The sequence below is a fragment of the Schleiferilactobacillus harbinensis DSM 16991 genome (assembly GCF_000425885.1).
Taxonomy (GTDB): Bacteria; Bacillota; Bacilli; order Lactobacillales; family Lactobacillaceae; genus Schleiferilactobacillus; species Schleiferilactobacillus harbinensis.
In genome coordinates, this window is sequence record NZ_AUEH01000013.1 from 1 (window position 1) to 57671 (window position 57671).

At 54.9% G+C, this 57671-nt stretch carries 48 protein-coding genes, 1 rRNA gene and 2 pseudogenes; 20 read left to right on the forward strand and 31 right to left on the reverse strand.

Going from position 1 to position 57671, the window contains the following annotated elements; translation table 11 throughout:
- A 16S ribosomal RNA gene (locus H627_RS0105420) occupies positions 1-173 on the reverse strand; the annotation flags it as partial.
- Between the two features lie 441 nt (positions 174-614).
- On the opposite strand from H627_RS0105420, the gene H627_RS0105425 reads away from it, so the two are divergent.
- On the forward strand, positions 615-965 hold the full coding sequence (locus H627_RS0105425) for a glycoside hydrolase domain-containing protein (RefSeq protein ID WP_027828114.1): 351 nt from the start codon (positions 615-617) through the stop codon (positions 963-965).
- Between the two features lie 50 nt (positions 966-1015).
- Here H627_RS0105425 and H627_RS0105430 read toward each other — a convergent pair whose 3' ends face one another.
- From H627_RS0105430 to H627_RS0105445, 4 genes are all read right to left on the reverse strand, one after another.
- Entirely contained in the window at positions 1016-2560 is a 1545-nt protein-coding gene (locus H627_RS0105430; RefSeq protein WP_027828115.1) for an ABC-F family ATP-binding cassette domain-containing protein, read from the reverse strand.
- Between the two features lie 953 nt (positions 2561-3513).
- A complete protein-coding gene (locus H627_RS19150) occupies positions 3514-3894 on the reverse strand; it encodes a hypothetical protein (RefSeq protein ID WP_051225203.1) in 381 nt (126 codons plus the stop codon).
- A gap of 70 nt (positions 3895-3964) precedes the next feature.
- A complete protein-coding gene (locus H627_RS0105440) occupies positions 3965-5413 on the reverse strand; it encodes an amino acid permease (RefSeq protein ID WP_081674711.1) in 1449 nt (482 codons plus the stop codon).
- A 156-nt stretch (positions 5414-5569) separates the two neighbouring features.
- The gene (locus H627_RS0105445) at positions 5570-6619 is read right to left on the reverse strand and encodes an LCP family protein (protein ID WP_027828117.1); all 1050 of its coding nucleotides are present in this window, start codon (positions 6617-6619) and stop codon (positions 5570-5572) included.
- A gap of 189 nt (positions 6620-6808) precedes the next feature.
- Here H627_RS0105445 and pepF point away from each other — a divergent pair, with 189 nt between their 5' ends.
- Positions 6809-8605, forward strand: coding sequence for an oligoendopeptidase F (pepF, locus tag H627_RS0105450; RefSeq protein ID WP_162143227.1), 1797 nt, complete (start codon positions 6809-6811; stop codon positions 8603-8605).
- Positions 8606-8895: 290 nt separating this feature from the next.
- Positions 8896-9105 (forward strand): hypothetical protein, encoded by a 210-nt coding sequence (locus H627_RS0105455; RefSeq protein ID WP_027828119.1) that lies wholly within the window; start codon positions 8896-8898, stop codon positions 9103-9105.
- Here the strand turns inward: H627_RS0105455 and H627_RS0105460 are convergent.
- On the reverse strand, positions 9102-9899 hold the full coding sequence (locus H627_RS0105460; protein ID WP_027828120.1) for a metal ABC transporter permease: 798 nt from the start codon (positions 9897-9899) through the stop codon (positions 9102-9104). The genes H627_RS0105455 and H627_RS0105460 overlap by 4 nt on opposite strands.
- Positions 9900-9913: 14 nt before the next feature.
- Complete coding sequence (locus H627_RS0105465; protein ID WP_027828121.1) at positions 9914-10594, reverse strand: metal ABC transporter ATP-binding protein; 681 nt, start codon at positions 10592-10594, stop codon at positions 9914-9916.
- A gap of 197 nt (positions 10595-10791) precedes the next feature.
- On the opposite strand from H627_RS0105465, the gene H627_RS0105470 reads away from it, so the two are divergent.
- Positions 10792-11733: an L-lactate dehydrogenase gene (locus H627_RS0105470; RefSeq protein ID WP_027828122.1), complete on the forward strand. Its 942-nt coding sequence runs from the start codon at positions 10792-10794 to the stop codon at positions 11731-11733.
- Between the two features lie 63 nt (positions 11734-11796).
- Here H627_RS0105470 and H627_RS17150 read toward each other — a convergent pair whose 3' ends face one another.
- The 3 genes from H627_RS17150 to H627_RS0105485 are packed head-to-tail and all read right to left on the reverse strand — an operon-like array spanning position 11797 to position 14660.
- Positions 11797-13323, reverse strand: a complete 1527-nt coding sequence (locus H627_RS17150) for a PTS transporter subunit EIIC (protein WP_082231024.1) — start codon at positions 13321-13323, stop codon at positions 11797-11799.
- A gap of 54 nt (positions 13324-13377) precedes the next feature.
- Positions 13378-13872 carry a PTS sugar transporter subunit IIA gene (locus H627_RS20880; RefSeq protein ID WP_027828123.1) on the reverse strand — a complete coding sequence of 165 codons (495 nt, stop codon included), beginning with the start codon at positions 13870-13872 and terminating at the stop codon, positions 13378-13380.
- A 53-nt stretch (positions 13873-13925) separates the two neighbouring features.
- On the reverse strand, positions 13926-14660 hold the full coding sequence (locus H627_RS0105485) for a UTRA domain-containing protein (RefSeq protein ID WP_027828124.1): 735 nt from the start codon (positions 14658-14660) through the stop codon (positions 13926-13928).
- A 158-nt stretch (positions 14661-14818) separates the two neighbouring features.
- On the opposite strand from H627_RS0105485, the gene H627_RS17155 reads away from it, so the two are divergent.
- Positions 14819-15649 (forward strand): HAD-IIB family hydrolase, encoded by an 831-nt coding sequence (locus H627_RS17155; RefSeq protein ID WP_162143224.1) that lies wholly within the window; start codon positions 14819-14821, stop codon positions 15647-15649.
- A 182-nt stretch (positions 15650-15831) separates the two neighbouring features.
- Here H627_RS17155 and H627_RS0105495 read toward each other — a convergent pair whose 3' ends face one another.
- Both H627_RS0105495 and H627_RS17160 read right to left on the reverse strand, forming a co-directional pair.
- Positions 15832-16350, reverse strand: a complete 519-nt coding sequence (locus H627_RS0105495; RefSeq protein ID WP_027828125.1) for a hypothetical protein — start codon at positions 16348-16350, stop codon at positions 15832-15834.
- Positions 16351-16494: 144 nt separating this feature from the next.
- Positions 16495-19155 carry a glycoside hydrolase family 65 protein gene (locus tag H627_RS17160; RefSeq protein ID WP_051225205.1) on the reverse strand — a complete coding sequence of 887 codons (2661 nt, stop codon included), beginning with the start codon at positions 19153-19155 and terminating at the stop codon, positions 16495-16497.
- 134 nt (positions 19156-19289) lie between these two features.
- Between H627_RS17160 and H627_RS0105505 the strand changes: the two genes are divergently transcribed.
- Positions 19290-19880, forward strand: a complete 591-nt coding sequence (locus H627_RS0105505; protein ID WP_027828126.1) for a lysoplasmalogenase family protein — start codon at positions 19290-19292, stop codon at positions 19878-19880.
- A gap of 33 nt (positions 19881-19913) precedes the next feature.
- On the opposite strand, the gene H627_RS0105510 is transcribed toward H627_RS0105505, so the two are convergent.
- The 3 genes from H627_RS0105510 to H627_RS0105520 form a co-directional block, all read right to left on the reverse strand.
- A complete protein-coding gene (locus tag H627_RS0105510) occupies positions 19914-21308 on the reverse strand; it encodes a hemolysin family protein (RefSeq protein ID WP_027828127.1) in 1395 nt (464 codons plus the stop codon).
- Positions 21309-21401: 93 nt separating this feature from the next.
- Entirely contained in the window at positions 21402-22655 is a 1254-nt protein-coding gene (gene sstT / locus H627_RS0105515) for a serine/threonine transporter SstT (protein WP_027828128.1), read from the reverse strand.
- A gap of 141 nt (positions 22656-22796) precedes the next feature.
- The gene (locus H627_RS0105520) at positions 22797-24260 is read right to left on the reverse strand and encodes a glycoside hydrolase family 1 protein (protein ID WP_150393111.1); all 1464 of its coding nucleotides are present in this window, start codon (positions 24258-24260) and stop codon (positions 22797-22799) included.
- A gap of 150 nt (positions 24261-24410) precedes the next feature.
- On the opposite strand from H627_RS0105520, the pseudogene H627_RS17165 reads away from it, so the two are divergent.
- Positions 24411-25279 (forward strand): annotated as a pseudogene (locus H627_RS17165) (aldo/keto reductase).
- A gap of 416 nt (positions 25280-25695) precedes the next feature.
- Positions 25696-26559 (forward strand): SAM hydrolase/SAM-dependent halogenase family protein, encoded by an 864-nt coding sequence (locus H627_RS0105530; protein WP_027828130.1) that lies wholly within the window; start codon positions 25696-25698, stop codon positions 26557-26559.
- A 176-nt stretch (positions 26560-26735) separates the two neighbouring features.
- Here the strand turns inward: H627_RS0105530 and H627_RS0105535 are convergent, their stop codons facing one another.
- On the reverse strand, positions 26736-28352 hold the full coding sequence (locus tag H627_RS0105535; RefSeq protein WP_051225206.1) for an ATP-binding cassette domain-containing protein: 1617 nt from the start codon (positions 28350-28352) through the stop codon (positions 26736-26738).
- A gap of 232 nt (positions 28353-28584) precedes the next feature.
- Here H627_RS0105535 and H627_RS0105540 point away from each other — a divergent pair, with 232 nt between their 5' ends.
- Positions 28585-29490 carry an Rgg/GadR/MutR family transcriptional regulator gene (locus tag H627_RS0105540; protein ID WP_162143225.1) on the forward strand — a complete coding sequence of 302 codons (906 nt, stop codon included), beginning with the start codon at positions 28585-28587 and terminating at the stop codon, positions 29488-29490.
- A gap of 58 nt (positions 29491-29548) precedes the next feature.
- Here H627_RS0105540 and H627_RS0105545 read toward each other — a convergent pair whose 3' ends face one another.
- Together H627_RS0105545 and H627_RS0105550 are read right to left on the reverse strand one after the other, a co-directional pair.
- Positions 29549-30196, reverse strand: a complete 648-nt coding sequence (locus H627_RS0105545) for a nitroreductase family protein (protein WP_201782791.1) — start codon at positions 30194-30196, stop codon at positions 29549-29551.
- 59 nt (positions 30197-30255) lie between these two features.
- A complete protein-coding gene (locus H627_RS0105550) occupies positions 30256-30795 on the reverse strand; it encodes a hypothetical protein (RefSeq protein ID WP_027828134.1) in 540 nt (179 codons plus the stop codon).
- 130 nt (positions 30796-30925) lie between these two features.
- Between H627_RS0105550 and H627_RS17170 the strand changes: the two genes are divergently transcribed.
- Both H627_RS17170 and H627_RS0105560 read left to right on the forward strand, forming a co-directional pair.
- The gene (locus H627_RS17170; protein ID WP_051225208.1) at positions 30926-33499 is read left to right on the forward strand and encodes a family 78 glycoside hydrolase catalytic domain; all 2574 of its coding nucleotides are present in this window, start codon (positions 30926-30928) and stop codon (positions 33497-33499) included.
- Positions 33500-33548: 49 nt separating this feature from the next.
- Positions 33549-34022 carry an S-ribosylhomocysteine lyase gene (locus H627_RS0105560; RefSeq protein ID WP_027828135.1) on the forward strand — a complete coding sequence of 158 codons (474 nt, stop codon included), beginning with the start codon at positions 33549-33551 and terminating at the stop codon, positions 34020-34022.
- Between the two features lie 70 nt (positions 34023-34092).
- Here the strand turns inward: H627_RS0105560 and H627_RS0105565 are convergent, their stop codons facing one another.
- The 10 genes from H627_RS0105565 to H627_RS0105605 form a co-directional block, all read right to left on the reverse strand.
- A complete protein-coding gene (locus H627_RS0105565) occupies positions 34093-34443 on the reverse strand; it encodes a hypothetical protein (protein WP_027828136.1) in 351 nt (116 codons plus the stop codon).
- Positions 34444-34552: 109 nt separating this feature from the next.
- Entirely contained in the window at positions 34553-35209 is a 657-nt protein-coding gene (locus H627_RS0105570) for an SDR family NAD(P)-dependent oxidoreductase (protein ID WP_027828137.1), read from the reverse strand.
- 113 nt (positions 35210-35322) lie between these two features.
- The gene (locus tag H627_RS0105575; RefSeq protein ID WP_027828138.1) at positions 35323-36057 is read right to left on the reverse strand and encodes an L-ribulose-5-phosphate 4-epimerase; all 735 of its coding nucleotides are present in this window, start codon (positions 36055-36057) and stop codon (positions 35323-35325) included.
- Positions 36058-36164: 107 nt separating this feature from the next.
- Positions 36165-37022 (reverse strand): aminoglycoside 6-adenylyltransferase, encoded by an 858-nt coding sequence (locus H627_RS19155; protein ID WP_162143226.1) that lies wholly within the window; start codon positions 37020-37022, stop codon positions 36165-36167.
- A complete protein-coding gene (mgsA, locus tag H627_RS0105585) occupies positions 37015-37431 on the reverse strand; it encodes a methylglyoxal synthase (RefSeq protein ID WP_027828140.1) in 417 nt (138 codons plus the stop codon). The genes H627_RS19155 and mgsA overlap by 8 nt, the downstream gene beginning before the upstream one ends.
- Positions 37432-37467: 36 nt before the next feature.
- The gene (locus H627_RS0105590; RefSeq protein ID WP_027828141.1) at positions 37468-37764 is read right to left on the reverse strand and encodes a hypothetical protein; all 297 of its coding nucleotides are present in this window, start codon (positions 37762-37764) and stop codon (positions 37468-37470) included.
- On the reverse strand, positions 37707-38069 hold the full coding sequence (locus H627_RS20885) for a hypothetical protein (protein WP_235808952.1): 363 nt from the start codon (positions 38067-38069) through the stop codon (positions 37707-37709). The genes H627_RS0105590 and H627_RS20885 overlap by 58 nt, the downstream gene beginning before the upstream one ends.
- A 13-nt stretch (positions 38070-38082) precedes the next feature.
- Positions 38083-38220: a hypothetical protein gene (locus H627_RS20890; protein WP_226999145.1), complete on the reverse strand. Its 138-nt coding sequence runs from the start codon at positions 38218-38220 to the stop codon at positions 38083-38085.
- An 87-nt stretch (positions 38221-38307) separates the two neighbouring features.
- Complete coding sequence (gene uidA, locus H627_RS0105600) at positions 38308-40119, reverse strand: beta-glucuronidase (RefSeq protein ID WP_027828142.1); 1812 nt, start codon at positions 40117-40119, stop codon at positions 38308-38310.
- 238 nt (positions 40120-40357) lie between these two features.
- On the reverse strand, positions 40358-41395 hold the full coding sequence (locus H627_RS0105605; protein ID WP_051225209.1) for a LacI family DNA-binding transcriptional regulator: 1038 nt from the start codon (positions 41393-41395) through the stop codon (positions 40358-40360).
- A 372-nt stretch (positions 41396-41767) separates the two neighbouring features.
- On the opposite strand from H627_RS0105605, the gene H627_RS17180 reads away from it, so the two are divergent.
- From H627_RS17180 to H627_RS0105640, 7 genes are all read left to right on the forward strand, one after another.
- A complete protein-coding gene (locus tag H627_RS17180) occupies positions 41768-44314 on the forward strand; it encodes a TIM-barrel domain-containing protein (protein ID WP_051225210.1) in 2547 nt (848 codons plus the stop codon).
- An 18-nt stretch (positions 44315-44332) separates the two neighbouring features.
- Positions 44333-45250 (forward strand): nucleoside hydrolase, encoded by a 918-nt coding sequence (locus H627_RS0105615; protein WP_027828144.1) that lies wholly within the window; start codon positions 44333-44335, stop codon positions 45248-45250.
- Between the two features lie 422 nt (positions 45251-45672).
- On the forward strand, positions 45673-46503 hold the full coding sequence (locus H627_RS0105620; protein WP_027828145.1) for an ABC transporter permease: 831 nt from the start codon (positions 45673-45675) through the stop codon (positions 46501-46503).
- Positions 46496-47296 (forward strand): ABC transporter permease, encoded by an 801-nt coding sequence (locus H627_RS0105625; RefSeq protein WP_027828146.1) that lies wholly within the window; start codon positions 46496-46498, stop codon positions 47294-47296. The genes H627_RS0105620 and H627_RS0105625 overlap by 8 nt, the downstream gene beginning before the upstream one ends.
- Positions 47297-47309: 13 nt before the next feature.
- Positions 47310-48341 carry an ABC transporter ATP-binding protein gene (locus tag H627_RS0105630; protein ID WP_035440038.1) on the forward strand — a complete coding sequence of 344 codons (1032 nt, stop codon included), beginning with the start codon at positions 47310-47312 and terminating at the stop codon, positions 48339-48341.
- A gap of 27 nt (positions 48342-48368) precedes the next feature.
- Positions 48369-49424 carry an ABC transporter substrate-binding protein gene (locus H627_RS0105635; RefSeq protein WP_027828148.1) on the forward strand — a complete coding sequence of 352 codons (1056 nt, stop codon included), beginning with the start codon at positions 48369-48371 and terminating at the stop codon, positions 49422-49424.
- A 79-nt stretch (positions 49425-49503) separates the two neighbouring features.
- Entirely contained in the window at positions 49504-51207 is a 1704-nt protein-coding gene (locus tag H627_RS0105640; protein WP_027828149.1) for an adenine deaminase C-terminal domain-containing protein, read from the forward strand.
- A gap of 98 nt (positions 51208-51305) precedes the next feature.
- On the opposite strand, the pseudogene H627_RS17185 reads toward H627_RS0105640, so the two are convergent.
- Positions 51306-51719, reverse strand: a pseudogene (locus tag H627_RS17185) (aldo/keto reductase); the annotation flags it as partial.
- 127 nt (positions 51720-51846) lie between these two features.
- On the opposite strand from H627_RS17185, the gene H627_RS0105650 reads away from it, so the two are divergent.
- Entirely contained in the window at positions 51847-53016 is a 1170-nt protein-coding gene (locus H627_RS0105650) for an ROK family protein (protein ID WP_027828150.1), read from the forward strand.
- Positions 53017-53058: 42 nt separating this feature from the next.
- On the opposite strand, the gene H627_RS0105655 is transcribed toward H627_RS0105650, so the two are convergent.
- On the reverse strand, positions 53059-53859 hold the full coding sequence (locus H627_RS0105655) for an AraC family transcriptional regulator (RefSeq protein ID WP_027828151.1): 801 nt from the start codon (positions 53857-53859) through the stop codon (positions 53059-53061).
- 120 nt (positions 53860-53979) lie between these two features.
- On the opposite strand from H627_RS0105655, the gene H627_RS0105660 reads away from it, so the two are divergent.
- Complete coding sequence (locus H627_RS0105660; protein ID WP_027828152.1) at positions 53980-56007, forward strand: beta-galactosidase; 2028 nt, start codon at positions 53980-53982, stop codon at positions 56005-56007.
- Between the two features lie 55 nt (positions 56008-56062).
- Here the strand turns inward: H627_RS0105660 and H627_RS0105665 are convergent, their stop codons facing one another.
- On the reverse strand, positions 56063-57643 hold the full coding sequence (locus tag H627_RS0105665) for an IS1096 element passenger TnpR family protein (protein WP_027828153.1): 1581 nt from the start codon (positions 57641-57643) through the stop codon (positions 56063-56065).
- Positions 57644-57671: the final 28 nt, after the last annotated feature.

Genomic DNA, 57671 nt, shown 5'->3' on the forward strand with positions numbered 1-57671 from the left:
TTATCCCCTGCTGAAGGGCAGGTTACCCACGTGTTACTCACCCGTCCGCCACTCGGTTTGATCGGTAATTGGTGATGCAAGCACCACCGCAAACTGACCAAGCCTCGTTCGACTTGCATGTATTAGGCACGCCGCCAGCGTTCGTCCTGAGCCAGGATCAAACTCTCATTTAAAAGTTTGCGGCTCAATAAATTTACTTGCTTGCGAAATTGACATTCGCAAATGTTGCCTCAGCCGAAGCTGAGTACCGATACATTTGTGGGATTGCTTATCTTCCCGAAGGAAGATATGTGATCCGTTCGTCAAAACTTTGTTCAGTTTTCAAAGGCCTGCGTTGCTTTGTTGTCTCAAGCGACAACTCATATAATATATCATGGCGAGCAGCTCATGTCAACATCTTTTTTTCAATCAACATTGCGTCGCTCATATGGGTTGTCGCTGTCTTGGAAAATGACAACGAAAAATATCATACCAGCTGAACCATACAGCGTCAACTGTTTTTCGAAAAAAGTTGAAAAAAGGCGCCCAGAAGTGAGCACATTAATTGACCAGCAGCCCCCGCGAAGCCTATAGTGCGGGTATTCAACGAGTTGAAAGGGGAAATGATTATGGCGATGCTTGATGTTAAAAATTCCATCGATCGGCTGCAATGGACGGTCGATCATCACTTTCTGCACATTCAGGCGCAACACGATTTCATGCGGGCATGGGCGGTGCAATTCGAATTAGCCTACACAGATTTTCGAGTAATCCAAATGGCGCTGCAAATGAGTGGCCCGGAAAATCATGCGCTGCTGGCAAAGCTGGCAAAGAACTACGAAGCGATCTTCCAATACGAGTACGAATTCGCAGCCAACGGCTTGGCGGGATTCAATGCCAAGTATGGCGACCAAATCGATCAATACAAGACATTGGTCACTGAGTTTGACGGAATCATCAAAGAAGTCCAAGCCTTGCAGGCTTAAACCGAAAACGGCTGTCTCCCAGCAACGGAAGACAGCCGTTTTTTGATCCCTTATTTTCTCAACGACGCAATATCCAACACCTTGTCCACCCAAGAATCATCATAGAAGCCCTCTTCATGGGTAACCAGAATGACCCCGCCGGAGAATGCCTGAATGGCGGTGCGCAGAGCGTCCTTAGTGGCCTCGTCCAGGTGGTTCGTCGGTTCATCCAGCAGGAGAAGATTGCTGGGCGTCAGCAGCAGCTTGGCCAATTTGACCTTCGATTGTTCGCCGCCGCTGAGCTCGTGAATGGGGCTCATCGCCTGCTGGGCAGTCAGGCCAGTCCGGGCCAATGCCTGGCGCAGTGTCCGGGGCTGGGCTTTAGTAAAAATGCCCTGAAGGTATTGCAAAGGTGACGCCAGCGGTGCCTGCCAGTGCAGTTCCTGATCATAATAGCCAGGAATCATGGTCGACGACTTATCGACTTCACCGCCCAGGGCCGGCAGCTCGCCAAGAATCGTCCGCAGCAGGGTCGTCTTCCCGACCCCATTGAAGCCGGCGAAGACCACGACTTCGCCGCGGCCAACAGAGAAATTCAACGGTTCTTTCAATAACGGCTGGTCGTACCCGATCAGCAGATCGCTGACCGTGACCAAAATCTCGCTGGCAGTATCCACATAGGGAAAATCCAGCACCGGCCGTTTAGTGTTGCCTGGCGGAGTGAGCCGGTCAACGTGGGCCAGCTGTTTCTCCCGGGATCGGGCGCTCTTGGAGCGTGATCCGGCCTTGTACTTGCGGATATAGGCCTCTGCCTTGTTGATCTTCTCCTGCTGCTTATTGAACTCCCGCATATAGCTCTCATGAGCCAGGTCCCGCAACTTCAAGGCTTGCTTCAGGTTGCCGGTATATCGCGTAATTTTGCCGAATTCAACATCACAAATTACATTTGTCACTTGATCTAAGAAATCATAGTCATGGGAAACCACAATATAGGCCCCGTTAAAGGCCTGCAGGAAGTTGATCAGCCAATCGATATGGTCCTTGTCTAAGAAGTTGGTCGGTTCGTCCAAGAGCAGGACATCCGGCTGACTTAGCAGCAGCTTGGCCAAAATCAGCTTCGAGCGCTGACCGCCGGACAGCTTGGTGACGTCCCGATCCGCGCCTAATTCAGCCAGTCCTAGTCCAGTGGCTACTTGATCCACCCGGGTATCGATGTTATAGAAATCCGCGGCTTCCAGTTCCTCTTGGATCGTCCCCGCTTTGGCCAACACATCTGCATCGCCATTACTGGCATAGTCCGTATAATAATCGTTCATCCGTTTTTCATCAGCATACAGATCAGCGAAGGCAGAGTGCAAAAAACCATTGATAGTCACGCCGGGGCTTAGCTTGGCATACTGGTCTAAATAGCCGTAACGAACCCGTTTTTGCCAGTCCACCCGGCCTTCATCCGGGATGAGCTGACCGGTAATAATATGAATCAGGGTACTTTTACCCACCCCGTTTTGCCCAATGATACCCATCCGATCATGGGGGTTGAGCACCAGCTCAGCATCCATATAAAGTTGTTTATCCATAAATTGATGACTGAGATGGGTGACAGACAATAGGGCCATCGGCGGCGCCTCCTTCTTTCAGAAAATACTGCTATCCAGTATGCCACGGAAAGAAATTGAACGCAAAAAAACAGGATTCAAGCCTTCTCTTACTTGAATCCTGCTAATCAGGAACAGAGGAACAACCATTGTTTGCGTTACTCGCCAAAATGGTAATTACTTTCCACCTCGTGATACTTTATTCAGTTGTCCATCAATTGCCGACACCACCACGTTGACTATAAACCAGTCAGTTAGGTTTGGCGGTGGTGCACCGCACTCTCGCGATGCAACGATCTACGCCCTTATTGTCTCTATATGGCGGTACAATCTGCAATGATGCTTGGAACGTGTTGTTGTTCTGTGATAGAACAGACACCTCCGACAATTATTTGGATCGGTTGATGCATGGTGTTGCACTTGTTCATTTGTTGCTGTTGAAACTCGCGTACCGGAAACTCGTGTTGCGTGATGCGTTACTGTATCTGGAACCGTGTTTCTGATGCGGTGTTCCAATGTTGCTTTCCAGTGCTTGTGGGCCATTTCTTGAACGCCTGCTGCGCCCGAAGCTTTGACCACAATCCTTCTGTGACGATACAACGACCCAACGTCTTTCGACGTCTTATCTGGCTCTCACCTGGGCGGAGTGCAGTCGCACTCTCCGCCGTTAGTGCTGACCTCTGGAAAGACCACTCTGGCATTCCTAACTCGACACTTGGTGCTGGCTGGATCCGACATCGTCTCGGTCAGACCCAAGACGCGGAGTCTTACCGGCATTTCCGGGATGCTCCAGTTGGTACGTGGACCATGATTCTTGCTACGATGATGCATGTTGCTTGATTCTTGATCCGATGTTGCCAATTGTTGCTGTGCTGCTTGAGAAGTTCTGAGGTTGTTCCCTCTTCCGTTCCACAACTATAATATAGCATGTACTGGAACCGGTTGCAACCCTTGCCCACAAATAATGTAAGCCTTTACTTTTTCTTAATATTTGGCCGGGGATTTTCAGCCGCCCAGGTTTGGAGCTTCTTCTCGATAAGGCCCCAGCGCCGCTTCGGCACGATCAGAGATAGATCGCCATGATAAATGGGAAAATCAGTACTCCGTTCCCCGGTGATCCGTGCCAAATCATCACTGGTCAACCGATATTCCTGGACAATGGCTTTGATGTTGGCCCGCTGCCGCAAATGATAGTATTCCGCATAAGCCACCGCGCCGCCGCCCAAAATACCGCCGATTACGGCGACCCAGAGGGGATAGTGACCGATTCGGGACAGCAGGATGGCAAAAGCCACGAAGCCAGCAATGAAGGCCATCAGAGCCATGATAATGGTGGAAATCATATTCTTGCGCACGCCGAAATTCAGCTCCTCTACGTTTCGATAGCCCTACTTTACAGCAATCTCAATGTTGGAGCAAAGCCGGTTACAGCTTCTCGGCAATCTCGTGGCGCCGGGCAATGATCGGCAACAACAGGCCTAAAGCCAGCAAGCCAATGGGGGTAATGATGTTCAGCCCCAGTTGGAACCACCAGCCGGTAACATCATGGACAAAACCGGCCTTGGGGATCATCCCGAGAATACAACCGAACGCAGTGAAGAGGAAGCACCACAGACCAACGATAAAGCCCACTGTCTTGCTCTTCGTAAAGGTATAGTCGGAATGGAATTTCTTCAGTTGGCGGCTGAGCATCATGTAGGCCAAGAAAACAAAGAGATAACGAATCGGCATGACGATGGCGTTCAGGTTCAGCAGCCAGCCATACAAATCATTCATCCCCTTGATACCGAAGGCGGGCAGAACAATGATGATCCCGACTAAAATTGCCGTCATCACATAGCCGTTGATGTAAACGCCATGCTTGTTCTTCTTGCTCAATGCTTGGGGAACAAAATGCGGATCGGCATCCGCCAGCAGCATCCGCAGCGGCGCATCAATGGATACGGCTAATGCCGCCATGGAAGCCATGGCGTTAGTCACCGCATAGACCCACATAAACAGATTGCCGACATGGTAAAAATCACCCAACCGCTGGAACGCCATGTAGGCACCGTTGGCATACAAGTCGGCAGGTAAATGATGGGCGTCAAAAATCATACCCATGGCAAAAGAGCCTAATACAGCAGAAATAGCGACCATAATGGCCAGGGCAATCATCCCTTTAGGGAACTCCTTGGCCGGATCATGGGTTTTATTGACGTAGGGCGAAATCTTTTCCGCCCCGCCCACAGCGAAGATCAGCATTCCGATGGTGGTCAAATAATTCAAGTCAAACTTCGGAATATAGCTGGAAAGCTGATCCATATGGGCCGTCGCGATGGTGGAACCGGTCATCATCGGTGCGGACACGCCCAACAAAATGAAGAGAATCGACAAGATGAACATGGCCGACCCGGCAATACTGCCCAACCGGTTCAGCGTCGTGATCCCCCGGGACGACATCCACATGAAGAAGAGGAAGAGGACCAAACACAGCAGCTGGACCATCATCCCTTTGTTGGAGTTAACGAAACTGCCGTTGCTTTGGAAAAGCCACGAAAAGGCAATCAAAATAGCTTGGGGCTTTTGCGCTAAATACGGTACGTGGACGACCCAATAAGTCCAGGCCGCGAAGAAGGCCAGTTTTTTTCCGGACAATTTCTCAATCCAGGAGGTCACCCCGCCCCCTTCAGCGGGGAAGGTCGCCCCCAGCTGACCGACCATTAAGGTGTAGGGGACAAAGTACAAGATCATGATCAAAATCCAGGAAACGATGACCGTCAATCCTTGGTTATAGAAGTTGTTGACGACGTTCCCGAGGCCCCAGACGGCCACGAATGCTAAGAGCGCAATGTTATACCAGCGCAATTGTTTCTGTTCTGCTGCCACAAATATTCCCGCTTTCTTGTGATTTTTGAGCACGATAAAAAGACAGAAACCAATTATAGTGGAAATAACAGGTTTCTGTCTTGTGAACAGTGTAAGTATTCAGTGAGTGGAAAAGGGGTGTTCCCGTGAAAGCGGTATGAGAATTGGCCTAGACCAGAGCCATCAAGGAATGTAGTACTCCCCGCCCACCTGGAAGTTCGGGTTCTGGGCATTCAAGCGGATGTTCTCATTATTCAGTGTCTCTTTTTCTAAACCCAGGGCGGTCCGGATATTGTCCGACACCTTCTGCAATTCTGCACTGGTGGGTACTTGATAGGCACCGTCGCCAATCCAGGCATCCTGACCTTGCAGCGTGGCACTGACCATATTCTTCGCCGTATCGCGGTAATTGCTGAAAATACTCATCATATCATCAGTAGTCAGGTTAGTACGCATGTTGCTGGACACTGAATCCAGCAATGTCTGCAACCGGGTCAACGTCCCGATTGAAAGAGCATTCTTGACGATCGACTTAATGACCTGCTGCTGCCGTTTTTGCCGACCATAGTCGCCGGTGGTATCTTCATGCCGCATTCGGGCGTAAGCCAAGGCCATTGACCCGTTTAAATGTTGTTCGCCCTTTGGAAAATGCTGACCGCCCGTATATGACGACGTGAAAGCAAACGGATTATCCACGTCCACCCCGCCGACCGCGTCGACAATTTTCTCCAAACCGCCCATATTAATTGTTAAATAGTAATCAATTGGGACATTGACGAGTTTAGACACGCTGTTGATCGCCATTTTTTCGCCGCCATAGTTATACGCTGCATTGATCTTTTCAATATCCTGCTGCGGCCGACCGACGATCTCTGCAACGGTATCCCGGGGAATACTGGTCATCGTGACTTTATTTTGGTCGGGATTCACGGTGGCGATAATAATGGTATCCGAATTCGCATCGCCCTGGTTGGTCGACCCCTGATCGATTCGGCCCTCAGCCCCCGTGTCGACGCCCAACAGCAGGATCGAGAATGGTTTCTTATCCTGAATCGTCGTCGAGACCTTTTTATCATCAATGGGGTTATACGTCTTATCAATGGCGCTCTTCGTCTGATAGAACACCCGCGCGGCGTAGGCGCCGCCAGCGGCGAGGACAATGAAGAGAAACAGAAAGAAAATCTTGAAGCCCCGATGACGCACTGGGGGCCGTTTACGACTGCGTGAATCCACGATGTAACCTCGATTCCAGTAAAATTCTGGTATTTATCATACTATAACGCCAGCTAAATGCAAAAGCGATAGCGCTGGCTTTAGCAGGTCTTAAAGAAACAGAATACACTATAGCATACACGTGCGTCCCGGGATATGAACAGGTATACTAGGCATATCTTAATCTTTGGAGGGATCAATGTGAGTACAATCACCAAACAACCCACCCGGGACCAAGTACCTGAGGACTTAACCTGGGATTTGACCAAGGTTTTCGCCACCGATGCAGAGTGGGAAAAGACCTTTGCCCAAGTGAAAACGGCGGCAGCTGATCTGACGCAGTACGTCGGCACGCTGGGCCAAAGCGGGGCAGCACTGCTCAAGGGTATCCAGGCCATTCTGAGTGTCTACCGGACTTTTGAAAAAGTCTACGTCTACGCCAGCATGCGCAGTGATCAGGACACCGGCAATGCCCATTACCAGAGCTACGATGCCCAAGCCTCGGCGCTAGCCGCTCAGGTGTCCGCCGCAACAGCCTTCATGGAACCGGAAATCCTGGCCATCCCAGAGGCCAAGCTAGAGCAATTCTTCATCGATACCCCCCAACTGGCTGATTATCGCCACTTCATTGAAGTGATCACGGTCAAACGGGCCCACGTGCTGCCCGCCGACCAAGAGGCGCTGCTGGCGGCTGCGGAGGATGTCTTTTCTTCCTCTGCCCAGACTTTCAACGTCCTGAGCAACTCCGATCTGAAGCTGCCCATGGTCAAAGATGAGGACGGCAATGACGTTCAGTTGACCAACGGCGTCTACAGCACCTTGCTGCAATCACCTAATCGGGACGTGCGCAAAGGCGTCTTCCAGGGCCTGTATGCCGCGTATGGCCAATATCAGCACACGTTTGCCAGCACGTTGGCCGGCCAGATCAAGGCCGATAACTATACCGCCCAAGTCCGCCACTACAGCAGCGCCCGGGAAGCAGCCATGGCCCGCAACCATATTCCGGCCAGTGTGTATGACACCTTGATCGAACAAGTCAACGCCCACCTGCCCCTGCTCCACCGCTATGTGGCACTGCGCAAGCGGCTGCTGAAGCTCGACACCGTACACATGTATGACATGTATACTCCGATCACCGGCACGCCCCAGCTCAGCTACACCTTTGCCGAAGCCAAGCAGGAAGCCCGCCGCGCCTTGAGTGTGTTGGGAGAGGACTACTTGAGCCATGTCGACGAGATTTTCAACAATCGCTACATTGACGTGGTCGAAAATAAAGGCAAGCGCTCCGGGGCCTATTCCGGCGGGGCCTACGACACGCCGCCTTATGAACTGCTCAATTGGCAGGACGATCTGGAGAACCTGTACACCCTGGTCCACGAAACTGGCCACAGTGTTCATTCCTGGTATACGCGGCACAACCAGCCTTATCAGTACGGTGATTATCCAATCTTCGTCGCAGAAATTGCCTCCACTACAAACGAAAACATTCTGACGGATTACTTATTAAAGACACAAAAGGATCCCGCCGTTCAAGCCTATGTCCTGAACCACTATTTGGACGGCTTCAAGGGCACCGTCTTCCGCCAGACCCAGTTTGCAGAATTCGAGCACCATATCCACGAATCCCAGCAGCAGGGCACGCCGCTGACTGCCGACAGTATGAGTCAGTTCTACGGCGACCTGAATGCCCGCTACTACGGCCCTGAGACCGCCAAGGATCCCGAAATTGCCTTGGAGTGGAGCCGAATCCCCCACTTCTACTACAATTACTACGTCTATCAATATTCAACCGGCTTCGCGGCGGCATCCACTCTGGCCGCCAAGATCACCAGCGGCGCTGATGGCGCGGTGGATCGCTACATCAACAACTTCTTGAAGAGCGGTTCCTCCCGCTATGCCATCGACACGATGCAAAGCGCCGGCGTTGATATGACCCAGGCCGACTACCTGGAGAACGCCTTCCGCGTCTTCGCTGACCGGCTGGATGCTTTGGAGAAATTAGTCTAACATTCGTTATTTTTGAACAGATAGAAAAGCGCTGATCCCTCGAATGATGAAAAATCATCACAGGAATCAGCGTTTTTTGCGTGCTTATTGAGATATCACTGGCCCGGGGGATTCCGTACAATGGAATAAAGAACATGATGAGGAGGCGTCCCCGATGATGTCCAGCCCTGTTGAACAAAGCCCGCCACGCCTGTTGACCCCAGGCATTCAAGAGCAAACTCCGGCCTATTTTTGCCGCCTGCTCTGGCACTATATTGATGCGCTGCCCATGGAAGGGGTAGCCGTGAGTCATGAACTGCATTTCTTCATTCGCCAAGAAGCCTGCCAGCCGGCTAGCTTGCGTCCAAGACGGCCCGCGCTACCATCACCGCTGGGACATGCAATTATTTAGTGCCACGGACCTGCTGCCGACTGAGATTATCGTGTACACCGTAGGAGAACGGCAAATCATGTGCCTGCCAGAGGAACTGCCTGCTCTGCAAGCTCATTACGGCGACTAATCGCCCTGGGCGACTCGGGCATACAACAGTGTGCCTAAATAAATGACGACTTCAATCGTCGCGATGAAGAACGTCACCGGCCAGTTGGTATAGTAACCCAGCACCAGTCCGCCCCAGACGCCCAGCAACGCCAAAGCAACCGAAATCAGCAGCATCTTCGGCACGGTATGGACCAAATAACGGGCACTGGAGGCCGGCAGCGTCAGCAGGACGAAGACCAGCAGCGAGCCAACGATCTGGGCACTGATACTGACACTGATCGCCAGCATCAGCAGAAACAGGATAGATAAGAAATGCTTGGGCAAATGCTGCACCCGGGCGCCGATGCTGTCGAAGGAATCAAACACCAGATAGCGGTAGGCAAAGAACATGACCACCAGCATAAACAGCGACAGCACGACCAGCTGCCACACTTCGTGGACACTGATGCCGATAATACTGCCGAATAAAATATTGGTCGCATAGCTGGCGCTCTTGTTAGCGAGCGAAAGAAACAGGATACCCAGCCCCATGAACAGAGAAGAAATGGCCGCGATCGCCGCCTCCCGGCGGGATTGCTCCGTGGACATCTCACCCACCGCCACGGCGGAGATCATGGTGAACAGGAGCATCCCGTCCAGCGGCGCCAATCCTGTGAAGACCCCGAAACTCGCCCCGGCAAAGCCGATTTCGGATAATGTATGGGCCAAAAACGACAGGTTCCGGGCGATCACGAAGACCCCGATGATCCCGCAGGTCAGGGCAATAAAGGTGCTGGCAACAAAGGCATTGCGCATAAATTCGAGTTGAAACATCTAATCGTCCCTCCCTAATCCGAAATCATGTCGTCTGTGATGGCCTGGGCCGAACCAGTACTCATGCGGCCGTTTTGCAGCAGCAGATACTGATCCGTAAACTCTTTGGCCAAAGGCAGATCATGGGTGACAAACAACACGGTCAAACCATTGGTCTGGTTCAGCTGGCGGACCAAACCGATCAGTTCATGCTTGACCGCCACGTCCAAACTGGCGGTGGGTTCGTCCAGAATCAGCAAATCCGGCTGGTTCACCAGTGCCTGGGCCAAATATGCCCGCTGCTTCTCGCCGCCGGACGTCATCCCTAAGGGGGTGGCTGCCAGCTTAAGCAAATTGGTCTCGGTCAATACATGATTCAGCGCCTGCTTTTCAACCGCCGTGTGCCACGGCCAGGGCCGGCCCAGCTGATTCAGCTGGACAAAACTGCGGACCGATAACGGATAGTCCCGGTCTAAGTTACGAAACTGCGGCACATAACCCACCTGTAAATGACCATCACCGGCTGTAGTGACCTGACCGCTGGTAGGTTTCAAGATGTCCAACAAGATGCGCGTCAGCGTTGTCTTGCCCGACCCGTTCGCCCCGACTAAACTGACCATTGCCCCACGGGGAATGGTGAAATTGATGTGGGAGAAAATGGTTCGATCGCCAAAGGCTTGGCTCAAATCTGCCGCTTGAATTAATGGCTGTCCCATCAAGTTTTATTGCTCCTTTGCTTACAATTAATCAGTATTTTCTAGTATAGCATGGTCCCCTAACAGGATATATGAGCCGTCGTGCATGTCTGAGCGATAAGTCATATTAATAGCGTTTGCATTCCCACCACGGTACAATGTAGTCAGAATCACGATATTGGTATGACTGTTGGAAAACATGGAAGGAAGCAATGCATATGCCTAAACTAGCAAATATTATTTTGATCGGCGACGGGGCAATCGGTTCCAGCTTTGCCTTCAACTGTCTGACCTCGGGAGTCGGTCAGAGTCTGGGGATCATCGACATCAATATGGAACGGGTTCAAGGCGACGTAGAAGACTTGAATGACGCCCTGCCCTATGCAGCCCAAAAAAACATTTATGCCGCCAATTGCCACGACTGTCAGTATGCCGACCTGATCGTCATCACTGCCGGCATTGCCCAACGGCCGGGGCAAACCCGCTTGGAACTGCTGCAAAAGAATGCCCAGATCCTGACGGATATCTCCCACCAGATCATGTCGTCAGGTTTCAACGGCATCATTCTCATCGCCAGCAACCCGGTGGATATCCTCACCGAACTCGTGCTGCGTATCACCGGTCTGCCCCGTAATCAAGTGATTGGTTCCGGCACGGCTCTGGATTCCGCCCGCTTGCGGTCCGAGATTGGCCAGCGCTTCAACATTGACGCCCGGGCCGTCCACGGTTATATCCTGGGCGAACACGGCGATTCGGAATTCCCGACCTGGGATTACGTCAGTATCGGCGGCAAACCAATCAAGGATTGGCTGCCAGCGGACAAGCAGGAGGAAACCTTAGACGATATCGCCAACACCGTTAAGACTGCTGCCTACTCGATCATCGATAAGAAAGGGGCCACGTTCTACGGCATCGCCACTAGTCTGACCCGGATCACTGCCGCCATTCTTGGCGATCAGCGCTCTGCCTTCGCTATGTCGGTGCACTTGGACGGCGAATACGGTTTGCACGACGTCTCCATTGGGGTGCCCTGCATTATTGGAGAAAATGGGTTGGAACGGGTCATTGAGTTGGATCTGAATCCGACTGATATGAAACGGCTCACCGAATCTGCCGGGATTTTGAAACAGAATCTGGCTGACGTCATGGCCGCCAAGTAAACAGGACCACAAAAAAAGTATCGCATCGCGCAAACGGTGCGAAACTTTTTTAATACTCACAAATCACTTTGCAGCACTCGCCTGACCAGGCTTCTTCGGCTTAGCCATACCAGCACCGGCAACATCTTCGTCGGTGTAGCCCCAGAACCAGGTAACGAGCATCGAAACGATGATCGCGGCGGCACTGGATAACAGGAAGGCGTAGAAGCTGTTCATGTCACTCGCCTTAATAAATGACGGGAAACCAATCAGTGAACCGGTGAATCCATACATATTCCCATGCATCAATCCGGTAATAAAACCACCGACGGCTGACCCAACCAAGCCGGAAATGAAGACCTTCCGGTAACGCAAGTTAACACCATAAATGGCGGGTTCAGTAACCCCGCAGAATGCGGAAATCGTCGCGGCAAACCCAATTTCCTTCAAGTTAGCTTTCTTACTCTTCAAAGCAACTGTTAGTACTGCCGCCCCTTGGGCAACCATGGTGGAAGAAATAATGGCGTTCAACGGTGAAGCACCTTGGTTGGTAATCTGTTGAGTGACCAGCGGAACAACACCCCAGTGCAAGCCAAAGATGACTAGAATCTGATAGAAACCGCCAATGACCAAGCCGCCAATGGCACCAGAAGCACTCACCAACCAGTTAACAAAAGAACCGATTCCGTTGGCAATACCCTGAATAATTGGCCCCGTGACAACAATTGTCACAGTACCGACAGCCAAAATCGTGACTAATGGTATGAAGATCATGTGTAAGTAATTCGGCAAGACCTTATGCAGCCAATCTTCCAGTTTCTTAGCCATGTAAGCGGCTAAAATCATCGGGAAGATGGAATAAGTGTAGTTAACCAGTTGGAATTTCCAGCCGCCAATGGCAAACATTTGCGTGAACTTAGCCCCATAAGCAACCATGTCCGGCAAGGTTAAGAAAGCACCAATCGTAGCAGCTGTGATCACGTCACCGCCCAATCGGCGGGCTGCTGAATAACCAACTAATACTGGCAGGAAGTAAAACCCGGCGTTGGCCATGTCCGCTATCAATGTATAGGGCAACGTGGTAACAACTGTCTTACTAGTTAGGCCAAAGATCTTCCACAATCCGTTAAACCAAGGCAATGTGAAGAATGCCATCAACCCTTTAATAATACCAGAAGCGGCAATGACGCCAATGACTGGGCTCATGGCCCCGGTGATGACACCGATCAAGTTATTGAACCCATCAACAATCATTTGCCACAAATTCCGATCCGGCTTCGTCGCTGCGGCCGCTCCCGCCGCAGCGGAAGTCTCCGCCACCGCTTGCGCCGTGGCTTCCGGATCCGCGTATTCATTACCCAGTTGGGCGATGACTGCGTTATACACGTCAGTGACCGCTGGGCCAATGACGACTTGATACTGCCCTTGAGCCTTGCGGACGTCAATGACGCCATCCAAGGCCTTGATCTTGGCGGTTTCTTCATCGGAAGGATCCTTCTTCAGATAGAACCGCAGACGGGTGATACAGTGAATCAGACTATCGACGTTCTGTTTCCCGCCGATGTCCTTGATAATGTCGGTGGCTAAATCTGTGTAGTCTTTATTCGCCATAACAATATCCCCCTTGTTTTACTTTTGAAACCAATGATACTGTGTAATAACTGACTAACTCTTAACTTCCGTGGTGCCGACAAAATCGCCAGCGCGGTGGTCGCCCGTTTCGACATCCAGCTTGGCCAGCTTGTCTTTACTGTTGGTGATCACCACAATGATAACGTTGTCGAGTCCGGCGGCCTTGATCTGGTCCAAGTCCATGGTGGCAATTTCTTGTCCGCCGCTGACCTTGTCTTGGGGCTTGACGGAGATGGTGAAAGGTTTGCCCTTCAAGTCCACGGTATCAACGCCCATATGGATCAAAACCTCAAGCCCGTTATCCATCGTGAAACCGAGGGCATGCTTGGTGTTGGCCACCATCGTTACTGTCCCTGTGACCGGTGAAAGAATATTGCCGTCACTGGGGGTGACGCCGAAGCCTTCACCCATTACGCCGCTGGAAAATACCGGATCAGATACATTCTTCAGCGGAATCACCGTACCAGTCACCGGCGAATACATCCGATTGTCGGCCTCCTTATGACGGCCAAATAACTTTTTGAACATACTGTTCATCCCTTTCTATGTTGACATCTCCATCATACAACATCCCACCGGAACTAGGTCAGATGACGGCGGACAAACTCCCGGTAGTGAAACTGGCGCGGATCCAAACGTGATTCAGACAAAAGGGCCAGACGGGTATCCGTTAAGTAGACCTTTTGCCGGATCACCACGACACTGGTACCGAGTTGAACTTCCAGAAATTGATGGTCGTCCCAATCGGCCTGGGTCATGGTGATTTCCCGTTCGGCGTAACTGATGGGCGCTACCGTTTCTTCAACGTGGGCGTACAGCGAGGTCTCTGCTGGATCGTCCGGCAGGGTCGGCACGATATCTGTTAAAACGTAATCGCGATCAAGCGACACCGGCTGATGCCGCACCTCCCGCAGGCGGCCAATCAATACAGCAGGCTGAGCGCCTGGCGCATTGGCGCGCACGATCGTCTCTTCTCGCCCGAAGAACCGCTCCGGGTCTACGTACACGCTGTCATTTTGGACCAGCCGACTATTGGTCGGATCATCCAAACTCGCAGCAATTTCAGTAAACCCTTTCAATTCCGGCGACGTAAGGGCCGGACGCGTGCCCAATACCACAGAACCTTTGCCGTGAATCTTTTGAATCTTGCCTTCATTGCGCAGGGCCAGCAAGGCCTTGCGAATTGTCTCCCGGGAGACTGCATATTGCCGCCGCAGATCATTCTCGCTGGGCAGATAATTGCCCACGGCGAAAATTCCCGTGGCAATCTTGTTTGCCAAATCGCGATAGATCAGTTCGTATTTATTATCATTCATGGTTTTCCTCACTTGGTGAATACGGCTGTCTAAAACGCTTACTTTATTTGACACCATTATGTTAGCACTTGTCTAGACAAGCTGTCAAACGAAACACTGAGAAACTTGGTATAATGGGTCTGGAAAATTCTGCACAAGGAAAGGTGCTGCAAAAACTGATGACTTATCGCCTGTTTGCCGCCGATATGGACGGTACTCTGCTCACGGATAAAAAGACTTTTGATATGGCTCTGCTCCGCCGACTGATTGCGTTCATGACCCCGCGGGATATGTTCTTTGCCGCCGCCAGCGGCAACCAGTATCAGCACCTGCAAACCACGTTCGCCGATCTTCATGACAAAATTGATTATGTCGCCGAAAATGGTGCGGTAGTCGTGGCCCGGGGCCAGATCATTTACGAAAGTCTGCTGCCCAAGGCCACGATCGATCAGTTACTGGCGGCCCTGACCAGCGATCCCATTTTTGCCGGGGCGCAAATCATTCTGTCCGGGCGGGACCACGCCTACATGAACCGGGTTGCCCCCGAAGACGTGGCGATGGCAAAATTCTATTACGACAGTCTGGTCGTTCCGCCGAATCTGCGCGCCGTGGCGGCGAATACACCAATCTATAAAATAGCCCTGTCTTGGCGCGGTCAGGATATCAATCAGCAGCTCGACCGGATCAACCATGCCTTTCCCGGCGTGCGGGGGACCAGTTCCGGCCGGGGCGGGATCGACGTCATTGCTAAGCACATCAGTAAAGCCACTGGCCTGATGAAACTGGAAGAAGCCCGCCAGCTGATGCCGGTGGACGTGATGGCCTTTGGCGACAACGGCAACGATTTAGAAATGCTGCGCCATGCCGGGTGCGGCGTGGCGGTGCAAAATGCCATTGCCCCGGTGAAAAGCGCGGCGAATGTGGTTTTAGAAGAGACCAATAACCAGGATGCGGTGCTGCGTTATATTCAGCGGTATTTGGAAGAGACGTATCAAACGACGATTGACTAGGCGGTTCCGTTATTGAGGGACTGGGACAAAGCCCCGTCTGACACGCCGTGCCAATGCTCCGCAACCTCCGGCAAAATTGGGCTGGAACGTGGTGACGGCGCTTTGAGCCCATTTTGCCTCCGGTTGCTACGCATTGGCACTCGGTACGTTTGAAATCGGAGTTTTGTCCCAGTCCCTTCCTACTAATCGCCGTGCAGTCGCCGCCGCCGCATCACGTAAGCATTGATCGCAATGACGGCGCAATAAGCCGCTGTGCTAAACAAGACCGCGAGCATGTAGGCCGCTGTTTGTTTTGCTCGCGCTGTTTGGAGCGTCTTTTTAAGCCAAAACGCTTGCCACCAGAACCAGCCGCCCAGTCCCGCGAAGATTGGCACGCCGAGTCCGTATAAAATCACATACGTGCGCCACTTTTTAGCCGACCAGCGCGTCGCCTGCAACGCGGCCTGCTCCTCTGCATCAGCATGCGGCCACCAATTTTGCAGGGTGCGGTGCGCCCACAACGCAAGCATCGCCGCCGCGACACCGATCACCGCCGCCCCGTATACCAGATAGCTGACCAGCCGGTCCATCTCTGCCACACTGTCGTCGCTATAAGTCAGCAGTGCCGTCCCCAACATAAAAACGACGAAAACCATTCGACTGCTGACCCCCAGCGCTACCCGCCGAATCGTGGCCGCACCGTCAATGCCTAAGCGTTTCATGGCCAGTCACCCGTCCTTTCTGATCAACACGAAATCATTACTAGCATATCCTTATTTTCCCATGGACCAATCTAAAAGACAACAAAAACGCCGCAACCCGTTCTGTCAAAGCAGAACACCGTCGCGGCGCTTTTTATTGCCTAATTACTTCGTTAACTTCACCGTCGTTGCTTCTGTCGCAGGCACCTGGACCGGCTGACCCTGAACTTGGATCGTTAGTGCCCGGTCGGCGGTAACTGTCACCGCCTCAGGGGTAATGACGAAGTCTAGCTGAGCACCCTTGTACAGCCGCTTGAAGTGGAGCGACTGCCAGTGGGCCGGCAAATGCGGCGTAATCGTCAGAACATCGCCGCGGTCATCGACCCCGGCGTAGTCCCGCTGAATAATCGTTTCCGTGGCCCCCATCACACCGAGATGGATTCCTTCGGCCGTCGTACCGCCCTGGATGTCGTAGTAATCCGAGGACAGGGCCTCTGAGAATAATTGCCAAGACAAGGCTGCATTATGATCCTGGGCCGCCAATTCACTGTAAACCACCCGAGACAACGTCGAGCCATGGGTCGTCCGAGCGAGCCAGAACTTCAAGTTCTTCGCCATGAAGTCCGGCGGCAAGTCGTAACCCAGATCGCTGAAGACGTTGACCACTGTGGCGGGCGTCAGGTTCCAAAAGGCCATTAAGGCATCGGCTTGTTTCGCCACTTGATACGCATCCGGCGACTTGCCCTCGGCTTTCAGAATCCGGTCCATCCGGGAGATATTGCCATATTTCTGACGATATGCGTCTAAGTCGATCGTGGCCAGTTTGAAGTAGCCCTGATATTGGGAAATGATGCCCTCCGGGGAAATTTCCAGCGCCAGTTTTGTTTCGACTTTGTTCAGCTGCTGCCAGTCACTATCGGCAAACTCGGCCTTTTTCGCACTATTGGCCCATAGATCGGCTGGCAGAATATCTTGGAATTTCTGCAACTGGGCAAACAGCCAAACAACCATAATATTCGTGTACGTATTATTGGTCACGCCCTTGTCTTCACCGGGATACCCCTCATGGAATTCGTCGGGTCCCATGACACCGGCAATATCGTATCGGCCGGTCTTTTCATTATACTGGGCCATACTCAGCCAGAACTTGGCAATGGACAGCAGCATCTCCAGCCCGTAGTCCTTCATGAAGACCACGTCCTGGGTGTTGTGGTAGTAGTACCAAACGTTGTAGGCCACAGCCAGCGAGACATGGCGCTGACGGCGGGAATTGTCCGGATCCCACTGGTTGGTAATTGGGTTCAAGTGCACGAACTGAGACTGTTCATCGCCGTACATTGCCGACTGCCAAGGGAACATGGCCCCTTCATGGCCCTCGCTGGCCGCGTACTGGCGGGCCGCCGGCAAACGCCGGTAGCGGTATTTCAACAGACTCTTAGCCAAGTCCGGATAATGCTGGGTATAAAACGGAATATTGAATAACTCATCCCAGAACACGTGGCCCCGGTAAGCTTCGCCGTGCAGGCCGCGGGCGCCAACGGAGGCATCCAGATGCGGATTGGCAATGGGCGAAGCGGAGACGTAAGCGTGGAAAATGTTTAAGCGGGCCAGTTTCTGACTGGTCACATCCCCTTCAATCTCGATGTCAGACGTCTGCCAAATCTTGCGCCAGACCGTGGCGGCGTTGTCCCGGGCCGTATCGTAGGAAACCACCGGCAGCAAAGCCGCTGCTTGGGCATCCAAATCGGCACTTTCCAGACTGGTGAACAGCACGACATCCTTCGTCACTGTCCAGGATTGGCCGCTGGCCAACTCTTTGGCTGCCGTTTGTTCAACGACATCGTCCTGGGCCGTGCCGGCCCAGTCCTCGGCGCCGGCGAGCTTAGTCGCAATAACGAACGCCACGTGAGAATTCTTGGTCTCCGCCCGCAGGGTTGCTGTGGCGCCCTGGGCCGCCAATTTTTGCACGTCGAAGTGCCGGGAATTGAAGGCCCGGTAGCGTTCTACGTTGCTGTTCTCAACACTGCCGTCCAGTTTGCTGGTTACCGTGATCGTCCCGCCGAAATCCAACGGCGTGATGGTCATGCGTACAGCGTAGTGGTGCCATTCCTTCATGTCGACGACTTTTTCTGCCCGCACGACCACGTGCTTATCCGGCGCTAAGGCAATCACCGTTGCCAAGGTCAAGCGGCCGTTTTGCATATCCAAGTCCCGATAGGCATCAACGATTTTAGCGTGCTGCGGATCGATCGGCGTGCCGTCCACGCTGACTTGCAGAAATTGGGCGTTGGGCAGATTGACCAAGTCTTCATTGACGACATCGTGCCCCGCCACTGGCGTAGTCAGCTGATTGAACAGCCCCGCCGCATAGAAACCAGGGTAATTATCGTCGCTGGCGTCAACGCTTAAGTAAGCCCCGCGCAGGCCGAAGAAGCCGTTGCCCAAGGTCAGCAGGGCCTCTTGGCCGTAATTCTTTTTACCGCCGTAGACCCCATAATAAGTCAGATGGCGGCTGGCCAGGTCAACGGCCTCCGCTGCGCTGGTCACCCCATTCTCTTTACCGTACACCGGAATATTCGTCCGGTCCGTGACCAGCGTGGCCAGATCGACCCGCCGACCGGCGAGGTCCACCACTGTGGCACTGAAGCGCGACGCACTGGGGGTCGCCAATTTCAATTCCGTAGCGCCCATATCAGTCAGCTCTTGGTTCAATCGCTGGCCAATGGCCGTCAGTTCCTGATCGCCGCTGAAGGGCACGCTCTTTTCACCACGGGTACTTTGCAGCAGCAGCGCGTTAGGCTGGACTGTTAACGAAATAGTTGCCATAGAAAAACACCTTTCCCAATTACATTCTTAGTGACGCATAGACAAACGTATCCAGCTCAATCTTAAGGCATGCCCCCCAGCGCCGCAACTGGCCGGCGCGGTATAATGCAAGGGAGAAAGGCGGCGGGACGGTAATGGGCAGTAAGCAGATCAAGATTTGGCTGATCGTCATGACGGCATTATTCGGTTACTTTTCATTCGGCGGCCCGGCTGCCAACCTGACCCGCTATGCCTGTGTCGTGCTCGCCGCCGGGCTGAGCGGCTGGTTGTGGGCCCATCAGCACCGGCCGGACCAGCGCTGGCTGACTGCTGGCTTAGTGCTGTCCCTGATCACCGACGCGGTACTGCTTTTTGCGCCGGCCAGTCAGTGGGTGCCGCTGGCGGTAGGCCTGTTTGCCTGGGTGCACTGGTGCTATCTGCGGCGCTTCAACACGGCGCTGCCCGGACCGACAACACTGGCCAGCGCCGCTTTGATTACTGGCGCTTTGGGCTGGCTGCTGCCCGCAGCTATTTTTTACGCGGCCATGCTGCTGCTGGATGCCGCCGGTACGTGGCGCCGCCGGTTGCCGACAAGCCGCGCTACTTGGCTCGCCCGTGCCGGCATTACCGCATTCACAGCCTGCGATATCATTGTCGCCCTAGGCCAGACCGGTCGGATTGACCCAGCCCGGTCGTGGCTGTTTTACTGGCCGGCATTAACCCTGCTCACTTTGAGTGCAAACTAAAAGCGGCCGCTCGCCAGTGACCGCCTTAAAAACTTATTGATTATCCTTTTTATCCTCCGGCGCCGCCTCAGGATGCTCCGTCGCCGCCTCAGACTCCGCGTCCGGTTTCTTCCCCGGCGTCACGGTAAACCAGTTCACGAAGCCGTGTTCAATATCAGCGACCGTGAAGGTGAAGTGATCGATCGTAATTCGCTGGTTCAATTCCAAATTTGGATGATGGTCGATGATATAACCGGCCACCGTGATCACATCGGAACTCTTGAATTCCGGCACATCGGTTCGGAAGTACCGTTCAAAATCATACAGCGTCGTCTTCCCGCTGACCCGGTAAGTACCATCGGCTTGCTTGATGATGTATTCGTCCGACACATCGTCGATTTCATCCTTCACGGTACCGAACAGTTCCTCATAAATATCTTTGTCCGTGACAATTCCGCTGGTGCCGCCGTATTCGTCGACAACAACCACGATGGGGGTCTGCTTCTGAATCATTTGCATTAAAATGTCATGGATCGGCATGGATTCCGGCACACTGATGATTGACCGCAAAATCCGAGACAGCGGCAAATCACCGTCCACCTGATCCTGACGAATAATGTCGTAAATGTAAATATAGCCGAGGATCTTATCCTTATCATTGTCGGCCACCACCGGAAAGCGGGAATAGCCCTCTTCTAAATACGCCCGCAATGCTTCCTTGACCGTGCTGGTGACATCAATGACCGTCAGACTGGTCCGATCAACCATGATGTCCTTGGCGACCTTGTCGTTCAGCTCGAACGCTCGGCGCATGTACAACACATCGTTTTGATCCATTTGCCCGCTGAGTACCGCCGACTGGGACAACCGAAGAATTTCCGATTGCGAAAAGACCTGATTTTCCTCATCCGCCGGCGCCATCCCCATCAGTTTCACAATGCCGATGGCCGACGTGTTCAGCAACCACACAAACGGATAAGCAATCGTATGGAAGATGTGCAGCGGCGTTACCAGGCGCATGAGCATCTTCAGAGGCATATCAATACTGATGTTTTTCGGAACAATTTCGGTCAAGACAACTTCCAGGTACGTCAGCACCAGCACCCCAACGATCGCCCCCAGAATTTGGGTGGTATGCCCATTGGTGAGGTGGGTCCAACCGAAGAAGGTGATCAAAATTGCTTCCAAGGTACCTTCCCCGATCCAGCCTAACAGGATGCCGGTAACCGAGGTCCCCACTTGCGTGGTCGATAAGTATTCGTTTAAATTCTGAACCATATGCAGGCCGCGCTTCAATTTCTTGACGTTGCCCTGTCCTTTTTTGATCGCGTCTTCCAGCTGACTGGGCCGGGTCTGGACCAACGCGAACTCCGCGGCAACGAAGAAGAACGCCGCAATGAACGTCACCAAAATGATGAGTAAATTCTGAGCTAACTGGCCACTGGCCACAAGTCATTCCTCCAATAATCAACTACCTATACTGCCTTAATTCTAGCACAGAAACCCCTTCATTAAAGGCTGGCCGCCCATTTTGTACCGGGGTTAGTGGCGCCGGGCATTGGCCGCCTTGACGGCCGCGGCAATATCCACCGGCCGGCCGGCTTTCTTCTCGTCATGGTATTCGGCCACAGCCGTAAACAGCAGATCACTAGCCGAATTGACAGCCGTTTCCACGGCATCTTGGATCACACCGATAATGAAGCCGACCCCCACGACTTGGATGGCAATATCGTTGCTGATGCCGAACAGACTGGCGGCCATCGGGATCAGCAGCAGGGATCCCCCGGCGATCCCAGACGCCCCCGTGGCTGAGATCGCCGTCAGCAGGCAGAGAATAAAAGCCAACGGGAAGGATACCGAAATACCCAGCGTGTGGGTTGCCGCCAGCGTCATGACCGTAATGGTGACAGCCGCCCCGCCGCTGTTGGCCGAGCCGCCCAGGGGAATGGATACGCCATAAGAACTTTCATCCAGACCGAGATCGGCACTGGCTTGCATGTTAATCGGAATATTCACCGCTGACGAACGGGTGAAGAAAGCTGGAATGCCGCTGACCTTCAGGGTCCAAAAAATCAGCGGATAGGGATTCTGCCCAGTCATGATCCAGGCCATCCCGGCATAAACCACTAAATAAACGAAGGCCATCGTACCGACCAGCAGAACCACCAATTGGCCGTAACGGACCACCCCAGCCAATCCGGTTTGGGAAACGGCGTTGAAGACCAAGCCGACGATCCCAAACGGGGCAAATTCAATGATGAATTGCGCGACGGAAGAAATCGTATTAGCAATTTCCTGCACACTGTGGCGAATCGTAGGCCCAGTCTTGCGGATCGTCACGCCGAACAACAAGGACCAGAAAAGAATGGCGAGATAATTGGCATCCGTGATCGCCTTCAAAGGATTACTAACGGCGTTGGTCAATAAGTTTTGAATGATCGGTCCTAGTCCTTTGGGAATCGCGTTAGTCACGTGCGTCCCCTTAGGGAAAACAATCGATACTGGGAATATGTAGGACACGGCCACGGCGGTCAAGGCTGCGATGAACGTAGCCGCCATGTACAAGACAATGACAGTGCTGAAGTGATTCTTACTGCCCGTCTCATATTGGGCCAGTGCCGACATGATAATAAAAAAGACCATGAGCGGAGCGATGGCCTTCAGTGCCCCCACAAACAGGTCGCCCAAAATGCTGATAAACGACCACTGTGGCACGATGAGCGCCAAGGTCGTGCCAATGACGATCCCAATAAGAATGCGAATAATGAGAGAAATCGAACGATACCGTTTGAACATGATGCGCCCTCCTCCAAAATTTGTATATCCTCACATTCTAACGTATTTCTGCGTAACGCGATAGTCGAAAGCATATTTCTTCTCAGGATAATCGGCATACTAAAAGGGCACCCGCGCGGGGTGCCCTTTTGGTGATCTTAATTAGTCGTTGCTTAAGTCAGTGCCGTTGCTGGCGATCACTTTCTTATACCAATAGAAGCTCTTCTTCGGTGAACGGCTATAGTCGCCCTCCTGCTTGTCGTTACGGTTCACGTAAACAAACCCGTAGCGCTTGTCCATTTGACCGGTACCGGCTGAGGCCAAATCAATGCAGCCCCAAGTGGTGTAGCCGATCAAATCAACGCCGTCGGCAATGGCTTCGCCCATGGCCTGGATGTGGCCTTGGAGATAGGCGATACGGTAGTCATCATTAATACTGCCGTCAGCTTCCACCTTATCGAAGGCACCCAAGCCGTTTTCGACTACCATCAGCGGAATATCGTACCGGCCGTAAATCCGGTTCAGCGTGATGCGCAGGCCCAGCGGATCCATCGCCCAGCCCCAGTCGTTGTACTTAAGATAAGGATTCTTGTTGGTCTTCGTCTGGTTGCTTTCGGTCTGCTCGCCCTCATTCGTCGTCGTTTGCACGCCGGAAGAATAGTAGCTGAAACTGTAGAAGTCCACCGTACCCATAGCAATCGCCTGACGGTCTTCATCCGTAATATCCAAATGGATGTCGTTGTCATCGAAGAAGCGTTTAGCAAAGGCCGGATATTCGCCCCGGACTTGGACATCCCCGCAGAAGTAGTTGCGCATGTTATTGCTCATGTCAGCCTTGAAGGTATCCTCCGGCTTCGAAGTCAGCGGATAGTCGACGCCGGCTGCAATCATGCAGCCGATCATGTTATCCGGATCCACGGCATGACCGATTTGGACTGCCTTCGCACTGGCCACGAACTGGTTGTGCAGCGCCTGATACTGGGCCTGCAACTGATCGCCGCCGGCGCGTACGCCCACCGGCGCGGTCAGCGGCGCACCATCAGCCAGCGGCAGCGCCCCGGCCATGTATGCCCCGAACGGGGATTGCAGCATATTGATTTCATTGAACGTCAGCCAATAATGAACCAAGCCTTTATATTCCCGGAACACAGTCTGGGCATAGTTCACGAAGAAATCGATCACCCGCCGATCCTGCCAGCCGCCATAAGCTTCGGTCAGATGGTAGGGCGCCTCGTAGTGGGACAACGTCACCAGCGGCTCAATGCCGTATTCCTGACAGCGTTTGAACACCTGGCGGTAAAAGTCCAGGCCCTTCTGATTCGGTTGGGCGTCATCCCCATTGGGGAAGATCCGGGTCCAGGCAATGGACAACCGGTACGTCTTGAAGCCCATCCGGTGCAAGTACTCCAGGTCTTCCTCCCAATGATGGTAGAAATCGCTGCCCGTGTGGGAAGGATAGTAAGTATCCGGTTCAATCGTTTTCGTAAAGTGACGCGGGTGATCCACGTCGCCGCCCGTCAGCATGTCCGCGGTGCTCGGCCCTTTGCCGTCCACGTTCCATGCCCCTTCATACTGATTCGCGGCGGTCGCGCCGCCCCATAAGAAACCTTCTGGAAACTGTGCCAAAATAATCCGTCCTTTCTTAAATCGCTTACCCTACCATTGTAACCGAAAAAGGTAACGCTTCCGCAACAGTTCTGTCACAACTTCCAAAATATGTTCCAGTGCGTTAGACTACTTATAGATAGTAAGTACATACAGAAAGAAGTGGTATCTGTGGCAGACATTAATGCAAAGAACGCTGGGCAATTCAAGTTTAGTGATCAGTTCACCGTCAACCGCCTCGGCTTTGGCACCATGCAGCTCACAGGCAAGGGGGTCTGGGGTCCGTACGCAGACCCGGACCGCGCTATTGCCGTGATTCACCGGGCCATTGACTTGGGCGTCAATTTCTTCGACACCGCTGATTCCTATGGTCCGTGGTACGCCGATCGGTATCTGGCCGCCGGCTTGAAAGGCGCGGCCAATCGCGACCAGCTCTTCATTTCAGACAAAGTCGGCCAAACCCGGCAAGGCCCCGGTCTCTGGGTCCCGCTGGGCGCACCCCACTACCTGCGGCAGCAAGTCGAAGTGTCTCTGATGACTTTGGGCATCGATCACGAAGATCTGCTCTTCCTGCACCGCGTAAATTCCCACTATTCAATTGCCGAACAAGTCGGTGAATTGCAGAAAATGAAGGACGAGGGCAAAATTCGGCACATTGGATTGTCCCAAGTTACTTTGGATCAAGTCAAGGAAGCCCAAAAGTACGCCCATATCGACGCCATCGAGAACATGTACAACGTGGCCGACCACCATGATGATCCGCTTGTCGACTACGCCGAAGATCAGCACATGGCCTTTGTCCCCTGGTTCCCGTTGAACACTGGCAAACTCACCGGCAGCGACAGCCCGCTGGAAAGCATTGCCCAGAAATACAATGTCTCGCCAGCCCAATCGCATTGGCCTGGCTCCTGAAGCGTTCCCCGAACATTCTGCCCATTCCCGGCACCAGTTCCTTGGACCATTTGGCGGACAATATCGCCGCGGCAAATGTGCAGTTGAGTGATGCGGACTTTGAGGCATTGAGTCATTTGAGCAAGTAATACGGGCCTCGACTGCCGTGCCAAGTGCTCCGCAAGCTGCGGCAAAATTGGCACGGCAGGCAAAGAGGATTCTTTATCTCCAACCTTGTTTTCTGAAAATACCCGAACAAAAATACCGTCCACCTAATTGACATTCGTAGTCTTCTTCGATACACTTTCCTCAATTACATGTGCGGGTCAGAACCAGTAACCAAGTCCCCTTGCGTCCAGAGAGTTGCGGGGACGCTGAAAACCGCGCCGCAAGCCTTGGCGAATGACTCTGACCAACCGCACGGCCCCCGCTGGGCCTTAACCAGCGATTGAGAGGCTTCGACTGAAGCAAATCAGGTGGTACCGCGCCAAAAAGGGCGTCCTGTCTAATTTTTTTAGGCAGGGCGCCCTTTTTGACCATGGTGAAAGCAAAGGAGTGATCATTCATGGCAAAGTTAGTCTTGCAAACAGATTTTGGCCTGGTGGATGGGGCCGTGGCCGCCATGTACGGCGTCGCGTTCCAGGTCGATCCGCACTTGGGTATTTACAATTTGACCCACGAAATTCCGCCCTATGATATTTTCGCAGCCTCTTACCGTTTGTACCAAACCGTGAAATACTGGCCGGCCGGCACCGTCTTCGTCTCCGTCGTGGACCCCGGTGTGGGCAGCGATCGGCGCAGTATCGCCGCCGAGACCAATGACGGCCACTACATCATTACCCCGGACAATGGCACCCTGACCCATGTCGCGACATATATTGGTCTGAAGGGCGTGCGGCAGATTGACGAAGTAAAAAATGCTCTCCCTGGCAGCCAGGCCAGCCACACGTTCCATGGCCGGGATATCTATGCTTACAACGGCGCCAAGTTAGCCAGTAAAAAAATCAGTTTTGCCGATCTGGGCACGACCCTGCCGGTGGGCGACGTCGTCCGGCTCCCCTTGGGGAAAGTCACCCAGCAGCCCGGCGAGATTTCTGGCACCATCGACATCCTGGACATCCGCTTCGGCTCGCTGTGGACGAACATTTCGCTCCATGCCTTCCATGAATTGAACATTCACACCGGCGACCGGGTATTGGTGTCGATTTATCACCACGATCACTTGCGCTATCAGAACCAAATGCCCTTCACCCGCACCTTCGCCACCGTCCGTGTTGGTGAGCCGCTGGTCTATGTCAATTCCCTGATCAATATCGGCGTGGCCATCAATCAGGATTCTTTCTCCGACGTGTACCGCATCGGTACCGGGGTCAATTGGCACATCACCTTCGCTAAAGCACCCGCTGCCCCCGCCATTATTTCAGATTAATCACATAGAAAATGGGATAAGTGTCCGCCTCGTCGTTGCCATTGGGATCGGCACCGCAGGAGCTGGCCTCCCGCGGTATGGCAATGGGAGGCCGGTTCTATAATCCGTTTCGCTAAAACACGTGATCCCAATATGGGGCACTTCACACTTCAATAGCGGGGTCGCGTGTTTTTAACCTAGGCCGTCACCCGCGTCAATTGCCCAGCGTTCAGCGCATAATGCGCGTCGAAGCGCCGGCTGAGGTCTGGTGCGATGTGGTGGTCGATTTCGACCACCGTCATGGGCGCGGTCAAGAGGATCTGCTGAATAGCGGCAGCGGTGGCCGGGTCCAGCGAGGCAGTGCCTTCGTCTACGACCAGGAAGCGGCGATTGTAGAGAAATGCCCGGGCCAGTTCGATCCGTTTGCGTTCGCCGCCGGACAGGTTATTACCGCTTTCTGCAATCAGATTATCCAAACCGTGATCGGCAGCATAGGCGGCCAAACCGGCTTTCTGCAAAGCCGCCTGGATGGCGGCGGACGAAAAGTGGCGGCCCAAGGTCAAATTGAAGCGCAGGGTGTCATTAAAAATATTCGATTCCTGCAAAACCGTGGCAAACATCGTCGGGTCTGGGGCAAACGCTTTACCCGCGGCGGTCTGAAATTGCACCGTGCCGCTCGTTGGCTGCCGCATTCCGGTCAAGAGGCTGATCAGTGTCGATTTCCCGGCACCCGAAGGCCCTGTCAACAGGACTTTCTCACCTTGATGCACCCTTAAGTTGATCGTTTGCAAAATGGGCTGGGCGGCGTCATCAGCGTAGGCGAACGTCACCGCCGCCAGGTTCAGCGCCGTGAACTGGCCCAACCGATCCGTGGGCTGATCAAGCCGTAACAGGTTGACCGGCAGGGCTTTGAACGCCGCCAGCTTGGCCAGCATCGGCCGGGTGGCATTCATCTGGTTGCGGGATTGGGCGATGCCGAGGAAGGTATTGACGATCCAATTGCTGGCATACTGGACCGCGACAAAGGCGGCGATCGTCAATTGGCCGCGGACGACCATCATGACGCCAAAGCCAATGGGCAGGTACATGCAGACATAGGCAACGACGGTAGCCACTAAATTACTGGCGGCCACGGTATTGTCCCGCCGCCGCTGGGCAGTAACTGATTGGCCGATGATGGACCGGCCTTTTGCCAGAAAGAAGCCTAAGGCCGAATAATGCAGCACAGTGTCCGCATTTTTGAGCACATCCGCCATAAACGTCATATATCGCCCCACCCGGGCGCTCCACTGCTGAGCCCGATGCGCCGTCTTTTTCGCCAGCAGTTTCGGCGTGAACGGCGTGATGCTGGCAAAGGCAATAAAGATCAGGGTCAGGCCGAAATTACTGCGCAGGGCAAAGGCCAGCGTGACCACAACCGTGACGACTGACCGAATAATGTTGAAAATCTGGCGCAAGTAGTTGTTTTCCACCATCGTCAAATCATTGGTCAGATAAGACAGCCGATCAGCCACCCCGGCCTGGTTGGTCTGGATGAAGTCCGCCGTCAATAGGTGCTCCCGGACTTTTTGGTTGAAAATTGCCACGTTCCGGTTGAGCGCCCGCTGATAAGCGTACTCGATCAGGGCAAACAGGATCACGATCCCGGCGATGGCGAAAATTTCCGGCCAGACCCGGTTCGGCTGGCGGCGGCCCATTAAGGCAAAAAACTCGGAATACGACCACGTGTTGAACGGAATGGAAAACCCAGCGAGCAATGCCAGAAAAATGCTCAAGGCGACCCAGCGCCCATTCAGATACTGTTTCAATATCAAGACCCCATTTCTTCCTTGGTACAAGTTGGTTAACTGATACAGCGAGTGTACCAAGGGGGACCAGGCGGCCAAGGGCTGTGTACTAAATGACACGAAGAAAAATAAACAAACTGCTGACTGTGCTGGTAGTACGGTGATTATCAATATAAATTAGCGTGAAGTGTTTCAGATATGACACGGCATAGCTCAATGCTCTATAATTGACTCAATTCAAATCAAGGAGGGCATGACCGTGGCTTTATCGTTTGGCGCAACATTCAAAGCATTTCGGTTAGAACAAAATCTAAGCCTCAGCCAAGCAGCGGGGGATATCGTGGGCAAATCATTTCTGTCAAAATTTGAGCGCGGCCAGTCGGCCATTTCTGCTGAAAAGCTCTGGGCGCTGCTGCAACGGATGAACATCACTGTTAGTGAGTTCCAATATCGTGCGCTGCGCTATACCCGGACCACGAGTGAAGCGTTCTTTGCCCAGCTCCGGGAGGCCGTGGCGAATAATCGCCAAAACATCGCGGCCGTCGACAAGCTGATCAGTCAGGCCGAAATTCGCTTCAACCAGACCCGGCTGCCCACTGACCGGGTCAACGCCATTGCCGCCCGGGCGATCAAGTACACGATCCTGAACGGGCAGAAACTGCCCCAGGATCAAATCGACTATGTTGCCGATTATCTCTTTCGCGCAGAAGAATGGCGCAGCTACCACCTGCAAGTGATCAGTTACATGCTCATTTACCTGGCCGATGCCACCCGTCGGCAGATCGCCCAGACGCTGATCACCCAGGCCAGTAAATTTCAGGCCATCGCCGGCAACCGGGAACAGGCCACGGAAATTCTGTTGAATATTTTGGCGTTGATGATTCGGGATCGGCATTTTCAAGAGGTGACTGAAATGCTGGGCCTGCTGGCTAAAAATTCCGGTATTCAGGCTTCACTAACTTCGTCAATCGCGTTTTACGCGCTGAAGTCGGCCTATTGGTTTGTTTCCGGCGAGGAGGCCCGGGGCCGGTCGGAACTGCAGTGGGTCTTTCAGACACTGCACCATCTTGGTGAAGATGAGTATGCCCAAGCCCTCAGCCACCAGTGGTATCAGCTGACCCGCCAGCGTATCGACTACTCGCCGGACATGTTTGACCAGGATTGAACGCAAAAGATGCCCTGATCGGTTTTTGAACCGATCAGGGCATCTTGCTGTCTTTCAATTACGCAAACGTCGTCGTATCCGCCACCGGCAGCCGGACACTTTCATAACCGTTCTCGGCGGCTTGACCAATGGCCACAATGATTTCTGGGTGCAACTCCTCGTTCGGGGCAAAGGCCTGTTTGACCCCCGCCCTGTTGAAGCCGCCGATGATGCAGGTGTCATAGCCGTGGGCCCGGGCCACGAGGGCCAGTTGCATCGTCACCAGCCCAGCATCCAAACTGATGGTTTTCTCCCGGGCCAGATCGCCCATGGTGTGGTAGTACGCGTCAATTTCGGCCACTTCTTCATCCCGGGTGGCGGAGGTCATGGTCCCTGCAGCCACGGCTGCGTCATAAATCTTGGCGTCATCGCGTTCGGGATGGTCTACGCCGAACACAATGATCATCGCACTGGCGGTGTCATTTTGCGGCGTATTCGTCATCACGAGATCGTGTAATTTGGTCTTTCCTGCGGTGCTGTCCACGACCACGAACCGCCACGGCTGTAAATTCATGGAGGACGGCGCCCGCCCGGCCTGGGTCAAAATTTCTTGCATCTCAGCCCGCGTGATCTTAAAGTCGCTGTCAAACTTGCGAATGGAGCGGCGGCCAAAGACATTCTGGGCAAAATCGTTCTTGGTTAAGGGCATTACAGGTAATTCAGTCATCATGCTCTACTCTTTTCTTTGTGTAATCGCATTCAAGCTGCATACCCATCATAACCCGATTAGCTCTGACTGTCGACGTTTCGGCCCGCATGGACGTGGCGGCGGCCGTCGTTGATGTCCAAGTCAAACTGCCGCATGTCCGTGACCTGGGTCACCCGTTCGCCGTCCGCGGCGGAATACTGGGCGGCTACCGCCGCCGCCACTTGCGGTTTCAGTTCGTTCATCAGCACTGTTTCCACCGCCGTATTCAGGGCATCGCCGCGGCCGGCCCGTTTATTGGCCCGGTACTGCTGCCAAATACGGTGCAGCCAATCCTTGATGACCACCGGCAGATGGATCCGATACCGAGCGCGGCCCTGATCATCATGAATCGTCACCGTCACGTCGTCATAGGTGCGCCGGCTCAGCGCCCAGACCACGGCGAGAATAATCAACGGCAAGCAAATCAGCACCAGCACCACGACCGCCAGCGCAAATAACAGAACTAAGCCCGCCCCGCCTAACACCGTGAGGAAGACCGCAGCGAGCACGATTCCCACTAATGGCAATACGATTGCGGCCACCAATACGCCGAATAGCCCCTTCACTATTTTTCCCATCCTGTGAACCTTCTTTCTGTAAGACTTTTATCTATCATACACTTCTCATCTTTTTCACACCAGTGCCAGCTAACATATTAGGCCGCATTTTCGGTATAATCGACAGTGAACAACCCAGGAGGTTTTCGTCATGGCCATTCAAATAACAAATTTACGCGTCAATTTACAATCTTTTCCCAGTGATGTCACTGATGACGCCCGCTTCAGCTGGTGGCTCGCCAGCGATCGCGATAACGACCGGCAGACGGCCTATCAGCTGCGGGTAGCCGCTAATGGTCAACCCAAACCACTCGCCGTCACTGCTTGGCAGCGCGGCCACCGCAACGCCGGTGTGCCCTGGCCGGACTTGGCACCGCTGCTGCAGCCCGGCCAATTATATTCGTGGCAGGTACGAATCAAGAACAGCCAGAAAGAAAAGAGTTCCTGGAGCACCCCGGCGTATTTCATTACTGCCCTGCCCCATTGGTCCGTACCCGGTATTTGGGCCGCGCCGGCCCAGGCTGGCGGTGACACCCTGCCGGCGACTCAGGCCTTTGCCTTCTTACAAAGTCCCATGATTGATCTGGATCCGGCCGGTTATACCAAGGTCGTCATCCGCCTCGCCAGCCGCGGCGCGGACAGTCTGCTCAGCCAAAACGTCGATCTCTTTCTTAACGGCCACGCTGTGGGAGTGGGGCCGGCCCGGCCTCAGGAAAACATCGACGGCAGCGGCGCCCGTGCCTATCACTACAATACATACGACGTTACCGCTGCGCTGGTCAAACACAATCAGCTGGCCCTGCTGGCCACCGCGGCGGATCCCCAGCCCAGCGTGCACCTCGCCGTCATCGGTTATACCGTCGCCGGCAGTATCGTGACGCTGGCCCAGACCGGCCCGGAGTGGACCGGCCTGGACGGGACCACCGCCTTTGGCGACGATGGCACCCGGCTGCGTACTGGTTATTTTGCCATGCCTGCCGAAAATATTGACATGGCCCATTACCCCCGCCACTGGTGGCACGGCACGGCCGCCAACTGGCCGGCGGCCGTGGTGACCCGGCCCAGTACGGTTCAGGACGACGAACGGATCATGCCCTACGCCGCGGAAAACAGTGAACGGCAACTGATCAAGAACCATACCAAGGTTGCTGAAATCACCCCCGGCAACTGGCTGATTGACTTGGGCCGGGAAATCATCGGCGGCCTGGCGGTCAAGCTGACCAGTCCCGCCGCCCAGCGGGTCGTGGTCTGGCAAGGGGAACAGCTCACCGCTGACGGCCACGTCCGCCACCACCTCGCTGCCGGGCCGGACTATATCAGCCAGTGGCATCTGGTCAGCGGGAAGAACCACTTTCTCACCGCCCAGATGAAGAACTTTCGGTATGTTGAACTGCGCGGCTTCCAAGGTACGCTGACGCCCGCGGACATCGCCGGCTGGCAGATCGCCCAGCCCTTCCCCGCTGACGACGGCCGCTTTCACAGCAACGTCCCGCTGCTCAATGCCGCCTACAAGCTGTCCCGGGACACGATCGCCATCACCAATCAGGATCTTTTCGTCGATTCCCAGGCCCGGGAACGCCGGGCGTATGAGGGCGATTTGCTGGTCAACAGCCTGACCAGCTACACCGTATCCCGCAATGACGCCCTGGCCCGCTATTCCATTGACTATCTGCTGGACCACCCCACCTGGCCGGAGGATTACAAGCTGTTCAACGTGGAAATGGTATGGTGGGATTATCTGTACACCGGTGATACCGCCTTGCTGACGAAGCGCTACGCGGTCTTAAAGGCCAAGCTGCACCGCGGGCCGAACAACACCGACAATTACGACCCGGCGATGCATCTGGTCCGGGGCACCGGCCTGATCGATTGGCCCGAACGGGAACGGGACGGCTATGTGGTCGGTACATACAATACCGCCTTCAACGCCATTTACGCCGGCGCCTACCGGATCATGGCCAAGATCGCCACGGTGCTGGGTGAGCAGACGGATATGGCCCACTACGAGAATCGGGCGCTGTTGGTGAAGAAAACTCTGATCGACCGTCTCTGGGATCCCGCCGCTGGGGCCTTCTACGATAGCCTGCAAGCCGACGGTACCGTTACTGCCCACCACGCCAAACACGCCACCGCGTATGCCCTGGCTTACGACGTGACCGATAGTCCGGCGATGACCGCCCAGATGGCCAAGACCGTGTACAACAACGGCGAATTCTTTGGCAGTATTTACTTCATTTACTTCATTCTGCGGGGCTTGATCGACCACGGGTATGGGGCACTGGCGGAAAACCTGCTGACAAATCCGGATGACCGGGCCGACCAAAAGACCTTCGCCGCGATCCTGCACACGTTGCGGGCAACCGTGACCCCCGAAGCTTGGAGCAACCAGAACAAACCGAACCTGACGCTGTCCCACCCCTGGGGCGCGTCGCCAGGGCTGACGATCGTCCAGGGCCTGGCGGGCATTATGCCCCTGCAAGCCGGCGGCTACCGCTTCAGCGTCCGGGTGCAGGTCACGCCGGGCACCACGTTCCAGCTCACCACGCCGTCCAGTCAAGGCTTGATCCGGCTAAACTATCACGAAGAGGGCCGCACCGCCGTACTGGCACTGACCGTGCCGATGAATGCCGAAGCCGTCGTCCGCACGCCAAAGGGCCCCATCGCCGTCGACAGCGGGACCCACACCGTCAGCTATCTGCGGCCGGTGCCCCTTGACGGGGATTAGGTCAGCACCTATTCTGAACACAACCCACAATTGAAGGAGTTTTTTTATCATGGCTAAAGTCGAAAGCTTCACGTTGGACCACACCGCCGTCAAAGCCCCCTATGTCCGCTTGATCACCGAAGAAACCGGGCCCAAGGGCGATCTCATTTCTAACTATGACCTGCGTCTGGTGCAGCCCAACGCTGACGCCATCGGTACCGCCGGCCTGCACACAATTGAGCACCTGCTGGCCTCCTTGCTGCGCGACCGGCTCAGCGGCGTGATCGATTGCTCACCATTCGGCTGCCGCACCGGCTTCCACCTGATCACTTGGGGTGCACATTCCACCACCGAAGTGGCCCAGGCGCTGAAGTCCAGCCTGGCGGCGATTGCCGATGACATTCAATGGGCGGACGTACCTGGTACGACCATTGAAAGCTGCGGCAATTATAAGGATCATAGTCTGTTCTCGGCTAAGGAATGGGCGAAGAAAATTCTTACTGAAGGGATCTCTGATGATCCGTTTGAGAGACACGTTATCTAAAACATGACTCCAGTGCCACATAAAAATGCCATTCCAGGTTTCGGTCCGGAACGGGCATTTTGTATCTTGGCTATTTTTCAGCAATCAGACCACTGAGGAAAGCGCCTGTGATCAGAAACAGTAAAGGCAGCACCATATTCACAACTTGTCCAGATTGGATAATGCTCTTACGGGTGTAGATCAGCAACAGGACTAAACCAATAATGATGATACTGAATAACGGCAGCAAAAAATGGCGGGACCAGCGCTCAGCGTATGTCTTACCGGCAGCAAAGAGGGCTGGTGCACAAGTTAATCCTAACAGCAAGAGCATTTCACTGGTCGGATCGGCAAACGGTGACACATTGACGAGATGGAGCACCAGCAAACAAAGCGTGGTAATAACCGCCACGTAAAAGCCGAATACCTTTGCCTTTTGCATGGTCAGGCACTCCCTTCTGTACCAATCTCATCATGGCCCAGCTTTATTGCAACGCTTTAGGCTTCTGAGAAATGCAGCTCCCATTCGCTAGCCAGTTTTCTGATTGACCCTAATGATACTGCACTTCCGCCGCATTCTTCTGCGTCGCCAATTCAATGAACGCCCGGGCGATCACTGTCGGGTCCATATGCCCGGCCTTGCCTTGCCGAATATACGTATTGATCGTCACCATGCCGGCAAAGACGCCCCGGGCATGCAGTTCCTTATTCAAGGCGACAACGTAATCCCGCAGCCCGGCTTTGCCGATGGCCTGCTCCACATTGGTCGGACCCGGCTTGGCCGCAACCACACTGCCGGTATACAGAAACACGCCGTTACCGGTCTTTTCCACATACGGCAAGCTGAGATTGGTCACGGTGATGGCCCCCAGCAGGTTGCTGGCCAGGCTCTCCGTGACCAAAGCAGCCGTCAATTGACTGGGCTTGTTCGTCGTCCGCTGGGTGGCATTGTAGTGCACCAGCTGCAAGCTGCCCTGGGCACTGATCGTTGCCAAAGCCTTGGTTACGCTGGTCGGATTCGCCGCATCGGCTGCCACAGGAAAAGCCGTGACACCCTCACCGGCCAAGATTTTGGCCAGCGCCGCCAATGGCTCCGCCTGCCGCCCCATAAGCGCAATCGTATACCCCTGCGCCCCCAACTGTTCCGCCATGGCCTGGCCTAAACCGGCGTGTCCTGGACCGACGATCAATGCAATTTTATTTGCCATTTGTACCCACTCCTCTTTCTTGATGGCGGTTAGCATAGCACGATTGCTGGCCGTCGCGGTCAAAAATGCTCAATAAAAAAACCGATGCATTCCGCATCGGCTTTTTAGCACGCTTACTTATCTTCCCGGGCCGCGTGGTTCTTCGAGTCCGGATTATTCTGACCATAATACGCATTGGCCCCATGCTTGCGGTAGTAGTGCTTGTCCAGCAAATACTGGGGCACATGGATGTCCTTGTGCGTCAGCATCGTCGCATGGTAGGCAATATTGGCACAAACTTCCAGGACCTTGGCGTTGTAAACCGCCTTGTCCGGCGTCGCGCCCCAGGTGAAGGGACCGTGCTGACCGACTAAGCAGCCGGGCGTCGCGTCGTAATCCAAGCCGCGGTCAGCGAAAGTCTTGACGATCACCTTGCCGGTATTTTCTTCGTAGGCACTCTCGATCTCTTCCTTCGTCAGCGGTTCGGTGACGGGAATATCGTTGTAGAAGGTATCGGCGTGGGTCGTGTTGACCGCCGGAATATCCAGGCGGGCACTGGCAAAGGCCACGGCCATTTCACTATGGGTGTGGACGATGCCGCCGATCTTCGGGAAGGCATTGTACAGCACGGTATGGGTCGGGGTATCACTGGACGGATTCATGTTGCCTTCGACGACTTTGCCGTTCAAGTCCACGACCACCATGTCGCTGGGCTTCAGATCGCCGTAATCAACGCCGGACGGCTTGATGACGAAGAGGCCCTTGTCCCGGTCGATCCCGGATACGTTGCCCCAGGTAAAGGTGACCAAGCCCAGTTTGGGCAGGCGCATATTGGCGTCGTAAACTTCGGTTTTTAACTTGTCTAACATCCGCAAATCTCTCCCTTGTATAATCTTACAAGCCCATTGTACGAAATGGACCGGCCCAATTCAACAGTTTGTCCGTATCAATATCACATTATCGATATTTATCCGGACTAATCAGCCAGCGGCTGGTCCAGCCACTGGTGAATTTGCGCCAGGGCCGGGGCTAATTCAATGAGCGGTGGCAGCCCGCCCAATCGGGTAATAGCAGTCGTTGTTTCGGTGTACAGGGCCAGTGTCTGGCGCAGGGCCGCGGTGATCGCCAGGGTGTTATGCAGGTCATACGTGGCCATGACCCGATCCCGGACGGCAGTGGGCAGCGCCGCCCACAGTCCCTTATGGCTTACGCCAGGGTCGAATTGACCGCTGCGTTCCAGAGTCACCTGCCATGACAATAACCGAAATAACTCCGGACGCAAATAATCATTGAATTGACCGGCCGCGTAAATCAAATTGTGCCGGGCCAGACCCTTCACCACATTGCCGGCGATCCAGAGCAGTTCGGCGCAGTGATCAGCAAACTCAGCCTGAGTGGGCGCCGCCAAATAAAAGCTGCTGGCATCCGTCGGCCGCGGGGGCACAGGCCCGATACCCCGCCGCCAGACGATTGCATTCAAGCTTTCCGCCGCTAAGTAATCGTCAATCACCGCCGCCGGCGCCAGCTTCAGATCCATCCGCTGACTGCCGGGATAGCGGGTGAGAAAAGTTTCCCAATAAACGCCGCCCTGACCCCACAGATCCTTTTCGTGAAAATGCCGGACGATCGTCGGAGTACCGAACAGCGCCAAATAAGGGGCCGCATATTTCGGCGCCGCGTCAGTCACAAACAGGGTGACATCCAAGTCCTGCCAGGCATCGCCCTTTTTCCCTGGGTCATTCAGCGATCCTTCTACCCCCACGGCTTGAACGTTGGTATCCCGTTCCACCAGCGCCAGTACCTGGGCCAGCATTTCTCCTGGTGTCTCACTCATGTTTTTCTTCATCCCCGTGCACGATCGTCCGGAAATCCAGGAAGCCGGCGGCTAAGCCGCGCAACAGTACTTCCGCCGTGCCGGCATTGGTGGCAATGGGCACGTCGTAGACATCGGAGAGCCGCAGTAGGGCATTCACATCCGGCTCATGGGGCTGGGCGGTCAGCGGGTCGCGCAGAAAGATAATCAGATCCATTTGGTTTTCCGAAATCAAGGCGCCAACTTGCTGGTCGCCGCCCAGCGGGCCGGAATTAAACCGGTGAATTTTTAAACCAGTGGCGTCGCTGATCACTTGGCCGGTATGGCCGGTGGCATACAGCTCGTGCTGGCGCAGAATTTCTTGATAGGCCGTGGCGATCCGGACAATTTCCGGCTTCTTGGCATCGTGGGCAATCAAAGCAATTTTCAAATGAAACGCTCCCTTCTTCTTAACACCGTCAGCATATCATACCGTCGGCCATTCGGTGAGGGTAATCGGGTGGTCAGCAATCGTTAACTGGTTGCCGGTCAGCTGCACTGCCGGCACCTGGATATGGCCGTGGACCAGACTTTCTAACTCCCGGTCACCCAGAAACAGGGTCACCAGGGTATGCGTCCTCGGGGTCAAAACGCCGGTCTGCATGGGGATCCGGGTCTTAGGAAAATCAATGTTGGTGTTGGGTTCCGGCGTCGCTAGGGTCACCGTCAGATCCTTGGTAGGGGCGACGATGCCGACGATGCCGACCCGGGTCTGATAAAACACACTATTGGGAATGGGCGTTGCCAGCTCCTGCTCATCTGAAGTGCCGCTGTCGGCAGCGGGGTCGCTAATATCGGCCCGACCCCTTCGCTGTACCAGACTTCATGGTGGTAAGTATCCGCCAGCTGAGTAAAGGGGCGATTATCACCATCACTAGTGCGATAGTGATACCCCACCGCCGGACCGCCGCCCGCAGCGCTGCGCTTGGGACTGGGTTCCGTGCCCGAGGATGTGTTGGCATCGGCACCCAGTTCTACTTTCAGCATCCGCATCAGCGGATGCGGCCCGCCGAAGAGAGTATGTAACACCGCCTGATAGGCCTCAGGCTGCTGCCATTTGTAAATCCAACAGCAAGCGGGAAGAATTATTGCAGTTCAGGTAGCCAAAGCCCTTGAAGGTATTGGCGTCGCCCTGGTCGGTGTGAATGTCCCGGCCGGTGATCGTAAGAGTGGTGGTCATCGAATCGTCCTTTCTGCTCAATGATAGCGTCATCATCACTATCCTAACAAAAGCCGGGCACGAATGGCCCAGCTTCTTGGCATTGATTTATTTCTGAGCCTTATAATCCAACGGAATATTAGTCCACCGCTTATGGTAAAAGAACGCCGCCGCCTTAGGCTGGCGATCCCGGGTGAAGATCCCCTTCTTGTTGCCGTTGACCCGCATGTTGCCTTCCACCGTCTGGAAGTCGGCGAAGTTCCACACCTGCTCGCCCTTGATGAACGGGTAGCTGTCGAAGATCCGGCTGAACATTTCCAAGACTTCGACTTGATATTCTTCGCTCCACATCACGCTGGGCAGTTTGTGCAAACCCGCTTCCGTGTCAGCGCCGAATTCAGTGAAGACGATGGGTTTATTAATGCCGCTGGCGGCCCACTTGTCCATTTCTTCCCGTAAGCCCGCTTCGCCGTCCAAAATCTGATAGCCGGCGTAGTGGTACCAACCCGGATACCGATTCAACAGATAGATATCAGGGAAATCCAAGTCCTTCGAGGTCTCAATCGTATCGTCCTCGCTCAGGCTGAATGTCCGCGGCCGGCTTTGGGGATCCAAGTCCTTGGTTTCCGCGAAAATCTGTTTGAAGTACGGTACCGATTCTTCGGTCACCGTATCCGGTTCATTCAGCAGGCTCCAGGCAAAGACGGAGGGGTGGTTCTTATCCCGCTTGATCATATCGGTAATCTGGTCCAAATGCTTGGCATGCAGCGGCTTGATCCAAGGGCCCTTAAAGAAGGATTGATTCAAACCGCCCAGGAAGGATGCCGCGACCATTTTGAAGCCGACCGCTGGTACTTCGTCGATGACCAGGAAACCTTCCCGGTCGGCCATTTGATAAACCTGTTCATCGTAGGGATAGTGGGAGGTCCGGAAAGAATTGGCCCCGCTCCACTGCATCAGGGAGAAATCCTTTTTTTCTACATTCAGGTCAAAAGCCCGCCCGGCGAAAGGAGAATCCTCATGACGGCCAAAGCCCTTCAGGTACACGGATTTGCCGTTAACTTGGATCTCTGTCCCGACGATCTTGATCGTCCGAATACCGATTTCGGCACTGTATTCATCCACGATCGTGGTGTCGTTGGTGATTTGCAGCGTCAAAGTGTACAGATAAGCCGCGCGGACGTTCCACAGGTGGGCATCAGTCACGTGCAGCGTGCCTTGTTTGCCGATGTTTTCGGCCACGACTTGACCGTCCGCATCCCGCAGGACGGCAACAACATCGTGGTCCCCCGTCGTGGTCACAGTATAGTGCACATCCGCGTCCGCCCCAGCCAGGGTGAAATCAGTCGTGTAATCGGTGATCCGTTCCACCGGCAGGGTGATCAAATGGACCGAGCGGTTAATGCCGGAGTAGTTATAAAAATCGAAGAAAGGCCGGGCCATTTTCTTCCCATTCTTCAACGTGATCGTATCACCGGCCGGCAGGGCTTCCCGGGACAGTTCGTTGTTGCCCTGCACCACCACGGTATTTTCTTCCCCGTAATGCAGTGCATCGGTCACGTCCGCCACAAACGGCAGGAAGCCGCCCTCGTGGCTGCGGATCTTGACCCCATTGACGTAGATCGTCGCCCGATGGGTCACCGCGTCAAAGCGCAGGCCCACGAAACGACCCTGGTAATCCGCCGGCACGAAGAACTTTTTCTCATACCAGAAATCCCCAGTGTATTCCCGGGCATCTTTATCCGTGAAGAAATCATTAAAGCTGGCCGGTACCGGCATATCGACGGCCTTGGGCAAGTGCTTGGCCCAGCCCTCCTGTGGGCCAACGCCCACCGCATCAAAGGAGAAGCGCCAGAGCCCATCCAGTTTTTGATCGGTGCGGACGGCATTGACGACTGGGTATAATAAACTTTGTTCCATTTTTGAGTGACCTCCCGTAACTAATTCGCTTTCGAAAATTGCTTACAGGAAATAGCGTACTGAATTTTAGTAAAACTGTCAATAAAAGTTTTACCAATTTTATGTATTCGAACCGTATGTGCCTTATCAAAAAGCTTTTAATCGGCATTCGCATTTTAGTAAAAATGGGCAAGGACCACAAAAAAGAGACTGGAGAGCAATCGCTCGGCCCAGTCTCGCAAACGACTATCGGCTTAACTTATTTACTGCTTTCCCGTAAAATCAACTTGGTCGCGTAATTGAACTGGCGCGCCACCCGCTTAGGATCCGAAATCCGTTCCTGCAACAGCTGGACCGCCCCGGCACCCATCAGATCCGTGTAGGCATGTACTGTCGATAACCGCGGGCTCGTATATTTAGCCACGGCCACGTCATTAAAACTGATTAGACTGACCCGCTCCGGAATGGGCAGATCGTGTTCGTTCAGCGCCCGGATCACGCCCACGGCCATGGCATCGTTACCCACAATGAAGCCGTGGGGCAGTTTGTCGCCCAACTGGTCAATGGCTTCGTTCATTAACGCGTACCCGGATTCCGGAGTGAAGGCCCCCACGAAAACATGCTCCGGAGTATACACCCCGGCTGCTTGGCCAAAGGTCTCGAAAGCCTGCAAACGGGTGTCTTTGATTTCCTGATGGCCGATACTGGTGGCTTCTTGGCCGACGATCAGCCCAATGTCCTGGATGCCGGCAGCCAAATAATGATCAATGATCCATTTCACGGGGCTGACATAATCGCTGGTCACACTATCAAAGCCGTCCGCCAAAGAATTTTGGCCGACAAAAACCACCGGCAGCTTCTTTGCTGCAATATCCAGCATCTCTTGATGACCGTACTTGCCCAGGGCAATGATCCCAGAGAACGTGCTGTTCACGGCTTCGTTGAAATTTTCCGTGGTCACGTATTGCAGCGCCGCCCCGCTGCTTTGGACAGTGTTCTCAATGGCATATTGGATCTGCAAATAATACAGGTCATTCAATTCCTGCTTCTCGCTATGCCATTGAATCACAGCAATCTTCGTCGTGATCTTCGGAGTCTTCTTCCGCCGGGGTTTATATTCCGTTTCTTCCGCCACATGCAGCACCCGGGCCCGGGTCGCGTCGGTGACAGACAGGGTGGTGTCGAAATTCAAAATACGTGACACAGTGGAAATCGAGACCCCTGCTTTATTGGCGATATCTTTGATGGTAGTCGTTTTCTTTTTCCTGCTTTCCGTGTAATAGGCGAAAGCCTTCACAATGGTGTTAATACAACTATCCTATCATGTTTTAGTAATCTTTTGGCCGGTAACGGCTCGTTTTTTCCTCGGTATCGGTACCATTTTTTCTGGCCTATGTGATAATGGAAGAAAATAGGTTGGCATGGCGCTCTTCGCAGGCTGCCGTGCCAAAGCTGCGCAACCTCCGGCGGAATTGGGCTGGAACGTGGTGACGGCGCTTTGAGCCCGCAAAAACCGCGGTCTCAAAGTCGCCTAACCACATCGGCGGCAAAGCCGCCGTGTGGTTTCCACCACTGAGCCCATTCCGCCTCCGGTTGCTCCGCATTGGCACTCGCGTATTAGTGAATAAATGCCATCCGCTCAAGAAAAGACAAAAAGGAGTTGGTTTTCATGGTCCAAGATCCGCAGGCCATTCAGCAAGAATCGTATCATGACGGAGTATTCAGTATCGCCACCACCAAACTGCACGGGCAGTTGAGCTGGGTGAATGACCATATTGTGCGGGTGCGGGTCAGCCAGACTGACCACTTCCCAGATCGGCCGACTGTTCCAGCGGACGTCCAAGTGGATAAAAACGGCGACCACACCGTCGCCACCGGCGGCAGCGGGCAAACGGACGAGACGCCGATCGTGATCAACAACGATCACTACACCCTGACCACCGCCGATGCCTACCAAGCCGATTGGGAAAAGGCCCATGGGACGCTGCACATCAGCGGGCCCCATGGTGCCATCGTCGATCTGCATTTGCCCAGTTGGGACGACGCGGGTAAGACGTGGACCGCTCGGCTGACCTTTTCTCCAGACGAGTACTTCTTCGGCGGCGGCACGCAAAACGGCCGCTTTGCCCTGCGCGGACAGCGGGTGACGATTGCCAATACCAATCTGTGGACCGCCGGCGGGGTTGCCTCGCCGGTGCCCTTCTATTGGTCCACCGCCGGTTACGGTGTGCTGGTCAACACCTTCACTCCGGGGCTTTATGATTTCAGTACCCCCGCCCACGGTGTCCAGTTATCCCACGATGACCCGTATTTTGATGTTTATATTATCCTAGGCCCAGATCCGACCCATCTGATCCACGGCTACCACGAATTGACCGGCAAGCCAGTACTGGCCCCGCGGTTCAGTTTCTATCCGGCCCATTTGAACGCCTATAACCGAGATTATTGGCTGCCGGTAACTAAGAATTCCGTCGGCGCGATCCTTTTTCCGGACGGTCAGTGGTACAAGGAATACCAGCCTGTGAGCGAAAAGACGTTTAACACCGGCTACCGGGCCGGCGCGATCACGGTTGCTGGGCAGACCCTGGTGCCCAACGTGGGCGCGGCACCGGTGACCTTCACCAAACACGATGCACAAGGCAACCCCACCGGGGCGGTACATGAATCGCTGAATGGCGAGGGCGCCAGTGCTCAATTCTCGGCCCGGGCGGTGCTGGATCGGTATCTGGAAAACAAAATGCCGATTGGCTGGTTCCTGCCTAACGACGGTTACGGTGCCGGCTATGGCCAAACGGCCGATTTTGCCGGCGACTTAGCCAATCTGCGGGACTTCACGGCCTATGCCAATGATCAGGGCGTGGCTGTGGGCCTGTGGACCCAAGAAAAACTCCACCCCAATGATCCGGAGCACCCGCAAAAGGGTGAACGGGACATTGGCCAAGAAGTCAGCACGGCTGGCGTCGCCGCGGTGAAGACAGACGTGGCCTGGGTCGGTGAGGGGTATACCTTCGGCCTGCACGCCACCGCCGACGCGGCGGCCGCGATGACCAAAGCCGGCCACGGTCGCCGGCCGTTCATCATGAGTCTGGACGGCTGGGCTGGTTCCCAGCGCTACACCAGCATCTGGAGCGGCGATCAAGGCGGCGATGACTGGGAAAACATCCGCAGCCACATTGCCACGTATTTGAGTACCGGCCTGTCTGGCAACCCCAATGTCGGCAGCGATATCGACGGTATCTACGGCGGTCGCGACCCGCTGATTCAGACCCGGGATCTGCAGTGGAAATCCTTTACACCCATCCAACTGAACATGGATGGCTGGGGCAGCCAACCGAAAAACATGGGCTTAGTCTTTGGCCAGCCTTTTGTTGCGATCAACCGGGCCTATCTGCAATTCAAGACCACGCTGCTGCCTTATCTGTATACGCTGGCCCACACCGCCCGGGAAACGGGGGCGCCCATTGTCCGGCCGCTGTTCTGGCTGGAACCGGACGCCTATACCTACGGCAGTGACACCGATACTGAGTTCCTGCTGGGAGATGATCTGCTCGTGGCACCGGTCACCAGTCCGTATCGCCTCGCCCGGGACGGCAGTGCCCGGGTGCCGCATCTGTATCTTCCTGATCCCCACGCCACTTGGGAAGACTTGTTTACCGGGGAGCGGTATGCCGGCGGACAAACCTTAGCCGATTATCCGGCGCCCCTGGCCCAGACGCCGATTTTCGTCCGGGCTGGGGCCCTGCTGCCCCGGGTACCGGTCCACTTGACCCCCGGTCAATATCCCGCGGATACCCGCATCGTCACGTATTTCCCCGGGCCGCGGCCCAGTGAAACCACCGTTTACAGCGATGACGGCGCCACGTTGGCCTATCAAAATGGCGAATTCGCCACCACGGCGTTGCGTGCCACGGATGACGGCCGCCGGATCATTTTCACTCTGAACGCCACTCAAGGCACCTATACCGGTCAGAACCAAGCCCCGCTTGTGCTCCTGCAAGTGGCCACTGACGCCCGCCCGCACACGATTCAAGTCACCAGCAATGGCGAGACCCGCAAGCTCCGCGAAGCCCTCAAGCCGGTCACGGACGCGCCTAGTTGGCAGATGGGCCCGCTCACCGCCTGGCCGCTGGCCCCCATCGCCCCGCGCAGCGGCATCACCGTCGCCCTGCCGGCCCAAGCCATCGACACCGACGTAACAATTATCATTGATTATTAAGTGAGAAAGGAAGAGCGTATGTCCACACCAGTTATTATCAGTACCGATCCTGGCATCGACGACGCGGTCGCCATCGCCATTGCCCTAGCCGACCCGCAGCTTGACGTGCAACTCATTTGCCCGGTCGCCGGCAATGTCAGTCTGGTCCATACCACCGACAACACCCGGAAGCTGCTCACGCTCCTGCACCAAACCGTCCGGATCGTTCCCGGCAGTCAGCGGCCCCTGCTGCGGCTGCCAATCAACGCCGGCAACATCCATGGTGTCAGCGGGTTGGCCGGTTACGATTTTCCAGCGCCCACCGTCCCGGTGGATACCACGACTACTGCTGCAGCCGCCATGCACGCCGTCGTCAGCCAGCAGCGTGATAAGACCACCCTGGTGGCTATTGGTCCGCTCACCGACATTGCCCTCTACCTGCACCAATACCCCACCGACCGGGCGCGCATCGATCAGCTCGTGCTGATGGGCGGCGCCATCGGCCGGGGCAATTGGGGCGTACTGTCCGAATTCAACTTCGCCGCCGACCCGGAAGCCGCCGACATCGTCTTCCGCTCTGGGGTCAAAATCAAAATGGCCCCGCTGGAAGTCGGCACGCAAGCCAAAATCATGCCCGCCGTGACCGCCCAAATCCGCCAACTTGGCACAGTCGGCGACATGTTTTATCACCTTTTCGCCCACTACCGCGGCGGCAGCATCCAAACCGGGTTGAAAATCTACGACGCTCTGGCCATTGCGTTGTTGACCCAACCCGATCTGTTCACCCTGGCCGCCACCAATGTCACCATCGAAACCCAAGGCACCTATACCGCCGGCGCCTCCTTAGTCGATCTCCAAGACCGGCTGCACGAACGGCCCAACGCCCAAGTCGCTACAGCGGTAAATGCATCCCGATTTACCGACTGGTTCGTAAGTGCCCTGACTCAAACAAAGTAAAATTATATTGTCATGTGACCAATACCGCTTTCACTGGAATATATTCCGGAAGGCGGTATTTTTTATCGAGAACTAAAGCAAAGTTGGAAATTAAAGCAGACCTAGTGCCAATGCGCAGCAAGCGGAGGCAAAATGGGCTCAGCACGGCGGCTTGCCGCCGATGTGGTTAGGCGACTTGGAGACCGCGCAGCGGGCTCCAAGCGCCGTCACAGCGTTCCAGACCAATTTTGCCGCAGCTTGCGGAGCATTGGCACGGCGTACAAAGAAGAAACTTCTCCTCAGCCCGTCTCTCCCCAAATAATAACCACCGTTTTCAGTCAAACCCGAACATTAAACGAATATCTAATCGAATTTATCCTTTTATCGTTCGCTTTTTCGTGCTATCCTTAACTCAACATTTCTCAACCAGAAAGGATGGCATCATGCAAAAAGCCAACCGGTTCTTACTGTTGATACCGGCAGCATTAGGAATTATCGTGTTTGCCCTGTTTCCCTTGATTCAAATCGCGATTCCCACCGTCACCTCCGGGGCAAACCCGATTGCCCTGTATACTCAGTTCTTGCAAAGCAACTACGATCTGCAAGTCATATTCCGAACATTAACGATTGCCACAGTCACGACAGTGATCACCGTCCTGCTGGGCTTGCCCACCGCGCTGTGGATCAGCCGGCAGAGCGTGTCCTGGCGCCAGTTTCTCTCCGTGATCATTCTCTTCCCGATCCTGACCAACGCCGTGGTCCGCAACTTTGCCTGGATCATCATCTTGGGGAAAAACGGCGTCTTGAACAACATGCTTCAGGCTTTACACCTGATCAGTGCGCCGCTCACTCTGCTGTATACGAATACGGCGATCGTCATCGGCTCCGTTTACCTCTTTCTGCCCATTATGATCACTACCCTCGTGGACAGTGCCAATGGGTTGAATCCGGAAATTGAGGAAGCCGCCGCTGTCTTGGGTGCCCGGCCATTCACCATTCTCCGGGAAATCATTCTGCCCCAGATGGCCCCGGCTATTCTCACCGGCGCCATCCTGGTCTTCTCCGGAGCCATGACCGCTTATACGACCCCGCAATTACTGGGCGGCAACCGCCACTTGGTGATGTCCACCTTGATTTATCAGCAAGCGATGACCCTGGGCAATTGGACCAACGCCAGCGTTGTCGCCATGGTCTTGATTGTTCTGTCCCTCATCGTCTTAGGCCTGCTTCGGTGGTACACCGGACGGCTAGATCGGCGGGTGGATCATGCTTGATCGGCACAATCACGTCCTCCAATTGATCGGCGTCATCGTCCTCGCCCTGCTGATCCTGCCCCTAGGCATCGTCGTCGTGACGTCCTTTGGTACCGAACCGACGATTTCGTTTCCCATTAAAGGGTTCACCCTCGCCTGGTACGCCAACATTTGGACCCAGCCGGCCTTCGTAGACGGCTTCCAGTCCAGTCTGACCATTGCGCTGCTGGCCAGTCTGCTGGCCCTGCTCATCGGGGTGCCGGCGGTGTACGCCTTGACCCGGTTCGACATTCCCCAGAAGGCCTGGTTCCAGACCCTGTTTCTCAGCCCGACGCTGATTCCGGAAATCGTTATCGGCTTCGCCCTGTACCAAACTCTGGTCATCGCCTGGCGCCTGCCGCTGTGGCCCAGCCTGCTCATCGGCCACTTGCTGCTGTGCCTGCCCTACGTCATTCGGCTGGTCACCAGCAGCATGCTGCATCTGGACCCGCACATTGAAGAAGCCGCTTGGACCTTGGGGACCAGTCGGCCGCGGGCCTTTTTCACCATCGTCCTGCCGAATATTCGGACCAGTATCGTGGCGGCGTTCATGCTGTGCTTCATCAATTCGTTCAACAACATCCCGATTTCGCTCTTCTTGAACGGTCCCAGCCAGAACATGCTGCCGACAGCGATCCTGAATTATTTGCAAAACAACTACGACCCCACCGTCTCGGCACTGTCCGTTGTCTTAATGCTCTTCACCGCGGTACTGATGCTGCTGATGGAAAAACTGCTGGGCGTGGGCGCGTTGACCACGACCGAAACCAATTAGGAGGTTCTATATCTTGGCTCGTTTGACACTCGATTCTTTGGCCATGACATACGGTCACGGCGATCCCATTTTGCACGACTTATCCCTCGCCGTCGCCGACGGCCAGCTGGTCTCCCTGCTCGGACCCAGCGGCAGCGGTAAAACCACGACGCTACGCATCATTGCTGGCCTGCTCCAGCAGACCAGCGGGACGATCAAGGTGGACGACGAAGACATCAGCCGCGTGCCGGTCTACAAGCGCGGGTTGAGCATGGTGTTCCAGAGTTACGCTCTATTTCCCCACCTCACCGTCTTCGCCAATGTGGCTTACGGCTTGAAGCGGCAAAAGCTCAGCAAAGCCGATATTACCGCGAAGGTCACCGCCATTCTGCAAACCACCGGCTTGACCGACCTGGCGGAACGCTATCCCCAGGAACTCTCCGGCGGCCAGCAGCAGCGGGTCGCTTTAGCCCGGGCGCTGGTCGTTGACCCCCGCCTGCTCCTGCTGGATGAACCGCTCAGCAATCTGGACGCGAAGCTGCGGGTGGCGATGCGGGAAGAAATCCGCCGGCTGCAATTGCAGCTGCACACCACGACGATCTTTGTCACCCACGACCAGGAAGAATGTTTCGCCATTTCGGATAAAGTGGCCGTCTTGAACCAGGGGAAGATCGAACAATATGCCGCGCCCGAAGAGATTTATCACCATCCCCAGACGGAGTTTGTGGCCCGCTTTATCGGCTTCGAAAACTTTCTGCCGGTGAACGGTACCGTGGCGGATCATGCCTATCGGGTGGGGGATCAAACCGTCGCCGTGGCGGGGCCCACGAAACCGGATGCCAAGGTCCTGACGATTCGGCCCAATCAGATTCAACTGAGTCCGGATGATCAGGGGCTCAGCGGTCAGGTCACCATCCGCACGTATCTGGGTAGTGCCTACCGCTACACCGTCGATAGTCCTCTGGGTACCCTGCAGATCGACGGCCCCACCGAGACCCCCGTGGCCATCGGTGCCCCGCTGCACTTCACCTTGCCCGCTGACCAATTGCTGCCGTTAGAAGCCTAGTCAATCACAATAGGAGTGTTCAATAAAATGAAGAAATTTTCCCGTGCTGCCCTATCTGTTGCTGTCCTCGCTGTCACTGTGCTCTTTGCCGGCTGCGGCAGCAAGGCCGCCGCTTCCGGCGGCAGTCTGTCTGTTTCCACCTTTGGCCTGTCTACAAAACAAATGACCAGCGATATCTTCGATCCTTTCAGCAAACAGTCCGGCACCAAAGTCCAGAGCCAATTCGGCGACAGCAGCCAGCGTTTCACCCAGGTAGCCCATAATCCCAACGCCGCCGTGGATGTGATCGAGCTTTCCCAAAATAACGCTTTGTCGGGCAATAAGAAAAACCTGTTCAAGAAACTCGACTTTTCTAAAATCAAGAACTTCAACACCTTGAGCAGCGCCCAGCAGAAGCTGGCCAAAGAAACGAACAGCGTGCCGTATACCGTGAACAGCATCGGCATCATTTACGACCCCAGCAAGACTGGCAAGATCACATCCTGGGATCAGCTCTGGAGCGGCAAGCTGAAGGGCAAGATCGCGATTCCCGACATCACCACCACCTTTGGTCCGGCAATGCTTTATGTGGCAGGCGACCACGCCGGCACACCGGTGACCAAGGATAACGGCAAGGCGGCTTTCAAAGCCCTGGCCGATTTGAAGCCCAACGTCGTCAAGACGTATACCCAATCTTCCGATCTGGCTAATATGTTCAAATCCGGTGAAATCACCGCCGCTGTCGTCGGCGACTTCGCGGTGGGCATGATTCAAGCCGCCGACAGCAACGCTGTCTACACTGTACCGGCCAGCGGAACTTACGCTAACTATGATACAGCCAGCATTTTGAAGAGCAGCAAGAACACCAAGGCGGCTTATGCGTACCTGAGCTATCGGTTGAGCAAGACGGCGCAGGCGAAGGCAGCGGAACCCAAGTCCTTGAATAATGCACCGGTGAACGATACGGTTAAATTGTCTGCGGCAAATGCAAAGAATAAGACGTATGGGGCCATTGCCAAGCGGGCGAAGACGATTGATTTTGATTATGTGAACAGCCATTTGAGCGGTTGGATCAAGACGTGGAATTCGTTGATGAATAAGTAGTCGCTTGCTACGCATTGGCACTCGGTCTGTTGCTGAAAGTCGTTTTCAGCGTGATACCACTCATTAGAAAGGGTTCGAAATGACAACTGTCGATTTATTACTCACGAACGGGCACGTCTTCAGCAGCGCGCTGCATCGGTTTATTGAGACCGATGTGACGGTGCTGGACGGTAAATTTTACTGGCTGCCGGCACCGGGAACGTTTACCGGGGAGGCGAAGAAAACCATTGATCTCGCCGGGACGTATATGATCCCCGGAATGGTGGATTCGCACATGCACATTGAAAGCTCCATGACCACCCCGACCCGGTTCGGCCGGGCGGTGGCGGCGCACGGGACGACGACGGTGATCGCGGACGCCCATGAAATTACCAACGTGGCCGGTTTGAAGGGGCTGCAGGAGTTCATGGCCCAGCCCAGCGACATTGATGTGTTCTACGCCATTCCTTCTTCGGTGCCCTCCACCAAGCCAGAGCTGGAGACCACCGGCGGCATCATTGGAGTCGCTGAGACCAAGGAATTGTTGAAGGACCCGCGCATTATTTGTCTGGGCGAAGCCATGAACTTCAAAGGCATCACCTCCGAACCGGATTCGCTGATTCGCCAACTGATCGCGGAATGCCGGCGGGAACGGCCGACGATGCCCTTGGAGGGCCACTGTCCCAAGTACACCGGGGAAGACCTGGCCAAGTTTATCTACAGCGGGATCACGTCGGACCATACACAGCAGACGCCCGCGTCGATTTTGGAGAAAGTCACCAACGGCATGTTTGTTCAACTGCAGAAAAAATCCCTAACTGAAGAAAACATTGCTGCCGTCAAGGATCACCAGTTATTTGAGAATGTCGCCCTGGTCACCGACGATGTCATGGCCGACGATCTGCGCCACGGCCATCTGAACAAGATCGTCCAGCAAGCCATCAGCCTTGGGCTGGATCCGGTGGACGCCATTTACATGGCCACCTACACCCCGGCTCGGCACATGGGCTTATGGAATCGCGGCAGCATCACCCCCGGCCGGGTCGCTGACTTTATTATTCTCCGCGACCTGCAGGCCTTCGACGTGGTCGCCGTCTATAAGAACGGTCAACTGGTCGAACCGGCTGCGGACCAAAGTCCCGCTGATCCCCACGCGTTCAGTACGGATCTTCGGCATTCGGTTCAGGCGAAGCCCATTACCGCTGCCGATTTGCAATTGCGCGTACCGGATGACGTCTCAGCAGTCACCGCGAACGTCATCGAGATCGCCGCGGTGGGGACGTTCACCAAACGCGTCCCAGTTAAACTCACCGTTAAGGATCATCTGGTACAGTGGCAGGACGCCGGCTTGGCCTTGCTCATGATCCAGGAACGTTACGGTCACGGCGGCCATATTGCGTTCGGTTTGGTGAAAGGCGCGCTGAGCCGCCCCGGTGCAGTGGGGGCCACATGGGCCCACGACCACCACAATGTCATGGTCATGGGCACGACTATTGCCGATATGGTTGCTGCCCAAAACGAATTGATTGCTGAACAAGGCGGCTATGTCGTGGCGGAAGGCGGGCAGATCGTCGCCAACGCCCCGCTGCCCATTGGCGGCGTGGTCAGCGATGCCCCGATCCCGGTGCTTGGTAAACAAATTGCCGATGTCCGGCAAGCGATGCAAGATCTGGGGTACCATAACACCAACGAAATCATGTCTTTCTCCACCCTGTCACTCCTGGTGTCCCCGGCCTTCAAGATGTCGGATAAAGGATTGTTCGACGTGAAGAGTCAGGTTAAGATTCCGTTGTTTGCTGAATAAAATAGGCGCGAACGTCAGCCGTCCTCACCCTTTAATGAACAACTAATCAGTGCTGTCACCGTGGTCTTACGTCACGCTGGCAGCATTTTTCCTGTCCTCTACTTTTTCTCATCGATCAAGACTGTCCCCGCCGGCGGATTCTGATTCAGGGCGCCGACAATGGGATGGGGCAGGTAAAGCGCCTCTAAATAATCCACATCCGCAGGGGTTAAATGCACGGCCAGAGCGCCCGCCGCCTCTTCCAAATGGGCGGCCTTCGTCAACCCGACGATGGGCGCGGCGACCCCTTTGGCCCACTGCCAAGCCAATGCGATCTGGCTCATGGATACCTGATACTTGGCCGCCAATTCAGCGACCCGTTGGACAATACGATAATCCTCCGCTTCGGTCTTATCGTACTTGCCCATCGACACTTTATCCGTCCGGCTGCGCAGCGTATCAGTACGCCAACCAGTGTGGCTCAAATGTCCCGCCGCCAGTGGGCTATAGGGCATTAAGGACACATTCATCTTCGCTTAACTGACCAATTACTAACCAACACGTCTGCCAAGCATTAGCAGGCGTGTTTTGCTATACTGAAAATGTTCGTAGTTTCACTGACCCAACGAAGCAATCGATTGATAGAAAGCAGGTATCTCCATGACCCCCATCCGCGGACGGGAACTTTTGCACGAAAACAACACGAAACGCTTACTCAGCATGATTTACAGCCAACAGCCCATTTCCCGGGTGGCGATGGCCCGGGCTTTGCACCTGAACAAGTCCACCGTCTCGGCACTCTACAACGAGTTGGATGAGCAGGGGTATGTCCAGATGGTCGGTGCTGGCGATTCCACTAATGTCGGCGGCCGCAAGCCGGTCCTGATCACGATCAACGGCCGCCACGGCTATCTGCTCAGCTTCGACATCGGCTTCAACCACCTCCACATCATGGCCAATTATTTTGATGGCCGGGTCGCCTTTTTCCGCCGCATCCCCACCCGCGGGGAAACGATCCAGCAGATCATCAGCCGAATCGACACTGCAATTCACGAAGCCGCCGATACCTTGCAGACCGACCAGGGATTACTGGGGCTGTGCTTTTCGATCCACGGCATCGTGGACCAGGAAACCATTATCAATTCCCCCTTCATTGATATGGAGGACGTTGATTTAGTCCACGACTTCACTGAAAAATACCAAGTACCCGTGGTTCTGGAAAACGAGGCCAATCTGGCGGCAATCTATGAACGCGACTTCGGCCAGCACACCGACACGCAGAACATTCTGGTCGTCAGTATTCATAAAGGAATCGGGGCCGGCATCATTTTGGATAACCGCCTGTATCGCGGTACCGGCGGGATGGCCGGAGAAATTGGCCGGTCTCTCCTCTTCACAGCTAATGATCTGACCGGCCAGGCTGTGGTGGAGAAAAAAGTCGAGGACTACTGTTCCGAGGACGCAATCATTGACCAGATCAAAGCCTTAAAGCACCTGGATACCCTGGGCCGGGACGAGGTCGTGGCACTGTATCAAGCCCACGATCCGGCGACCGTGGCCACGATCCATGCTTTCACCCAGGCCATTGCCAAGATTATTTTCAACGTCGCCACCACACTGGCGCCGCAAACGGTTTGTCTGAACTCACCGCTGATTGAGGCGATTCCGGAATTGTTGACGAAGATTCAAATGGCGGCCCAGCGCCTGCAAATCAAGCAGCCCATCAGTTTGATGGAGAACACGCATTACGCCACATTGCTGGGGGCTTGCTCCCTCTTGCTGCGGCATGTCCTGGATATTGCCGACTACCAATTAACCTTGCGTCATTAATCCTATTGCCCATGTCCCCGAGGCCCTCGCCTCGGGGCTTTTTTACCGGCTGCGCGCCTGCTGGAACTTCTTCGGCGTCTGCCCGGTATACGCCTTGAACGCCTGAATAAACTGCGAATTGTCCGTAAAGCCCACCTGCTCGGCCACTTCGTACACATTCCACTCCGGGTGCGTCATCAGCAGCGATTTGGCCTTGCGCAGCCGCAGCTCTTGCAAGTATTGCAGCGGTGTCTGGTGATAGTACCGTTTGAAGATGCTGGTCAAATACTGCACCGTATAGCCGGTTTTGGCCGCCAACTGGGTGTTCGTAATTTTCTCCCCGCTATGGGCGTCCAAATATTGCAGTACCGGCGTGACGATGCCAATTTCCGCCATACCCCGGGCGCCGATTTCCACGTCCTGCCGCAGCAAGAGCAGAAAGGTGAACAGCAGCTCGGCAATCACCCGGTCCTGTACCGCGGAATTGGCCAGGGTCGCGTAATGTGCCGCCACAAAACGCGCGGTCGGCTGGCTCAGATCGGTAATGACCCGGTAATCGCCCATCCCCAGCGGCGTCACCAAATTCGCCACCAGCGCCCCGCCAAAGGTGAGATACGCGGTCTGCCAATTGCCGGAACCTCGGTAACTGTGGGGCACGCCAGGGCGAATCAAGATCCCGGCCCCCGCCGGCAGCGTATACGTCGTCCCGCCGATGGTCACAGTACCCTCGCCGCTGGCGGTTTGCAGCCAATGATAAAACGGATAGCCCTGGGGCCGGAAGATCGCCTCCTGCCGCCATTCGTAGCCGATACTTTCACAAAACAAGGGATAATCCTGATTCATATGGGTAAACACCAGGCGCATCGTCCTTGCCTCCTTTTCACTCATCTTCAAATTACCATACTTTTACCTGAATTTCTCGCTCTCATTCCAGTTTGATAGCGCTTAGAATGAAGACATCACTTAAGCAATGGAGGATTCCTAATGACCCAAACACCATTTAAACAATTCCTATTCGGCGGCGACTATAACCCCGAGCAGTGGCCCAAGGAAATCTGGGCGGAGGATATGCAGATTCTCACCGACGTGCACATGAACGAAGCGACCATCAATGTCTTCAGCTGGGCGCAGCTGCAGCCCAGTGAAGAAACCTATGATTTCAGTACGTTAGACGCCATCGTTGAGACACTGACCCGGGCCAACTTCGACATCGTGCTCGCCACGTCCACCGCCGCCCTGCCGGCTTGGCTGGTGACCCGCTATCCCAAAGTCACCCGGACCGATTATGAGGGCCGCCATGCCCGCTTTGGCGGCCGCCACAACGCCTGCCCCAGTTCACCGATTTTCCGCTTCTACGGCGCTAAATTAGCGGGCAAATTGGCGGAACGTTATGGCCATCTGAAAAACGTGGTTTGCTGGCATATTTCTAACGAATACGGCGGTTATTGCTACTGCGACAACTGCGCGGCGGCTTTCCGGGTTTGGCTGCGCCAAAAGTACGGTACCCTGGATGCCTTGAACAATGCTTGGTATACCCACTTCTGGAGCCACACCTTCTACGATTGGTCAGAAATCGTCCCGCCCAACGCGCTGAGCGACGGCATCAACCACGATCACAACGTTGTCCTTTCTGGGATGGGCATCGACTGGCGCCGATTCCAGTCAGAGGCGCTGCTGCAGAATCTGAAGGATGAAAAGGCGGCAATTCGCCAGTATGATCCAGATACGCCGATCACGACTAATATGATGGGCACCTTCAAGGACCTGGATTACTTCCAGTGGGCGAAGGAACTGGATATCGTGTCCTGGGACAGCTATCCGGCTTACAACACACCCCACAGTGAAGTCGCCATGCGCCATGATCTGATGCGCGGTCTAAAAGGCGGCCAACCGTTCATGCTCATGGAGCAAACCCCCAGCCAGCAAAATTGGCAGGCGTACAATGCGACGAAACGGCCGGGTCAGATGCGGGCGTTGAGCTTCCAAGCCATCGCCCATGGGGCCGACACGATTCAATACTTCCAGTTGCGCCAAGGCCGGGGCGGCACCGAGAAATTCCACAGTGCCGTGATTTCCCATGCTGACCACGACGAAACCCGCATCATCCGCGAGACCCGGGCCCTGGGCAGCGAACTGGCCAAGGTGGGACCGCAGTTAATGAACGGCCGGATTCAAGCCAAAGTCGGCCTGATCTTCGACTGGGACAATTATTGGTCCCTGGAATATTCATCCGGCCCCAGTGTCTCCTTGACCTACGTCGACCAGATCAAGCGGTACTATGCGGCCTTCTACCGGCAAAACACCGCCGTGGACCTGATCCCGACTAATCTCTCCGCCGACCAGCTGGCCCGTTACGATGTCGTTCTGGCCCCGGTCTTGATCATGGTCAAACCCGGCGTCAGCGACGCCATCCACCAGTATGTGGCAAATGGCGGGACCTTTGTCACCACCTACATGAGCGGCATCAACGATGAACACGATAACGTCATCATGGGCGGTTATCCCGGCCCGTTCCGGGATCTGTGCGGCCTGTGGGCGGAAGAAATCGACGCTTTACCGCCACACACGGCCGTCCCGGTACAATTCGGCGACACTAAGACCGGCGGCAGCATCGTCGCCAACGTGTCTCACCTGGAAGGGGCTGAAACGATTGCCGCTTATGGCGGTGCCGACTATTACGCCAACACCCCGGCCGTAACCGTCAACACCTACGGGACCGGCCAAGCCTACTACGTCGGGACCGTTCTGGATACCGCCGGGATGGACGTCCTCGTTGACCGCTTGATTCAAGACAAGCATCTGGATCATTTCACGACGCCGGCCGATGTGGAACTAACCACCCGCCACTATCCTGATTATGCCCTGCATTTCCTGATCAATAATGGCAATCAGACCGAAACGGTCGATACCAGCCGCTTCGCTGGGATGCTGACATTGATTGGCGATGGCCCGGTGCAGGCGACCACCGAACTCGCCCCTTATGGCCTGCTCGTGATTCAAGAAACGAAATAAATTCTGAGCCTGCCCAAAGGGGCCGCGCAAATTACTGCGCGGCCCCTTTTCTCAATTAATCATCATCATCATCGTCATCGTCCGGCTCTTCCCATTCGCCGTCGTACCCGTCGTCGTCATCGCCGAGAAAGTCGATGCCCATGGTCTGATAATAATTATCTACAGCGTCGAAGATGAAGTTCTGGGCCTTGTCATAGGCCTCATCATCGTCGTTCAAACTGATGAACAATACCTGCATGGTCGTCATCCACGCCTTGCGCCGGAAGATCGTGCGGGGGTCGGCCGGGTCGACCCGCCGTTCAACTTCCATGGTCACGTCCCGCACCAATTGCATGAAGGGCGCCGGCTTCATCACTTGCGCTTTGGCCAGGTCATTCAGAATCAAGCCCATGGACTCCGCCTCGTCGCCGAGGAACGGATCCTGCAAGTGCCAGAGGATGATCAAGAACGTATCCTTCAACTGGCCCAGCACTTTGGGCGGATAGTCCGGATGCATCACCGCCGCGTAAAGGAAGCGCAAGCCGCAGGCCAGCGCGGTCAAGTTGCCTGGAAAAGTAATTGCCAGGTGATTTTCCTGACGGACATAATCTGTTGCCCACTGAAAAAGGGTGTGGCGCTGTTTGGCGGTGAGAAAGGTGCTCATCATGTCCCCCACCAAAATGCCCGCATATACCGTGGCCGTGTCCCCCCGGGCGGCTAAACTGTGATCTTCATCGGGGAGTTTATCGATATCCAAGAACAGTTTGTTATCCTTCATTAAAGCAGCGGCGGTTGCTTTGCTCTGGGCATCTGTGAAGCCGCCGTCAGCAAACCCTTGAATCAGCGTGTTGACCGCAGTCGCCCGGTCTTCTGTCGCTCTAACGCCCAGATGACTCACGGCAAAATCAATATCCTGCTGGTCAACCCGGGGCGCCTCCGCCGGTTTCTCCGCGGCGCCTCCGCCATCGTGGCGGTTCAAGAAATTAGCCAGCGACTCGCTCTGCTCTTTCGTTAAAGACTGGCCGGAAATCAAAGCGTTCAGCGCATCCATCTGGGGCGCCAGTTCAGCCATATCGATATCCCTTTCCGGCGTCGGTGTCCGCCGAACGAACGGCTTGGTCTTGGGCAGCAAGGCGGCGGGGGCAACCGGTGCGTCTGGCGCCATGGCCGCGCTTAAAGCCTGATTAATTTGTTTGCGATCATACGGGGTATCCCGTCCGCCCCGGGTCTTAGGCATCGCTTGCCGGCCGCCATTAACAAAGGGCGGCGTCGGCCGATCTGCGATCGCGGCGGCGGATAAAACATCTTCCAGCGTGATCATCAGCCGCCAATTTTTGACATTCGGCGTTTTTAACAACAACTGGGCCTGTCGAGAATCATGAATAACCGAATAAACGGTGGTGGTATCCTCGGGATATTTGGCCGTCAGCACTTCGCTGGTCAGCCCAGTTGCAGTGGGTGCTTTGACTCGCCGGTGGAACTTAGGGGTCGCGTTCTCCGCTGGCCCAAAGGAGGTCAAATCAAAAACAGCCTGAATCACCCGGCGCAAATCGGCCAGGGTGTATGTTCCCGGAATGACCACCCGCCGCCAAATTGGCGGATGCGCGTTTTCCAACGTCATTTTAAGCTGCAAATACTCTTTGTCTATCTTCGCCATAAGCCATACCCTCCTGCGCATACGCCGC

Coding starts and splice junctions, on each gene's coding strand:
- H627_RS0105425 (WP_027828114.1), top strand. CDS start 615: ATGCTTGATGTTAAAAATTCCATCGATCGGCTGCAATGGACGGTCGAT.
- H627_RS0105430 (WP_027828115.1), bottom strand. CDS start 2,560: ATGGCCCTATTGTCTGTCACCCATCTCAGTCATCAATTTATGGATAAA.
- H627_RS0105455 (WP_027828119.1), top strand. CDS start 8,896: ATGAACTGCATTTCTTCATTCGCCAAGAAGCCTGCCAGCCGGCTAGCT.
- H627_RS0105460 (WP_027828120.1), bottom strand. CDS start 9,899: ATGTTTCAACTCGAATTTATGCGCAATGCCTTTGTTGCCAGCACCTTT.
- H627_RS0105465 (WP_027828121.1), bottom strand. CDS start 10,594: ATGGGACAGCCATTAATTCAAGCGGCAGATTTGAGCCAAGCCTTTGGC.
- H627_RS0105470 (WP_027828122.1), top strand. CDS start 10,792: ATGCCTAAACTAGCAAATATTATTTTGATCGGCGACGGGGCAATCGGT.
- H627_RS17150 (WP_082231024.1), bottom strand. CDS start 13,323: ATGGCGAATAAAGACTACACAGATTTAGCCACCGACATTATCAAGGAC.
- H627_RS20880 (WP_027828123.1), bottom strand. CDS start 13,872: ATGTTCAAAAAGTTATTTGGCCGTCATAAGGAGGCCGACAATCGGATG.
- H627_RS0105485 (WP_027828124.1), bottom strand. CDS start 14,660: ATGAATGATAATAAATACGAACTGATCTATCGCGATTTGGCAAACAAG.
- H627_RS17155 (WP_162143224.1), top strand. CDS start 14,819: ATGACTTATCGCCTGTTTGCCGCCGATATGGACGGTACTCTGCTCACG.
- H627_RS0105495 (WP_027828125.1), bottom strand. CDS start 16,350: ATGAAACGCTTAGGCATTGACGGTGCGGCCACGATTCGGCGGGTAGCG.
- H627_RS17160 (WP_051225205.1), bottom strand. CDS start 19,155: ATGGCAACTATTTCGTTAACAGTCCAGCCTAACGCGCTGCTGCTGCAA.
- H627_RS0105505 (WP_027828126.1), top strand. CDS start 19,290: ATGGGCAGTAAGCAGATCAAGATTTGGCTGATCGTCATGACGGCATTA.
- sstT (WP_027828128.1), bottom strand. CDS start 22,655: ATGTTCAAACGGTATCGTTCGATTTCTCTCATTATTCGCATTCTTATT.
- H627_RS0105530 (WP_027828130.1), top strand. CDS start 25,696: ATGGCAAAGTTAGTCTTGCAAACAGATTTTGGCCTGGTGGATGGGGCC.
- H627_RS0105545 (WP_201782791.1), bottom strand. CDS start 30,196: ATGACTGAATTACCTGTAATGCCCTTAACCAAGAACGATTTTGCCCAG.
- H627_RS0105550 (WP_027828134.1), bottom strand. CDS start 30,795: ATGGGAAAAATAGTGAAGGGGCTATTCGGCGTATTGGTGGCCGCAATC.
- H627_RS17170 (WP_051225208.1), top strand. CDS start 30,926: ATGGCCATTCAAATAACAAATTTACGCGTCAATTTACAATCTTTTCCC.
- H627_RS0105560 (WP_027828135.1), top strand. CDS start 33,549: ATGGCTAAAGTCGAAAGCTTCACGTTGGACCACACCGCCGTCAAAGCC.
- H627_RS0105565 (WP_027828136.1), bottom strand. CDS start 34,443: ATGCAAAAGGCAAAGGTATTCGGCTTTTACGTGGCGGTTATTACCACG.
- H627_RS0105570 (WP_027828137.1), bottom strand. CDS start 35,209: ATGGCAAATAAAATTGCATTGATCGTCGGTCCAGGACACGCCGGTTTA.
- H627_RS0105575 (WP_027828138.1), bottom strand. CDS start 36,057: ATGTTAGACAAGTTAAAAACCGAAGTTTACGACGCCAATATGCGCCTG.
- H627_RS19155 (WP_162143226.1), bottom strand. CDS start 37,022: ATGAGTGAGACACCAGGAGAAATGCTGGCCCAGGTACTGGCGCTGGTG.
- H627_RS20890 (WP_226999145.1), bottom strand. CDS start 38,220: ATGACCACCACTCTTACGATCACCGGCCGGGACATTCACACCGACCAG.
- uidA (WP_027828142.1), bottom strand. CDS start 40,119: ATGGAACAAAGTTTATTATACCCAGTCGTCAATGCCGTCCGCACCGAT.
- H627_RS17180 (WP_051225210.1), top strand. CDS start 41,768: ATGGTCCAAGATCCGCAGGCCATTCAGCAAGAATCGTATCATGACGGA.
- H627_RS0105615 (WP_027828144.1), top strand. CDS start 44,333: ATGTCCACACCAGTTATTATCAGTACCGATCCTGGCATCGACGACGCG.
- H627_RS0105620 (WP_027828145.1), top strand. CDS start 45,673: ATGCAAAAAGCCAACCGGTTCTTACTGTTGATACCGGCAGCATTAGGA.
- H627_RS0105625 (WP_027828146.1), top strand. CDS start 46,496: ATGCTTGATCGGCACAATCACGTCCTCCAATTGATCGGCGTCATCGTC.
- H627_RS0105635 (WP_027828148.1), top strand. CDS start 48,369: ATGAAGAAATTTTCCCGTGCTGCCCTATCTGTTGCTGTCCTCGCTGTC.
- H627_RS0105640 (WP_027828149.1), top strand. CDS start 49,504: ATGACAACTGTCGATTTATTACTCACGAACGGGCACGTCTTCAGCAGC.
- H627_RS0105650 (WP_027828150.1), top strand. CDS start 51,847: ATGACCCCCATCCGCGGACGGGAACTTTTGCACGAAAACAACACGAAA.
- H627_RS0105655 (WP_027828151.1), bottom strand. CDS start 53,859: ATGCGCCTGGTGTTTACCCATATGAATCAGGATTATCCCTTGTTTTGT.
- H627_RS0105660 (WP_027828152.1), top strand. CDS start 53,980: ATGACCCAAACACCATTTAAACAATTCCTATTCGGCGGCGACTATAAC.
- H627_RS0105665 (WP_027828153.1), bottom strand. CDS start 57,643: ATGGCGAAGATAGACAAAGAGTATTTGCAGCTTAAAATGACGTTGGAA.